Below are 57,671 nucleotides of genomic sequence, written 5' to 3'. Positions count from 1 at the left end.
TACTAAAGGTTATTCCGGATTTAGTATGAGAGGAGTTGCAACTCAATCAAATATTAGTTTAAGTACTTTGCAACATTATTTTCAAAATAAAGATATTTTATTAAAAGCTTTACTTAATAAATTAATTTGTGACTATATACAGCGTATTGAAATTTTAATTAATTTGAATGCAAATGAACCACCTTTAATTCGGTTTATGAATATTATCACTAATATAATTTATGAAATAGAGCAACCGATCATCACAAATGCATTTAAAGAGTTTTTCTCTATTTCAGATCATTTGCCCTATGTATATGAAGCTTTGTCAATCATACAAAAGTATAATCTCGAACTTATCTATAAAATCATCCTCCCCATTCATAATAAAATATCTTCAGAAGAATATAAAGAAAGAGCCATTATTATAATCACTCAACTTAATGGATATTTAGTTCAACATTCGAACAAAAATACAGATGAAAGTTATAAAGAATTTTTAAGAAGTATACTGTTAAAAAATATATTAAGATTAGTCAGTGAACCATAAATTTTAAAACATAGGAGCCAGTTCTCCTATGTTTTTAATATATGGTGGTGTTGTACTCAATTATTATATTACTGAGCGAAAGCTTTAATTTCACTTCGAATCAAAATATGTCGAGATGGAAAGTAAAAGCGATAAGCCAATTCGTAAGAGTCAAATAGAGCTAACTGAGATTGATGAGTTGCCCAATAATAGGCCGTCATTCCCTTTTCTTTCCTCACGTTTAAATAGTAAGGAACAGCAAAGTTGTTCGAAACAATCATAAAACTCATAGTACTTGATCTAGCTATTTAGTGGTTTTGGACAAAGTCAGCTTTAATTGAATCTAACGAACGTAATATGGGCGCCAACATAGACTCCGCAATTCGCATGGCTTCTGACTCAGACTTGTGTTGAATAGCTTGAACAAGTTCACTATGTATTTGCTGGTTTGGGTCAGGTAAATTTTTATTAGTCACTAGCTCTAAGGTGTATTGATAGCTTGAGTTTAAGAAATACTCATAAGTTGCCTGTAAAGCTTTATTATGAGTCGCCTTGGCAATTGCCAAATGTAGTTTCTTATCACTTAACATGAAGTTAGCAACATCTTGTTGATTTGTTGCTGCTCTATCTTCTAAACACGCTATAACATCGCGCATATCTTCAGGCGTGCTATGTCTAGCGGCTAATTTAGCAATTTCGATTTCTAATAAACATCGTACTTCTACGTGTTCATATAAATCAGAATGATGAATTGAATTAATCACAATCGAAAAGTCATTCTTCGTACGTACAAAAGTACCCAGCCCCTGTTTGACTTCTAAAACACCTAAATATTCTAAAATTTTAATTGCTTCACGAATGGTGTTTCGACCCACACCCAAACCTTGAACAAGCTCAGGTTCAGTCGGAATTTTCTCATCTACTTTCCAAATGTCATTTTTAATATTCTGACGTATGACATGAATCACTTCATCGACCAGAGATCTTTTTTGAATTTGCTCAATCATTAAAATTGGTACTAGTAAGCTTAAACATACGGTGATACTATCATCCTATGTTTAATTGTTCAATTTCTCTTTCATGCATTTTTAAAGGTTGAGCTCATGGAATTAAGTCAGACAATTTCAAATCTTATTTTTGAAATTCAAAAGCTTACTCAAGCAGTCGAAAAAATTTCTAAAACCCAAGAAATTTCTGTAGATGTCTTAGATGAGGCGATTGCCTTTAGATGGGAAAGAGAAAATAATAAAGGTTCGCTCGTCGCGATCCGTAAACCTCAACTCATTTCTTTTAATCATCTGTGCAATATCGACAGCCAACTCACCAAAGTAAAACTAAATACTGAAGCCTTTGCAAAAGGCTTGTTAGCAAATAATGTACTCATGACAGGCTCACGTGGTACAGGCAAGTCGTCTATTGTAAAAGCCTGTTTAAATGAATATCACCACTTAGGCCTTCGAGTGATTGAACTTGAGAAAAAGTATTTAGAAGATTTGCCTAAGATTATTAACTTACTACAAGACCGTACTGAGCGTTTTATCATCTTTTGTGATGACTTGGCCTTTGAAGCCGGTGACTCAAGTTACGCAACTTTAAAAACTGTATTAGATGGTTCACTGGCCTCTAGTTCAGACAATACACTCATTTATGCAACATCAAATCGAAAGCATATGGTGGCCGAATACAATAAAGATAATACCGAGTTAAATGTCGGGGAAAATGGCGAATTACGCCCTGGCGACAGCATTGAACAAAAGATTTCTTTAGCAGACAGATTTGGTTTACAAATTAATTTCTATGGCTTTAGCCAACAAGAGTATTTAAAAACTGTTCAATACTGGCTAAATGAATACAAATGGCAACAACGTGAAACTTGGGAAACGATTCAGTTAAAAGCTATTCAATATGCAACTCAGCAAGGCAACCGCTCAGGAAGAATTGCCAATCAATTTGCCAAAATGATTGTGGGTCAAGAAATGCTAAGTGCAGCAGATTTAACGGTTTAAGTTGTTGGCTATAAAATGCCCCATAAAAAAAGCCCTTACGGGCTTTTTTTAATTAAGCAATAAATTTCAACATAAGCTGAATCACAGTTGCATTAATCAAGTCGACAAAGAATGCACCACAAAGCGGAACAATTAAGAATGCTTTATGCGATGGGCCATACATATTGGTAATCGCCTGCATATTTGCAACGGCGGTTGGTGTAGCCCCCATACCGAAACCACAGTGACCTGCTGCCAATACTGCCGCATCGTAATTTTTCCCCATTACACGGAAAGTCACAAATGCTGCATATAAAGCCATAGTCAGTGTTTGAGCACCTAAAATAACCACAAGTGGACCTGCTAAGTCAGCAAGTTGCCAAAGCTTTAATGAAAGCAATGCCATTGCTAAATAAAGAGATAAAGACGCATTACCAAAAACGTCAATCGCGCGGTCAAAGATATCAACCTTCAACACGCTTTCTAAAATATTTCTTAAGATTACACCGCCACCAAGCGCCCAAACGAAAGTTGGTAACTCAAACCAAGTTCCCTTACTGAAACCAGTCATAAATTCAGCAAATGCTAAACATGCTGCAAACATACCAAGCGTGGTAATTGCATTGTCGGCAGTAATTAAACGAACTTGATGCGGGTTTTCAAACGGTGCAAGATCATCTGAATTTTGTTCAACATGCGTGTCACGCTGCTGAATTTCAGCATTGGTTTTTGCTTGAGCAAGGCTATAACGATTAATAAGCAATTTGGCTAAAGGACCACCAATGACACCACCAATAATCAAGCCAAACGTAGCACTTGCCATACCTAACGCTAAAGCACCCTGAATACCATGCTGGCTTTCTAAAATTTCACCCCATGCACCTGCTGTACCATGACCACCGGTTAAAGTAATTGAACCTGCAATCAAACCAATAAGTGGGTCTAGCCCCAATAAGGTTGCAAGACTCATACCGACAGCATTTTGAACAACAATAAATGAGGCTACACAAATTAAGAAGATGACTAAAGCAGTACCACCCTCTTTAAGCTTCATAAAATTGGCACTTAAACCAATTGAAGCAAAGAACACGAGCATAAAGCTGGTTTGTAATTCACTGCTAAAAACAATACTGTATCCCCAAAAAGTGTGGACAAGTAAAGAAACTACTGCAGCGACCAAACCGCCTGCTACTGGTTCAGGGATATTATAACGTTTTAAAAAATCAATCCGATTGACAAGAAAGCGACCCAACAATAGAACGATGACCGCCGAAATTAGTGTATAAAAACCATTAAAAACAAATTCCATATATACTACTTTCTGATTACATTCCTAACGGATTGTAAAATAATTATATTTTATTTTTTAATATGTAAAAAAAACACAAATAAACTTTACAAAATTACCCTACCAATAAATTTTTGCTATTCTTAAGAATAGCTTAAATTTTTAAATATTTTATACAAAATCATGCCCTATAATTTAATTTATCAATCATTTCAAAATCTTATATAAATAAATCATTAATTTAGTATAACTTCACTTTGATCTCTTAAACAGAAAATCCTGTCTTTTAGGTCACTGAACTCATCTTTTATTCCCTTTAATATCCGCAAAAGACCAGCTCGTTATTTGCTCTGGGCAACATCTTTATAGGTTTTATATTCAATGAGTTTATTGCTTAAAGTTCGACAGAATGTTCCACAGGTACAGTCGATTAAAACATCTCTTAAAAAGCGTGCTGGTCAGAAAATACCTCACATGCTCTCCAATGCATCAGATCTGTTTTTTAGAGGGTCGGAAATTGCCCTGTCAGGAAAAACACCTTTTGATGTAATTTATAAGCATGAAATTATAAGCCTTCGCCATTATAGAAATGAGACAGAAGCTTCAGCCAAACACCGTGTGCCGTTAGTGATTGTTCCGCCTTTAGCTGTGAACATGCTTATTTACGATTTGTTTCCTACCCGCAGTCTTATACGTTATTTTTTAGATCAAGGCTTCGAGGTTTACTTAATAGACTGGGGCGTACCTACCCGAAATCAAGCCAAATACAATTTTGGCACCTACGTAAAAGCCTTTATGCCTGAAATGTTAAAGCAGGTCCGTATACATAGTGGACAACAACAGCTTTCATTACATGGCTGGAGTTTAGGTGGCGCACTTTCACTTTGCTATACCGCGTTATTTAAAGATAAAGATATTAAGAATCTGATGATTCTTGCTTCCCCGATCGACACACATAAAGCAGGTTATATGGGTAAGCTCTATGGAAGTCTGACTAAACCTGCACAGTGGGTCCGTAAGCATACGCCTTTTCGTATTCGCCAACATGTACCAAGTGAAGTGTTTCATATTCATGGATGGCAAAACACACTCGGTTTTAAATTAACGGACCCCATTGGCAATTTAAAAACCTATTGGCAACTTCTTAAAAATCTGGATAACCGAGAATTTATTGTCGACCACGCTACCTCTAGTTCATTTATCGACAATATGCTGGCCTATCCGGGTGGCGTTATGCGCGACATTATTTTACGTTTCTGGATTGATAATGAACTCTCAACAGGTGTAATCAAATTTGGGAAACTTACAGCTTATTTAAAAGATATTGATTGTTCAGTGTTGGCTGTAGGTGGTGATACAGACATTATTGTGACCGCCGATGCTGTTAAACCCCTTATGGATTTAATTAGTAGCCAAGATAAAACGTTCAAAACTGTGCCCGGCGGCCATATGGGCGTAGTGTCCGGTAGCCAAGCTCCGACCTCTGTTTGGCCTGAAATGAGTAATTGGCTGGCTACGCGTTCAGATTAATCAATTTAAACGTTAATGAAAAACCAGCCTGTTAAACCTTAGGCTGGTTTTAATGCACACTAAATTTTTAAAGTTTTTGCACAAATCTTCTAGAACTACTTTTAGCTCTTTTATACTGTTTCAGGGGCTAAAATTAGAAGTTTATAGGTCAGTGCTTATGAGTAGTAACTGGGTGGATATTTCAAAAGATACCAATACGGGTATCGAAACAATCCGTGCTCATTTTACTGGCCATGCTTATGATCCCCATTGGCATTCAAGTTATTTAATTGGTGTAACTGAATCTGGCATTCAACAATTTCATTGCCGTAAAAAGCAAATCAATAGTCATGCTGGGCAAGTTTTTATGCTTGAGCCAGAAGAAATTCATGATGGACATGCGCCTGCATCTGATGGTTTTACCTACCAAATGCTTTATCTACATCCAGAATGGTTAAAGCAACGCCTTCAAGGTTTGTTTCACAACAGCCCCGATCATTACGAACTAGTGATTGATGCGCCATTAAAATCCGATGAACAACTCGCAATCATTACTTCACAAGCATTTCGACACTTACACTATAAAGAAATGAATATTGTGAAAGACAATAGTCTAGATGTGCTTATTCAATATATTGCCCAAGGTAAATGGTTAAAAAAAGTTTCTCAATCTTCTTGTATTCATGTTCCCCACATCGCCCATCAAATCCGAGATATTCTGCATGATCATTTATTTGAAGATATTGGGTTAGAAGATATATCACGTATGGTGGGACTAGACCGTTACCATATTCACCGTATTTTTAAATCAACTTTTCATTTAGCTCCTCATCAATATCTTATTCAACTTAGACTTACACGAGCACGTGATTTACTCGCTAGAAGTATTTCTCCAGCACAAGTTGCTTCTGACTTATGTTTTTCAGACCAAAGTCATTTAAGTCGTTGGTTTAAACGCTGTTATGGACTAACACCAGCCGCTTACAGAAAAATCTGCACAAATCTTCAAGATTAAAAATCTTAATTATTTCATCTTGTCTCTCCCAATTAACTAAGGTAGACAAGATGGAAAACCTCACTGCATTTTCATTATTTGCAATTGTTGCCTCAATTACTCCAGGCCCGACCAACTTTATAATTTTAAGTTTAAGTAGTCATTATAAAATTTCTAAAACACTTCCCGTTATTTTAGGTTCTTGTATTGGAGCAGCCTTACTTGTATTAGTGGTTGGTATTGGCCTTGGCTCCACTATTCTTGCTTACCCTGTTATTCAAAAAATTATGACATGGAGTGGTTTAATCTGGCTCACCTTTCTAGCTTGGAAATTATATAACTACAATCCTGTTATCTCTTTAGAAAAAAATGAACAATACCCTCCTATTGGTTTTAAAGCTGCTTTTTTAATGCAAGCGATTAATCCTAAAACATGGATGATGGCTTTTGCAGTTATTAGCGTCTATACAAAACAGGGACAAGATATCTTGATAAATGTCTCAATTTTATCCTGCATTTTTTTACTTATAGCATTTCCTTGTCTCTACCTATGGGCCTTAGTAGGCAGACTAAGTACTCGGCTTCTTTCAAAACCAAAACATATAAATATTTTTAACAAAATAATGGCTATTATATTACTAGCCTCAGTCTGGTGGCCCATGTTCCCTAGATTTTGATCATCCAAACCTAATCAAAATAGATAAGGAAATCTATTTTTAACAAACATATTTTAAATTTATAACTTTAAATTATTACTTTTCATTATACAAATTATAAAAACTCATATTAACTAACTTTTTAATAATAATATTTTTAATTCATCAAGTTTTATTTAAAAATAATGATTGAAAATCCGATGTTACTTTTTGTTATTTATGTAAAGACCATCCCAACAATAATTTTAAATAAACATATGTAAAATATAAAGTTTTATTCATACAACTTTGTAAAATTAGGTTATTTTTTATACAAATGTAGGCAATGTCTCACAATTATGTAAGCTAAAGCTTACAACATAATTGATTGTTTTTCCTATAATTAATTTCAGTACATATAAGCACTCTTTACTATTAAATAGAAAGCTGAATATTAATAAAGAGATCTGGAGAAAATGATAAAGTCATCTTTATTAATATAAAAAGTCTCAATAATAGAAAAAGAATCTCAAAAAATGAATATGTACTATCTTTCCTCTGGAAACAGAGGAAAGATTACTTTTTAAATCTTCAGATAGGATATAAAGAATGTTTATTGCAAAAAATATATTTGTATATTTACTATCAATGTTAGCTTTATGCTTACTAATTATTCTTTTTAACTATCTAGGAATGAATCAGACACTAAATCTCATCATTTCTTCAGCGCTCTTTGGAATATTTATTACTTGGTACTACAAAGGAAGCGGACTGTGTATTGCCCTTTTTAGCTTTTTTTACTGGGCAATGTTTGTGATTAGTCAAAGTTTAGAAGTGATATGGATGCTGTCGATTTCAGTAATTGTCTATTTAGTCATGACACAAATCGTACCTAAACTCAAACACATCCATATCGGTATCGCATCTAATAGCTAGAACGGGTTTACTCCCCGATTCACCATTCCAACTTTTTTAACCGTATTCATCTTAGTTTGCTCTGCAATTAAGAGTTCATTTAAGAAAAATTTGAGGTTTTGCTGGTTCAGCAAAAGCGGGTTAAAGGTATTTTCTCCCATGTTAAGAAAGAAAGTTTCAATATTTGTATTACGCTGCACGTATTTCATTGACCAACGCTGAAAAGAGTGTTCATCAATGGAGTATGTGCATAACCATTTAATATTATAATGCCTTTGATCTTTTTGAATTTTTTCAAATAATCTTTCAACGACCTCTTGTTCGCCTTCTAGACATTGAAAAAATGCATTATCGGCATAATAAAGCACCCCACAAATCCCGTTTAAATCGTTGAAATCACGAGCTTCTGTCAGAATATCACGTAAATCTTGTAGCAAATCTTCATTTTTTTCATTTCGTTGGCTGGCATAACACAGGCGAACGTTCATAAGACTTCCGTGAAATATAAAATTTCATTATTAATGGAATTTTCAACTTAACACACCTTTATTTAAAATACTTTATATTTCATTATTATAAAAAATTTATAAGCTTGCTTATTTCAATAAAAAAGCCCGAATCTAGTTCGAGCTTTTTATTTAAAATGAAAAATTATTTAACACGTTCAATTTGTAATACTTCAATTTCAGTCGGTTTAACGCGGTGGGTATCAACTTCACCCACAATACGCACTTTATCTCCAACCTTTAACTGCCAACCATTTGCCAAATCATCATCGACATCAATCACGATTGAACCTGTTTTGTCTTTAAATTCATAATGGTCGCCAGCAATATGCTTAACAATAGTACCAGTTAAGGTTACCCCTGTTTCATCAGCTAAAGTTTTAGCTTTTGAAACAGTGACTACATTTTTTGCTGCTTGATTAAGTAAAGCTGGATCTGTTCTTGCAAATGCTGCACTACTAGTTAATAAAACAAGTCCAGTGAGGGTGGTGAATAATATTTTTTTCATGAATGTTCTCCTCGTTATTTTATCTATAGCTATCTAAACAATTTGTGAAAACCGTGAGTTTTAGCTTTTGTGATTTTTTGTGTCATCGTGTCAGATATACAGCACTATTGTTGAGAAGGTCTTTGCGTTGGCCTAGATATTTGTATGGTCATAATGAAAAAAAACCACATCGGGTGATGTAGCAAAAAGGTATAGCTCAATGAACACTAAAACACTATGTATAACAGAGGATCTGAGTTTAGAATATATTTTAATTATTAAAATAATCTTAAGAAAATAAGCTTAATTAAAGATTTTCTAAAAATTTTGATAAGCCTTCCGGCGCTCTTCCTTCGAGTCGACTACTGGTAGTTACCCGAACTAAATTGCTCCATGTAATATTACAGCACTGCCTTATCAGTTTTTGAATGAGCGAAACATCTTCATGGCAAGGAACAGGTTCAAAACCGCCTACTTGCATATAAGCAGCAGCACTAAAACTTAAATTTGCGCCATGAATATGATGATGATCCATACAATCCTGATAATGCGATAAATATTTTTTTTGTTTCATAACTGATAAACGGCTAAGGTCATCTAAAGTCACAATACCGCAAATTGCATCTGTAGGTTGATGCAAAATCTGGCAGCGTAACCAGTCAGGGCTGACCACACTATCAGCATCGGTACAGGCCAGCCATGTTGCGCCATTTTGAATAAGTTGGCGGATACCTAAGTCCCGTGCCTTTCCGACACATGCATAATTACATTCAATCCAGCTTACTCCGTAGCGCTGTACAATTGAGCGCGACTGATCCGTACAACTATCAAGTACAACCATAACCTCGACTTGTTCATCCGGTACTTTTTCAATCGCCTCCTGAATTGATTGCAAACAGGCGGGCAAATGTTGCTCTTCATTATGCGCTGGAACTACAACACCTATTTTCATCGTAATTGTTCTCGCTGAGCTATTGATGAAGGATTAACCGTCCAAACATCGACCATAAAGTCCGGATCGTTCAGACTTAAATAGTGATGAAATGGAAAAGATTGTTGAAAGCTTTGATGGACTTTTTGGGCATTCAATTCAAAATCCTGAATATCATGTCGCCAATGGCAACACAAAATTTCCCCTTCCGGGTTTAAGGCCTGCTTTAACTGTTCAATAAACTCACCTAACTCATCGAATGTGAGGTAGTACGCCACTTCGCTAATTACAATCAGGTCAAATTTTTGTTCATAAAAATCTTCAGGTATTTTTCTATTTTCAACAGTCACATGTTCAAATGCTTCTAACCGTTGGGATGCGAGCTGAACGGCTTGCTTCGACACATCAATACATAACAGATGAGCAGCGCGCTGAGCCAGATAAACACTTAAATGCCCATTTGAACAACCAATTTCTAAAACTTTTTCATAGTGTGGTCGTGTTAATAATGCAAGGCAGATTTGTCTTTTACGGGCTTCATACCAGTGATAGTCATAGCCCCACGGGTCATTATTACTACGATACAACTCTTCAAAATACACACGAGAATGAATCACTCAGATATACCTCATAAGGCATTAAAAGACGGCTAATCGCACTTGAGGATAAAACGGCGGAATTTCCTGTGCTCTCATCGGCTTCAAGTTGTGTTTTAAATTGCATAACCGCCTGATGTTTTTTAATTAACTGGTTTTCAGTTAAGGCATAAGCTTTTGCTTTGGACCAGTTAATTCGTGTGTCAAAAGGCTCTGCCCAATGCCATGCCCAAATCAATACATGCAAACATAGTAAGTCCCGAGCTTCGGCAAAAGCTTGTACTGTTTTCCCGACAGCCTCATGATCTGGATGGCCATCAAATGCATAGCTACAAATTAAAATATCTTCGGACTGAACAATTTGGCTAAGCGCCTGATTCAATTGATCCATCTGTAAATGAATTTGACCATCCATTAGATTTAAACCAATCCGTTCAGAAAAAGCTGAAATACCTAAAGTTTTTAAAGCAGCCAGTGTTTCTTGCGGACGTAAATCGTTCAATTGGTCAGGAGTATATTTCACTGAATGAGGATGGCTTTGTGTTCCATTACTAACTGCCAAAATGACAATATGACAGTTTTGCTCAACTAGCTGCTGCATTAAACCGCCACAACCCAGCACTTCGTCATCAGGATGCGGAGCAACAATCACCACTCTTTTAGACTGAAACAACTTTAAATTCAGCCGATCTAAAGGATTCTTTTTAAATGCCTCAAGCCACATGAATTCAGGTGTACCTTCACCTGAAATCATACGGTCCTCTACTAAGGGATGCTTCAAAGTTCCCATAAGCTTTTCTCCGGTAAACAGAGCTCAGCAATAGACTCATAATCAAAAGCCGCATGGCTCTGTCGGATAAATACTGGTAAATCAGCGATGAGCTGTGAAAATGTAGGCTCTTCACAATAAGGACGCGCGCCCAAAGCTTTACCGACGAGTTGAATAACACTCTGGCAGCATTGTTCTGTTTGGGCACGTAATATACGGATTTCACGCTCATGACTGAGCGCAGGCTCATCATCAATGAGCTTGGCAATATATTGAAAATACTGTTTGGTTACAGAGAGCTGTTGAGCCAACTCCCCTAAATACATTTTTTTAAATGCGTTTGGGTTAAGGGTGCAACTTTTATGCAAGAAACTAACCAAGCGTACCGCGGCACCATACCAACAAGCCGCAACACCAGCAGCACCATGCCAAAAACCCGGACGCTCCAAATAGCAATTTGGCAGTCCGATAGGAATAACAGGAGTATTGTCAAAATGCACTTGAGCTGTTTGGGTTCCCTGCATACCGACTGCTTGCCAGTGGCTCAAGTCAACATGAACAGAGGGATGAGCCAAATCAACGATACAAAGCTGTGCTTGGCCTTCTTTGTCCTTATAACTCATGAGAGCTTTTTGAATAAACTCTGCACCTGAGCACCAGTTTTTTATACCATTACAATGATTGTTCTGAACTTGCACAGGTGCCGGCCCGCCATCTGCTGCCCATACCGCCCAAGTTTGGTCATCGATTTCGTCTTGATAACCCAATTCATTTAGAATACTTAAAGCATCATGATGTGACTCAAATAATTTAGCGAGACTTAAATCATACCATGCAATTTGAGCAAACAATTGCCATCGCTGATAGGTATGACCTGAAGCTGGATAAGGCAAACTTTTAGATAAACTTACCAATTGGTAGAGTAAATCTTGGCGGAGCTGACTTTTGTTTTCGGCCTGAGCATGTTCAAATTCACTCAACATACTCAAGATTGTCATATTTATAGATATTTTAATATTCATTACAAATAATTATTCAAAAGTATTCACTTAAACATATCGAAATAATTCTGTTTAATTAAAGATATAAAATGTAATAAAAAGATATTTTCTATAACTTTATTCAATGAATATTTCTTTTTATTTCATTGTTACCTAAATATATCGCTTAAGTGAAATTATAAAATAATCATGTAAGGTTTATTAAAAATTAAGGATTTCTGCCGTTTTATCCAGTAATTTAGTTTCTACCGTTTTTCTATTTCCAAAGAAGAGGTCAAAGATGAATACTTTAAATATTAATGATATTAAAAAACATGCAGACGTTATTGCTTCTTGTGGCACCAAAGTAGGAACTGTCGATCATCTTGAAGGTGAAAATCAGTTAAAACTCACCAAAGATGAAAATGATCAACATCATCTTATCCCTACTTCTTGGATAGGGGAGGTAAAAGAAGATCAAGTCATTTTAAATAAAAACTCAGAAGAAGTTAAAGAAAACTGGCAAGCGATTTAAACATCTTTGCTTAGTTAGCTTTTAACTCTTTATATTATTATAAAAACCCAACTACAATTAAAATAAAATAATTAGAATTAAAAAAATAAAAAGCTCCTTTTTATTAAGGAGCTTTTTATTTATATGGTTAAAATTTTAATTTAATATTTTTATAAATTACTCTGATTGATCGCAACCGAACGGGTTGCTTTACGCTTTCGGGTCACAAACAAACCGCAAACCACCACACCTAAGGTTACACCTAAAGATAGAGTCGTTTCATAACTATAGGCTGGTGAGAAGAACATATAAGCCAATACACTTAAAATAATGATAATCACAAACCAAGTCAGCCATGGGAATAACCACATTTTAAATGGAATTTCCGCTGCAGCCGCTTCTAGCTTATGTCTTAAACGTAGTTGCGAAAACGCAATAACCAAGTACACGAGTAAAGCAATTGACCCTGTGCTTGAGAGCAATAAGCCAAAGACTTTTCCAGGAAATACATAGTTAATGACACAGCATACTAAACCAATAAAAGTTGAGGAAAACACCGCAATTGCTGGTACACCAGCATAGTTCACTTTAGTGACTGCCTGCGGTGCTTCATTGCGTGTTCCCAAACGAAATAACATACGAGAAGAGGTATAAATTGCCGCATTCATACAGCTCGCCACGGCGATAAACACGACCGTATCAATAATAAGTTTAGTGCCTGGTACGTTTAAGCTCATTAAAACGTATTGGAATGTCCCGTACTTTTGTAAGTCCGGTGAACGCCAATCGACAAGTGAAACAGCAATAAACATTGAGACCACGAAAAAAAGAATAATACGGTACAGCACCAAATTGGTGGCACGTCTAATTTTCTGTTTAGGGTTAGATGACTCGGCTGCGGCAATTGAGACAATTTCCACCCCAAAAAACGAAAACGCTGTGATTAAAATGGCAGATAAAATTCCCCCCATACCGTGCGGCATAAAACCAGCGTTGTTGTATAAATTAGCAACACCACTGACATTTTTAGCTAAAGGCCAAATACCTGAAATTGCCAAAATACCAATAATAATGAAACCAATAATGGCAACCACTTTGACCAAAGAAAACCAGAACTCAAACTCACCAAAACTTTTGGTACTAAAAAAGTTGGCCAAGCTTAAGAACACAATAAAGCAAAATGCATAGATAGAAACCGAAACGCTCGGAAACCACGAATGTAAAATTTCTGCGCCAGCAATCGCTTCTACCGGAATCGCAAGCACCCAAAACCACCAATATAACCAACCAATAGTGAAGCCTGCCCACGGGCCAATCGCTTTACGGGCATAGGTAGAAAATGAACCGGTGTCCGGCTCTAAAACAGCCATTTCACCCAACATTCGCATGACCAGAAAGACCATAATACTGGTAGTGAGATATGCAAGAATGACCGCTGGGCCTGCTTTAGCAATTGCAGAAGATGAACCGACAAATAAACCTGCACCAATAACACCGCCAATACTAATCATTGTGATATGGCGATTCGAAAGTCCTTCGCCTAATTTTTTTGTTCTATCATTATTCATATTTCATTCCTTAAAAATATATCCATAAAACAATCTATTACATGTTTAAAAATCCTTTGCTAATGAAAAAGGGAAAACCTGATGTTTTCCCTTTGTTGCAGACATTAATTTAAAGTTGGCATTGAGAACTGTTTTGCTTCACGGACTTGAGCCGAAGGCCAGCGCTGTGTAATGGTTTTACGGCGTGTGTAGAAACGGACGCCATCTGGACCATACGCATGTAAATCACCAAACAGTGAACGCTTCCAGCCACCAAAGCTGTGGTAAGCCACAGGTACTGGTAAAGGCACGTTAATACCGACCATACCCACTTGAATGTGGCTGCTAAAATAGCGTGCTGCTTCCCCATCACGGGTATAGATACAAGTACCGTTGCCATATTCATGGTCATTAATCAGTTGCATCGCTTCTTGCATGCTATTCACACGCATAACTTGCAACACAGGGCCAAAAATCTCTTGTTGGTAACTGGTCATGTTTGGTGTGACTTGATCAATTAAAGTTGGTCCAACGAAGAAACCTTTTTCGTAGCCTGTTGGTTTTGCATCACGGCCATCGACCACAATTTTTGCGCCTTGCTGTTCTGCACTTTGAATATAAGCCTGTACTTTGTCTTTATGTGCTTGGGTAATAAGTGGCCCAAAGTCGTTACTTGCATCGGCATAGTTACCGAACTTCAATTTTTTCATTTCTTGAGTCAGCTTATCAATCACAACATCGGCAACTTCATCGCCAATAGCAACCGCAACCGACAATGCCATACAACGTTCGCCCGAAGAGCCAAAAGCAGCGCCTAATAATGAAGTCACTACGTTATCAATATCAGCATCGGGCATAATGATCGCATGATTTTTTGCACCGCCTAATGCTTGGCAACGTTTACCTGTTGAAGTCGCTGTACGGTAAATATATTCAGCAATTGGCGTCGAACCTACAAAGCTGACTGCCTGAATACGTGGATGATGCAATAAGGCATCTACCGCCTCTTTGTCACCATTGACCACATTAAACACGCCGTCAGGTAAACCGGCCTGTTTTAAAAGTTCAGCAAGGTATAAAACCACAGAAGGTGCTTTTTCAGAAGGTTTTAAAATAAAACAGTTACCGCAAACCAGTGCCATTGGGAACATCCATAAAGCAACCATGGCCGGGAAGTTAAACGGCGTAATACCAGCGACAACACCTAGCGGTTGGAACTCGCTCCATGAGTCGATATCTGGACCGACATTTTTTGAAAACTCCCCTTTTAAAAGCTCTGGTGCGCCGCAAGCATATTCAACGTTTTCAATACCGCGTTGCAATTCGCCTTGAGCATCATGAGAAATTTTGCCGTGTTCTTGCCCAATCAAAGCGCAAATCTTTTCGGCATTTTGCTCTAATAATTGTTTGAACTTGAACATGACACGTGCACGTTTAATGACTGGTGTATCACGCCATGCAGGAAATGCTTGTTCGGCCGCCTGAACTGCTTCATTTACCGTTTGTGCATCTGCAATTTCGACTTCTTTACTAATTTCACCCGTCGCAGGATTGTAAACTGGCTGTTTTCTTGCCGTTTTAGATACAATTCTTCCTTGAATGAAATGCCCTAGCACTTTTTTGGCTTGTTCACTATGCGTACTATTTTCAGTTGAAACTTCGTCATAGCTAAAATCTTCTAGGCCATTTGTCATTGTTGTTACTCCTTACTACAATTAGTTTTCAGATCAAACTGTATTTTTCATTTAGATTTTGAAGATGGGTCTGTTGGCATTACAGACCTCGGTAAAATACCTAATAAATCTTAATTCACTTGATAAAGCGCATCGCCCACAGCATTCATTAAGCGGTCAATATCTGCTTCTGTACTGTTAAACATTGGACCGAACTGAAGCGTGTCGCCTCCAAAGCGGACATAGAAACCTTCTTTCCAGAGTTTCATACCAAGCTCAAAGCCTCGGATGGTGGCATCGCCATCACGCGGAGCTAACTGCAAAGCACCAATCAAGCCACAGTTGCGAATATCTAAAATATGCGGTGCGCCTTTTAAACCATGCAGCATTTTTTCAAAACTTGGTGCCAATGCTGCCGATTGAGCCAACAGGTTTTTCTTCTCTAAAATTTCAAGGGCGGCTAAAGCGGCAGCACAAGCAACCGGATGTGCCGAATAGGTATAGCCGTGGGTAAATTCAATGGCATGCTCTGGTAAGTCTTGCTGCATAAAGGCAGAGTAAATTTCATGGCTTGCCACCACACCACCTAAAGGAATAGCACCATTGGTCACCTGTTTCGCAAAATTCAAAATATCTGGTGTTACCCCAAAATATTCTGCCGCCGTCCACGTTCCTAAACGCCCAAAGCCTGTAATCACCTCATCAAAAATTAACAAGATGTCATGCTGATCACAGATCTCTCTTAAACGTTGTAAATAGCCTGTTGGCGGCACAATACAACCCGCAGAACCAGAAATAGGCTCCACAATGACGGCTGCAATATTTGAAGCATCGTGTAGCTCAATTAACTTAAGCATTTCATTGGCAAGTTCTACCCCGCCTGTTTCTGCACAGCCTTTGGTAAAAGTTAAATCAGGTTGCAAAGTATGAGGTAAATGGTCTACATCCATAAGTTGTCCAAACATTTTACGGTTGCCGCCAATCCCACCTAAACTTGTCCCTGCAACGTTCACACCATGATAGCCACGGGCACGACCAATCAATTTGGTTTTACTTGGTTTACCTTTAATGCGCCAATAGGCGCGTGCCATTTTTATAGACGTATCTGCCGACTCCGAACCTGAATTGGTAAAGAAAACGTGTTGTAGTTTTTCAGGCATATGCTGAACAATTTTATCTGCCAACTTAAAAGACAATGGATGACCAAACTGGAACGCCGGTGAGTAGTCGAGCTGACCTAACTGAGCGCTCACCGCTTGTTGAATTTCAGGCAAGGTATGACCTGCGCCACACGTCCATAAGCCTGAAAGTGAATCGAATATTTCACGGCCAGAATCATCAATCAGATAAGACCCTTTGGCACCCACAATCATACGTGGGTCTTTAGCAAAGTTTCGGTTTGCTGAAAAAGGCATCCAGTGCGCCTGATAATTTATGTGCATATTATTATTAGTTTGAACCGCATCCAAAGTATGCTCTGAGTCGCTAAATTTATCCGTATCAAACATAACCATTCCTGTTTATTTTCAAATTATGGTTTGAGTGTACATAGCGAGATAAGTTTGATAAATTCAAATTATCTTGAGTTTAGATTTAAAAAAACAAAACTAAATGAAACCTAAAAAATTAAATCAAGTCACTGATTTTGATATAAAACTTCTAAAAATATTTAAAACAGTTTGCGACTGTCACAGCTTTACATCAGCCGAAAGTATTTTAGGTATTAGCCGCTCTGCAATTAGTTTGCATATGAGTGATTTAGAAAATCGTCTGGGTATTCGGCTGTGCCAACGTGGCCGTGCCGGCTTCGCCCTGACCGATGAAGGACGGGAAATTTTAGAATATATCGAAGTGCTGACAGCAGCCATTGAAGACTTCCGTTCTAAAGTTAACCAAATGCATAACCGTCTTAAGGGTGAATTTAATATCGGCATTATTAACAACCTTGTGACTATGCCTAGAGGCTATATCACCAACACCTTGACACAACTTGCCGAGGAACATGCCGAGGTTATTATTAATATCAGTATGAGTACCCTTTCAGATATTGAATGCCGTGTACTTGATAACCGTTTGCACGCAGGTGTTATCCCCCTTGTTACGCCTTTGTCTGGTTTAGACTATTTCGATTTATATAATGAAAGTTCATTTTTATATTGCGGCAAAAATCATCCTTTATTTAACCAATGTAGCAACATTAATTTAAATGAATTAAAAAAATGGCAAGCCATTCTTCCTAATTATGCGATTACCTCGGAAGCAGCCAAGTTGCATCAGCTTTTAGATTGTAAAGCGACGGCAAGTGACCGCGAAGGTATTGCCTTTCTCATTTTAACCGGAAAATTTTTAGGTTTTTTACCCGACCACTATGCAAAAAAATGGGTTGAAGACGGTGTTATGCAGCCTGTTTTAAAAGATAAAATGCACTACAGCACCCCTATATGCTTAATTACTCATAAGGGTAAAAATCACAATAATATTTTAAAAACCTTTATGGAAATGCTTGAGAAGCGAATAGCTAACAATTAAAAGTACCAAATATTTCAGTAGAATTTATATTTATTAGTATAATTTAATCTCCTATTTTTATTAATAAAAATATATAATTTTTATTTCACATTAGAGATAACTACATAAGGTCTATTCATGAAAAAAATTTCAAATTTAACAGCCTCTCTTTTATTTATTATATTAACTGGTTGTGGAGGAAGTAGTTCAAGCACTAATAATACAGAGAATCTATCATCCCAAACTAAAGAACAATCTCCACAAGAAACCAATACTCTAAAGTGTAATCGAGGGATTCTACTCAACTCTACACTTTCAACAAATACAATTTTTGATGAGCCCTTATATTCCCTTACATACAATTATAAGCAAATACCTACAGGCAATAGCTTCACTACTATAAGACAATTGTATGCAGATGAATTTCAAAGAAATGGGCAGATGATATATTCATCACCAAAAGCAATTTATAATGTAACCGCTGACGAAATTGAAAGTAGTTTAGCTGAAGATGTTGTACAAACTTATGACCTTAACTCTTTTGGCCTTTTCACTAAAAAGACTTATCAAAAGCAAAATAATGGTTGGCCTGAGGGCTATATTGTTGCCTCACAAGGTTCACAAATTACGACTGCTCAATTTAATGATAGTTGTAGCTTAAATTCAGATAATGTTAGTTTCGATTATGAGAAAATTAATGTTTCTGGTAAAAAAGTAGCTGATATTTTCCCTCCTAATATCATAAATTCAATACCAAAAGATTCAGACTATATTTATATTAGTGATCAATTTTCTCGTATTCTTAAAGATAATCAAACAGCCTTTGCAAATTTAGTAAATAGTAATGCAACTTTCCCAAGTGGCTCTTTTGTTTATATCCCAAAGTCTGTTATTTATAACAATACAGAATTTTATTTATTTGATAGCTCACTCACTGATTTCAAAACTCTAGCTGAATGGCAACAAAAACTTTATCCAAATTTTAATTATAAATTTGATACTGTTGCTGGCTATAAAGTGACTTATTTTGTAGATAGTGCAGGTAACCCAATTTTTGAGAATGGTAAAGATCCAGCCATTGAAATGAATGGTAAAATTTACGATGGTGAATGGCAAGTTAAAGGCAATGTTATCTCTGAAACCTATGGCGCACCAAGTAATTTTATTCCTAACTATCATACAAAAGGTGAATTTGCTTTATACAATAAAGCTAGTTATGACTTTATTACTGCCCAAATTCAAGCTTACTATAAGTAAAATTTAAAAGCTGTATATCCCAAAGTACTTTCTTAATGTAATTTGGGATATTTACCTACCCCTGACATACTAGTAATAAAAAGTAATCTAATGCGTTATTTCCTTTATACGCATCGTTCTTGTCTAAACACTGAATAATTGCGCCTTCAATCATATATAAAAATAGTTTGGCATCATTAAATGAAGCATCAAATTTAAGTGTTCTAAGTTGACTATAAATTTCATTTTTTAACCATGTTCTATAGCGCACCGTGGTTTGATAGGCGTTGGGATAACTATTTTTAATTTCAAAAATAGCTTTAAATAATAAGTAATACGGCCCTTCTAAATCAGTATGTAAATAATAAAGATTTTTAAGTTTATCTATTGCGGGGGTACTTAAGTCACACTCAACCATTGCGACCAATTGCGGTTTTGCCATCGTTGTATTGATTTGCGAAGTAATCTGCTGCCGCTTCACTTGCAACTGCTGCACTACCACCCGCTGCCGGATTACCTCCATTTAAGTAAGCTAGCGTTGCACCCAATATCGCATGACTTGCTAATTGTTCTGCCTTGTTATTGTCCTCACCATGCCCAAACTTCTCTCCAATCATATTGGCTGCATAAGGGGCAAGTGTATTAGACCGCCAAGTGCGCCTGTGACAGCCATAGTCACTGCATTCAAGGTTCGGCTTTTATCTCGTTCTATAATCAATCACCAAATATATAATAAACATAAAAAAGAGCTATTGTTTAACAATAGCTCTATCAACTTATTTTTGATCATTTATCAAGTAAATTTAAGAAGTCATCAAAATTATCTGCCACTTAAAAACTCATATTTTTATGATTAAAATATTGAATATGATATATATATGAATATTGATAGAGTCAATATTATGAATATGACTCTCATACCAATATCAAAATCATTAGAATCTGTATTTACTGCAGGAAATCCAACTGGTGATCCATTATATATTGCAACAATGAAGGCTAAATAAGATAAAACTAAAGCAAAAAACTTCTCACCAAATATAAAATTATCTAATATAATTAAGCGACCAATAATTAAAAGACCGATACAGGCACAAATTATAACAATTATCCTTCTATATTTGCCCATAATATAATTCAGCAATATATCTTTAATCATTTTCCGCACCCAATTTGTTTAGGATTTTTTTCACAACTTATAACACCTCCAGGCACCTTTTCTGCAACTTTACCTGATGCTTCACTAAAAATCTTTTCTACTGTCTCAGAATATAACCTGTCCCCATCTAATGTTTTTACACCACTAACAACTTTACTTGCAGCGGCCCCAGCTACTGAAGAAAGTCCAATTTCTGCTCCCTTTTGATATATAGATTTTTCATCATCTAGTAATGTACTAGCTGTACCTAATAAAGTACCAGCTCCTAGTAAATAAGGAGAGGCTGGTGTTGGATAAAGACCCGCTGCAGTAGAGATATCACTCAAAGTCCCTGAGGTGTCAGAAATATCTTTTCTTAGTTTCGTATCATGATATTGCCCACATGCACCTGAATTTGGATTAATACCTTTTGCTTGACATTCTGCACGCATTTTAGCAATAGTCTTCCCTGCTTGCTTGTTGCTTGCTTCTGTCACTATCGAAAATTCATTATTCTCAACAGCATTCTGCCCAATCACACCTGCCAACTGTGCATTCGATGCTGAATCACCTACCGTACCTCCAACAACTGCGCCAATCGCTGCTGTTAAATCTCTAATACCTGATTTGATGTTCTCTGGTAATAAATTTGCATCAAACTTACCTGTTTCTGGATTAATCGCTGTTTTGCCATCATTGTATTGATTTGCGAAGTAATCTGCTGCCGCTTCACTTGCAACTGCGGCACTACCGCCCGCTGCCGGATTACCTCCATTTAAGTAAGCTAGCGTTGCACCCAATATCGCATGACTTGCTAATTGTGCTGCCTTGTTCTTGTCCTCACCATGCCCAAACTTCTCTCCAATCATATTGGCTGCATAAGGGGCTAAGGTATTTGCAGCAACTTGTAAATCGGTTTGTCCACCAAGGGCACCCGTAATTGCTGTAGTTACCGCATTTAAAGCACGGCTCTTGTCTCCGCCCATACCCCATTGCTGGGTTACTGCTTTTTCCTTGGCAAGCGCTGCATCATAAACACCGTATTGTGCTAAATATGCATCCTTCTCAGCTGCAGTCATCTCTTTCAGTTTGGTTTGTTCTTCCGAACTTAATTGACTGGTAATCTGTTTCCCAATCACTTCTTTTTCTGCTGCTGCATTCTTGATCTGGTCTTGGGCATAAGTACGGGAGGCAGCCACAATTGTTGACGTCGCATCCGCTACTGTCTTTTGCTTATCTAAAATAGTTTGTAAGTTCGGCAAAGTCTCAACCGCTCTGTTGGCTGTAGAGGCATCACTATGAATACCGAGTTGCTCAACTGTAGTCGACTTTCCACCTACCGTAATATTACCTGCACTTAAAGTCGCATAAGTTGTACTGCTGTCTTTGTCAGACTCATGTTGCGGTAAGCTTGGGCTAAAGCTGGTTGCATTACGCCAGTTATCATTATTGGTTGGTTTCGGTGCTTTACTATCTCCTGGAGAAGACTTGCCGCCGCCAAGACTTGTACCACCCGACAAACTCACGCTCGTCGCATCGTACTCGCTTTGGTTTTCGATATTGCTAAAAGTTAAACGGTTTGTAGTCAGATCATTCTTATCTTTAGTTGCAGTCGAAACAATTGCACCACCTTTTAGGTCAACACCATCCGCTTTTACATGGTAACCACCATCACCAGCAAATAAACCAGACTGCTGATTAACGCTATTTGAATTGCCCGAAGCCTTACTGCTACTAAAATTACCCGAAGCTTGCCATGCTGAACCAAGCGAAGCTTGTAAGCGACCGCCTGCTCCAGTTTGTTTGGTATTTTGTTCAACTGTGTCTTGTAAACTTTCAACTTTAAGTTGACCGCCTACATTTGCATCAATACGATCTGCTTTTGCCTGCGCTCCTCGTAGTGTGGTGTCACCTTTACTGGTTAAACTGATATTTTTTGCATCTAGTGTTGTTTGGTTATGTGTATTGCTGTCTAAATGGTTACTTCCTTTTCCAAATCCAGCCTCACCATAAATATAAACACCTGTTTGTGCACCAACAGATGCTCCCACTCCAACACTTAAACCTGCATTGCTATTTTTACCATCGGCTTTATTTTGGCTTTGGCCAGATTCCAGCACAATATTTTTTGCAGAATCTAGATTAATCTTATCTTCTGCTTTCACCTGAGTATTTTGAAGGTGAATATCTCCATTAGTACTGGTTAAGTTGACATTGCCGCCAGCTTTCAGGTTGTTTTGTTGCGAAGTGGCATAGCTGCTATTTTGCTGGTTTTTACTGGTACTAAAACCAATGCCAGATTCAGCTTTAAATAGTGCTCCACCTTTTATATCACTATAAGTTTGGTAACCTTGAGCACCTGCTGCAACAGCTTGTAATGCTTGTGTACGGTCATCCGCTTGACTCTTTGTGGCTTTATCCGCTGCATTCACTAAATCAATAAGAGGTGAACTCACACGGCTAAATTGTCCAACTTTTAAGTCTTTGCTATTTTCAGATGAACTTCCCGTGTTATGGCCTTCTAAAACCTGAATATCTTGCGCTTTAATATTTAGATCTTTTGCAGCAATAACATCAGCAACTTGTTGGGTATATTGACGACCGGCCTGAATATTCACATTGCCTTCTAAACTACCCACCTGACTACGTTGTTGTTCAACACTATTACTTGTACTTTGGCTCTTGCCACTCATATAGCCATAGAACTGCTCAGTATCTGAAATCTGCGCGCTACCAATACCTTTATTTGAACTCTGCTCACTTTGGCTTTGGCTGTTCTGGCTCGACTTGATATTGATATCACGAGCAGCATGGAGATTCACATCACCTTTTGAGGCAACCGAACTACCTACAACATTAATATCGCCTTGCCCTGTTTGCAGGGTTGTTTTCCCGCCAACCGAAAGCTGAGTTCCCGTAGTTTGTGTACTACGACCATCACCTTGATTTTTGTTTTTAAATGTTCCGGCAGGTGCAGCCCAATCACGGTTATCAATACTAAAACCACTTTGTTTACGATCAACCGTCTGCTCTGAATGGCTCTGTGCAACATTTAGGTTAATATTTTCCTTAGCATGCAATAAGGCATCACCTTCAGCTGAAAGTTGTGCACCCTGGCTATTAATACTTCCTTCTGTTGCAATAATATTTAAATTGCCTTTAGCTGTAGCTTGGGTAATCACAGCCTGAGTGCTGGATGTATTACTCACCTCATTTGTTTTTTTGCTACCTGCTTGAATGGTCACTGGCGTCATCGCCGCCATAGAAGCCTTACGAGCAGCTTCACCTTGGGCCATCACTTGACCAACGGCGCTATCAGAGAATTGACCATTGTTCATACTGTTTTTGTAAGCAGCTGCAGCAGCCATAGCTGGAGAATAGGTCACGCCAACCGAAATACCAGACTGTTTGCTATGAACTTCTGAATGTTGCTCATCAGTTGTGTAGCCCGCATTCAGGTTCACATTGGCACCTTTAAGGTTCAGGTCTTTACCTGCATCTAAAATAGCGGCTTCTGTGGTCAAATCTTTACCAGCGATAATGGTCGTATCACCCGCTTTACTACGAATCATACTTTGGGTAAGTGTTGTAGATTTTCCATCCTCTTTTGTATTTAAGCTCGATTTTCCATAACCTACACTTGCCACACCATCAGAAAGACTCGCTTTAAATCCTGATTTCTTGACAGTCTGCTCTTGTTGATTGGAATAATGATTTTCCGCAGCCACAATATTGATATTTTCTTTAGCCTGAATCTGAGTCAACTCATCAGCGACCACTTGGCTACCACGAATATTGACATTATTTGCATCGAGTAGAACCTTTTTACCACTGATTGTACTTGCTATCGCTTCACTCGCTTGATCATGAGTAAAACCAGTATCGGTCTTACTACCTAAAGTTCCTTTATGTTTCTCATACCACTGTCGATCAAATTGGCTGGTCTTACGACCTTCCTCAATATCTAATTGATTAACGGCAGAGATTTGAGCCGTACCCTGTACACTATTTAAACCCGAACCTTGTATTTTAATATTTTGCCCATTTAACAATAATGAGCCATTGCTATTAAGCTGACTGCCAACATCTTGGGCTTTCTGGCTGGTCGTCTGATTCTGTATATCACGGTAAGTACTCAGTTTATAACCCGTTTGTACTGTGCCAATATCAACATTTCCTACTGTATTGATCACTGAGGCGCCATTGCTGTTATTCAGCTCAGCAGCTTTAAGAACTGTATTTCCGGCAACATCAACCATTAAAGTTGCCTTGTTCGGTTGAATCTTATTACCACTACCTACATAAAGCCCAGCAACACGATCTACACCGGTTGTGCTTGCACTAAAATCACCGACCTGACTGGTTGATGTTCTGGTTGTCGTCTCAATCTTGAGGTTGCCACCGACTTTTACAGCCATTGCATCTTTGGCACTGATTTGACCACCAATATTATTGAGGTCTTTTTGAGTCGTAATATCAACTGTATTCCCCTGAATACGTCCCTTCAGATTATTAATATTATCTGCGGTAATTTGAACAGCTTCTCGTCCAGCAATGGTTGAACCATTCAGTAAATCACCATTTAATTTAAAGTTAACGCTATTACCTGTCAGTAAAGTACCATCACCCTTTAAATCCCCCACACGTGCTTTTACATAAACTTGCGGAACAAGCGCTTTTGTTTTCGTTCCATCCTGTAACGTCACGTCTTTTTCAACTAACCAGACAATATCACTGGTCAATTGCGCAATTTGTGCGGCACTTAAAGCAATACCCGGACGCAAACCATATTGCTTGGCAAAGGTCACCCCATTATTCATCAAGGCTTTATATTGTTCCTCATCGGATGCATAACCTTCCAAGAAGCGATAACCAGTTAAGTTAGTTATCTGATCTTGCACCATACGCTGCTCATAAAAGCCATCTCCTAGACGTTTTTGTTGCAATGCAGGGTCAAGGCCTAAAGCATTCAACATATAGTCCGAAGACAACCATTGGTTGTAATTGGTAAAGTTCGGGTCAGTCTCAATGAGATAACCTGCTTTACTATCAGCTCCTGTTCTATACAAGGCGTTATTGGCAACTTTAATATTGTTGTTATTAATGGTACGAATTTCGAGTTGCTCCCCCGTACCAGCTTGATCTGGTGCAGTGGCCTGATCTGAGGTGGAGACACCTGAAACTTGAGAAGCTTTTTGACCTTGTAATTGGTCCAAAACAGAGATTTGAGTGGTATTGTCTTTTTGTTGAACGTTAGATGAGTTTCCATTCAGCCCTGAAGTTTGAACATCAGTTTTTACAGAAGTTTGACCTGCTGTTTGTAAATTTTTATTTTGTGCAACACCTGCTTGCTCAACAAAAGTTGTATTAGATGTAGCTGTTAAATCATTAACATGAGTTGTTTTGATCTGTGCATTCGTGATTGGATCACCAGCACTCTTAGAAACAGCCGTAATATCTTGATTCGTTTGGTTCAGCTCATAATGATCGGCGACCTGACCTATTGGCACATCAATTGTTGTTTCACTTAAAACTTCAAAAGGTCCTTCCCAATCACCTTCATATTCCCAATGTTTATACACTGTCCCCCGATCTACAACCTTTCTAGTCCCTTTTATGCTATTATCTGAAACAATAGCACCCCCCAAATTAATAAGCTCTCCTCCAGCTAAAATTTGGCTCTTATCATTAAATACCTGTGCACCACTTAGATCCAGATTTCCGCCTGCTTTAATTTGACCCGGAGCAGATTCAATGGCTTTGGTTTCATAAGTAATTTCACTATAGGTGTATCTCATCCAATCTTCAAACCAGTTACCACCATCATATTGACCGTCAAAGGTACACCAAGCATTACAGAATTTTTCTAAGCCATCTATACGTGATACTTCAACATTATCATCGGTTATGAAATGCTTATTAACATTATTAATCTGTGCGGCAGATAAGCGCATGTTACCTAAAGATTCAATGGTCGCGCTCTCATTGTTAACCACACTGGCTTGACCAGTCGCTTTACGGTTCTCATCTAAAGCACCGCCTAAATATAAATTTGCAGCACTGAATATAAGTGCCTGACTCACATAATCTTGTGTATTTGCCAGATTATTTAACACTCCCACACCAAGGTTCATATCACCTCGTGAAGCAATAACTGGAGCCCTACCTTGAATATCTGGCAAGTTATTTAAAGTGTTAGCGCTAATCGCAAGATCTGTACCATAGATACGACCTGTACCTTGGTTATTTAAAGTATTTGCTTTTAGTGTGGTGTCATCACCATTGATCAGCCCGGTGTTATTAATCTGATCTTGTGCTTCAATTTGGGTATCGTGACTTTCAATTTGAGCATTGCTAGTGTTAGTTATATTGGCTGCATTTAGTTTTAAGATATTGCCAGCATTAATTTTTCCATCGTTGGTAATATCCGAAGTTGTACTTAGACTCAGATTTTTATTCGCTTGTAATTGTCCTTCTTGAGTCTGCTTAAAGCTTTCTTTCAGCGTAATATTCGCGTCACCCAAACTTGCAATCTGACCATCACCCGTAAGCGATTGAGCTGTAATATTTAAATTCTCACCCGATAGTAATTTGCCTTTTTGGTTATTAATAACCAGCTGATCACCTTGTAAATTAAGCTGTTTAACGGCGCTGATTTCACCAGATTGGTTGTTCAACTGTCCGCTAACATTAAGTACAGCATTTTGGTTACTACGGATTGCACCAGACTTGTTATTCAAAGTTTGGGCGCTCAAGTTTAGATTTCCAGCATCAATACCTTGAACAGACGTACTATCCGTAGTTAATGTGTTTTTGTTATCTAACTGCTGAGTTACAAGATCTAGCTGCCCCGTGGCCATGATATGGCTATCTGGGTCTGTTGCCACCAATTTACCTTGGTTGTTGACCTGTTCAATGGTCAACTGCATATCACCCATCGACAAAATCTGACCAGATTGGTTATTTAGCAGTTGGTTTTGACCTGTCCCTTGTAATTTCAGGTTTTGGGTTGCAAGCAATGTTCCTTTGTTATTAATAACCTGATTCGCACTTAAATCTAAATTTTGTCCACTTGCAATGTAACCTTGCGTATTATCGAGAGCAATAAGATTTTTTAAAGTGAGATTACCTTGGCTAAGTAATCCCCCTTGTGTACCGCTATTGGTATTCATAAGATTCTGCCCATTGGTATCAAGCACAAGTGATGTTTTTGCCTGCACAAGACCCTGATCATTATTAAATAGACCAGATGAAATCGAAACCAGATCTGAGCTAATCGTACCTTGTTGGTTAGTGAATGCCTGTTGTTGACTATCTATATTTATCGCTTTTAATGATGTAATTTTGCCTAATTGGTTATTAACACCACTCGCTTTAAGATCAATTACGCCAGACGACTGTAATGATCCGGATTGATTATTTAAAAGTGAAGAACCTGCATTAATATTTAATACACCATTCACACTTCCAATTTTACCTTTTGTGTTATTTAAACCATTACTGTTAAGCGTAAGATCCTGTCCCGCTGCCAAAATACCTGTTTCATTATTCAAAAGACTTGTGCTTTGTAGAGTAGCTCTACCTTGTGCATTGATCTGTCCTGATAATGAGTTATCAATTGAGCCAGCTATCATAGACATATCTTGTCCAGATTGGATAATACCGGCTTGGTTTTGTAACGCTTGTGTACCCGCTTGAAGTGTCAAATTACCTTGGGTTGCCAGCTTCCCTTGATTGTTAATCAAACCTTGACTATGGATATTGAGGTTTTGATCAGCAACAATTGAACCTTGGGTATTATTAATATTTTTTTGGCTGTTTAAATCGACTTTACCCTGAGCGCTGATGTGTCCAGCTGTATTGCCTACAGATAAGGCTTTTGCTGTTAAATCAGTTTTTGCCTGTAATACGCCAGACTGATTGGTAAGAGCCTGATCCCCAGCATCAATAGCTAATCCAGCTTGAATGCTGCCAATCTGTCCTTGATTATTATTTAAACCTTTACTGCTCAAAGTTACATTTTGGTTTGCAACCAAAGTACCCGCCTGGTTATTGATAAGCCCAGCACTAATGATATTTAGTGCATCTTGTGCACTGATTTGCCCTTGCTGACTGTTATCTAAAGTATTCACTTTCAGATTCAAACCAGCACCACTCAGTAAATGGCCTGCTTGACTATTATCTAATGCTCCATTAATTACCAGATCTAAAGCTGAACCACTACCTGACTGAATCATTCCAGCCTGATTATTTAAATTCTGAGTTGTAATTGTAGTGTGAGCATTCGATGCAATTTTTCCAGCTTTATTGCTGACGTCACCTGTGCTTGTAATTGTATTATCGGTAAGCGCAAGAATAGTGCCCGAATCATTATTCAAGTCACCACTCGTGATTTTAAGACTCGTTCCTGCTTGAAGCGAACCCGAAGTATTTAATAATTTTTCTTTTTGAGCATCAATGGTTAATGAACCCTGAACACTACCAATTTGCCCCGACGTATTATCCAAGCCCTGACTTTGAATAGAAACGTTCTGATTCGCGGCCATTACCCCAGTTTGGTTATTAATTGCTTGTTGCGATAAAACAGTTAAGGTATCTGTAGCATTAATTTGGCCTTTATTACTATTATTTATTGAGCCTGCTGTAATTTTTGTAGTGTTGCCCGTCAATTTGCCTGACTGACTGTTATCTAATGCACCTTTGATATTTAAAGTAAGATCAGCATTTGTCTCAATTGAACCACCTTGGTTATTCAGACTTTGTCCCGTAATTTCTATGGCATCGCCACTTTGAATTTGACCTTTAAGGTTGTTTAATTTCTGAACTTTTAAGGCCAATTTTTTTTGAGCAGAGATAAGACCAGACTGATTATCTAAATTTTGAGCGCTTAAAGTCAGATCCTGAGCGGCAAGTATCTTGCCTGATTGATTACTCAAATCGCCTAAACCAGCATCTAATGAGACATTGCCCTGAACGCTACCAATTTGTCCTAAATCATTGGCCAGACCTTGACTCTGTGTAGTCACATCTTGTTTAGCAATGATTTGTCCAGACTTATTGTTAATATCTTTACGGCTTATTAAAGCAAGCGAGCTTTGGCTATTCATGAGACCAGATTGGTTATTAATCTGGTCAGCACTTACAGATAAATCTTTTTCAGCTTGTAGAGTTCCAGAAGTATTATTAACTACACCAGATCCTGCATTGATCGCTACAATGCCTTGGCTACTACCAATTTGGCCACTGCTATTGTCTACACCATTAGAAGTAAGAGTGACATCTTGATTCGCTACAATTTTACCGGACTGGTTATTAATGATTCCCAAGCTGGTCAGAGTTAATGCATTTTGTGCAGAAATGAGACCATTTAAACTATTATTAATAGAACCAGCTTGAATAACGCCATTCTGTCCTGCGTAAATTTTGCCTGATTGACTATTATCGAGTAAGTCTGCCACATCAAGTTGTACATCATAATTAAGAGCAGAACTTAACTGACCACCCTGATTATGAAGAGTAGTCGTTTTTAGTTGTAAACCCGATTGGCTCTGAATAAAACCTAATTGGTTATTCATTTGATCTTTAATCGCTAAGGTGAGCGGGTTTAGTGTTCCGCTCTGAACCATTTGACCTTTTTGATGACTCAAACTATCTGCAGAGATATTGATCTGATTCGCCGAAGTAGTTGCTCCATCTAATACAACTTGTCCACCCTTCAATAATAGCTGTCCATTACTGAGAATCTGGCCTTGTGCACCTTGCAATTGATCGGCAGTGATATTCAGTTGCTGATTCCCTGCATGGATAATCTTTCCAGTTTCATTATTCAGAGCAGACGTGTTCAGGTTAATTGAAGATGCATTACTGCTAATTTCACCTGCTTTGTTATTTAAACCGTTCACAAAATCTAGGGTAAATTCATTATTGCCCGTATGCTGAATTTTACCTTGACTATTATCTAGCTGTTTTGCTGTAAGGATGAGGTCCTGACTACTCAATAGGCCTTGCTGATTATTAATCAAATTCTGGCTAGTCAGTTTAAGTTGATTCTGGGCAACTACGCTTCCAGCCTGCGTAGAGATGTTGCCTGTCACACTATCTAGCTCAATATTTTGTGCCTGCAATTGACCTTTTCCCGCATCAATATTGCTTTGCACTTGTACTTTTAAATTACCGCCAGCTAAGGTTTGCCCATGTAAACCGACTTGATCTGAACGAATAGACACATCACCAGCATCACCTAATTTACCTTCACGATCTAGGCCCGCAGCAATCAATCCACCTACACTATGTTCTAAAGTTGAACTGGTAATCTGGACATTTTTTCCAGCCCCCAAAGTACCAGCATTCTGAATATTTTGCCCTGTAACTGTTAAATCCTGATCAGCATAAACACTACCCGTGTTTTTAAGTTGATCATGCTGTAACTTTATTGATTTAGCGTGAATCTGACCTTGAGTATTATCAAACTGCTGGGCAGTACTGTTTAAATTTTGCTGAGCTGCGATAGATCCCTGGTTATTATTAACAGTCACATGTTTCTGATTAATTTGATCTGCAACAATTTGTCCAGCTGTATTATTAAGAGATTGGCTATCTAAATTTAAATTGGTTTTAGCCTGAATGAGCCCCTCAGTATTATCAATCGCTTTATTCGCTTTAATATTTACAGCTTGGTTTTCTGAATACACAACACCTGACTGGTTCTTCAAATCACTTGCATTAACGTTGACAGTTGCTCCACTAGCAATTTGTCCATCAACATTATTCAACTCACCACTTACAGCTAAATCAAGCTGTCCAATTGACTGGATTTTTCCGCCTTTATTGTTGGCAGACTGAGTTTGAATATTAAGAGTACTATTAGAAGCAAGCTGACCTTGTTGGTTAGTGAAAGTTGAGGTCTGGATATTGGCACTTTTAACGGTAAGCTGACCTTGGTCATTATTAAAGCTATTTCCTTTAATATTGATAGCACCTAAATTAAGTTGGCCGCCTTGGTTATCTAAACCATTTTGGCTGTCTAGATCTACACCACCATTGGCAACGATTGCGCCTTGATCATTATTCAGCACATCTGACACATGGATAAAACCAGTATCGTAAGTTTTTGGAGTTGTATCTACTGGAGTTACAACACTTAAACTTCCACCATCTTTAGATGGATCTGTTGGGACCGTTGGAACACTTCCACCTGTAGATCCCCCTGTACCACCACCAGTATTACTCTTAGCAATTCCAATTTTACCGCCAAGGTTTGTCATTGAGCCTGATTTTAAATCAAGCCCTTGTAAACCAGTCTGTTCAATAGAACCGCTATTTTTTAGTTTTGTAGAGTTAATTGCTATTCGGGCAGCATTTAACGTACCACTATTGGTAATCGTATTCTGATTTTGAAGATGTAACTCATCAGCACTACTGATTAGACCAGAGTTATTTAGATTTTGACTCTCAACTGAAATTTGTGAAGTTGCGCTACTGATATTACCTGTATTCTGAATGTTTTGAGCTTTAAGTTGCACCTGATCTTTATTTGCAATCAAATTACCACTATTGACCAGATCACCTTTTGCATTCAGGGTAAGGGTGCTTTGAGTACTGTTAATCGAGCCAGCATTACGAACACCTAACCCTTGCTCTGTCCCTACCAAAAAGATTTTACCAGCATACATTCCACCAAGCTGGCCCACATCTAAGGCAAAGTTCGGCTGAGGTGTAGATGTAGGCCCTGTAGTTGCTGTAATTTTAGGAGTAACTTGGTCTTTGACTTGAATGTCATTTTGTCCAAGTACCGTGTTAAGTTCATTGGCATATAGTCCTGCATTGACCTTTAAGGCACGCGTATAAATATCGGTATATGGTGTTAAGCTTCCATTTAAGCCTTTACCTTCAATCGTAACCTGACCTTCACGAACACGGAATGATTCAAGATAACCTTGATTCATTACCGCTTGTCCGGTTGTTAAAGTAAAACGGTCTGCATTAATCACACCACAGCCATCACAAATTAGACCTGAAGGGTTTGCAATGACGACTTGAGCTTGTTTTCCGGCAACTTCGATATAACCTTTAAGCTGACTTGGGTTACTGCTATTAACCTCGTTCAAAATAACTTTGGCTTCACCTGTTGCAAGCCAAGGATTACCTTGTACCCATCCACCAATCTGGGTTTGAGTGTTATTACGCGAGTTATTTAAAATGACACCTTCTTGACCAACATCAAATTGTGTATAGGTATTCCGCGAAACACCACCCGCACTTGGTGTCTGAATATTGACCTGAGGTGTTCCATTGGCACTATTTAAAATAGTTGGCTGCTGTGATGTTGGAGCACCTTTGTCTGCAATGATTTGAGTTCCAGCAACACTACTCATTGGCAAGCTGATTACCAATGCCCCTAAACAACCAATAACTGCAAAGTTAAGTGGATTTAATTTTTTATAATGAATAGTGGGAACAGAAGACGTCACCACACCTGTTTCCATTGTTCCCTGACTTTGCCCTGCTTGCTTAGTTTTACTTTTTACAATCTCGGCAACAGCAATAAACATACCGCGAGCATGACTAAAAATAATACGATAACGGTTCTTATTCATTTTAAAATCTCACTAAATCTTTTTTTAATACAATTGATTGCGTTCAGGACCTTTGAACTTAAATTAATAGGTCCAGTTCACGCTAAATCCAGTCGTGTAATCATCCGTTTCAAAGTGATCGGGCTTTTTCAACGGTGCTCCGACAAAAACGTCATAATTCAAACGCAGAGGGGCAATTTGTCCACGCAAACCAACAACTGCACCTAACAAACTAGTACCTGGTAAAGGGTTTGGATAATGCGCGGTTTTCCCCCCCACCTCTCCATAATCAATACCTGCATACCACGAATGTGGTTTATTCATGATTGAGCCACTCAGTTCATTGCGAACTAAAAAACCATTATCTGCCAATAAAGTTTGTTCACCGTCAAAACCCCTTACGGTATAACGGTTTCCAATCGAGAATCGGTCTTGCGGTGTCAAAGGCTTATTACTGTGTTGGGTACGCCATTCTGCAAGATATTGAAGGTTCTGTTGCCCCACTTTAAAAGGAACTTGTAAACTGGCATTGGCCTGCAAAATGCCTACATGTGTATAAGCCTCACCAAAGCTTTCTTCTGGTGCTCTCATTGCATTAAGCCAGCCTGTACCACGCTTATAAGTCACATTACCGCTTAATGTTGCATTAGAAAAATATTCAGTATGATCAAGACTTGCTTTCCATCCCGCCGTTTTTCGGCGTTGTACTTCTACTTCGACATCATTAATATAGTTTTGTGATTCACGGTACCATCCACCAAAACCTACAGCAGTTTTACGGTGAGCATCTCGATAAATAATTCGAGACAAATCTGCATTAATGAGTTCGCTTTTACCGCTGTATTGATAAGTTTCAGTGCTTCCAGCGACTGTTTGTAAATAGTTAGAACGGCTATAACTGGTTGAAAATAACCAATAATCAAATGGAATGGTATAACTTGCATAAAAGCCATCTGTACCATGTTTACCAGAACCATTGCTACCTAAATCATGGTTATAACTGATATAAAATAAATCATTTAAAGTTAACACATGGTCAAGTGACAAGGTCGCTGTACCTTGGTATTTTCCAGTAGCATCAGAACCTGAATCATCAATCCCCACATGTAAGCGATAAGGTTTAGCTTGTTGCCATGCAAGAATCACATCACTATAACCCGGTTCATTTTTTTGTTCTGCTGGCTGAATTTTAAAATCAGCCTCAACCGTAGGTACACGTTTAAAGTTTTCTAAGCCTTGCTCCATATCACGAATATTTAAAAGCGCTCCCGACTTCATCGGTAAAGCATTCCATAAATGTGCTCGTTTAGAGGTACCATCGGCAAACTTAATCTGATCAACTCGGCCAGGAATAACATGAACCCGAACTGTGCCAGATGCAATATTTTGCTGAGGTAGTAACACTCGTGTTGTGACATAACCATCTGCAATAATTTTATTTTGGACAAGATCAAGTGCCTGATTAAGACCATTTACACCTAAACAACGTCCAATAATATTGTTCTTACCAGTTGTAACCACATTAAAGCTAGAAATGAATTGATGAGCTAAATCACCTTCTAAAAGTATTTTTTTAATTTCAAAGCAAGGTGTTTCACTATTAGAGTGTAAATATTGTAATTGCTGAGCTGAAATTTTATTTTGTTCTTGCCCTAAATTCACACTTACGTTCGGCTGAATCTGTTTTTCTAATGCAGTATCTCGCTGCTGTTGCCGAATGGTCTGATCAGCCTGAATTCTCTGTCGAATTGGATCATCCGAGTCAGCCGCATAACTTACGCCCCCCATGAGTGATAAACAGATGAATAAGACATTTTTATTAAATTTGTTATAGTTCACCATATAAAATCAAACCGTGATTAATATCAACTTAATTTTATTTTAACAAAACCTTAACAAAGTGGAAGTATTTTTTATACAGATTTGTCTGTATGTAAAATAATTTTTATTAACAAACTTTTAGAAGCACTCAACCGAGAAACAAATTTATATATAAAATCAATAAGGTATAAAAAAAGCTCCACAAAAGGAGCTTTTTTTAGAATCTTGGCAGAGGATCAAGGACTCGAACCTTGACGAACGGTTTTGGAGACCGTCATGCTACCATTACACCAATCCTCTATAGACAATTAAACCATTCAGATTTAATCATAAAAAAAGCAAGATCATCGTCTTGCTTCTTTCTATGGTGGGGGCGAAGAGACTCGAACTCTTACACCTTGCGGCGCTGGAACCTAAATCCAGTGCGTCTACCAATTTCGCCACGCCCCCATCTGGGACATTTATTTAAAATAAATGTGGCAGAGGATCAAGGACTCGAACCTTGACGAACGGTTTTGGAGACCGTCATGCTACCATTACACCAATCCTCTTCCGAGATCTAGATGTCTTAACATCTATATCAAACTTTAAGACTTAACTTAAAGTGGTGGGGGCGAAGAGACTCGAACTCTTACACCTTGCGGCGCTGGAACCTAAATCCAGTGCGTCTACCAATTTCGCCACGCCCCCGATGGCTGTGTATATTAGCGATAAGATCTAACAGTGACAAGTGTTTTTTTTTCAAAAAAAACTGACCGAGTAATTTGTATACAGTTACTAGATCAATGATTTTTATCAGGTTGAGAGCATTTTTAAGCAATTTATCGCTTCATGTACATTTGAAAACCGGTTTTGCTGCTGTTTTTGTAACAAGCCTGAAAGTAGTGGCAAGAAAACTTGGAACGAACTTGGTAATACCACATTTAATTTTTGACAGTGCAATACCGCCCACTCATGGTAACTATTTGCTTGTAAACGAGTTTGCGTTAACCATTCATACAATACGATTCCCAATGCATATAAATCACTTTGAACGGTTTTATTGGCACCATGAAATAGCTCTGGCGCCATATACCGTGGTGTAGCATCAGTTATTGGATCAGGGCTTGAAATAAGCCGTGTTTTTTCAAAGTCAATTAAATAAAGCTCTTGCTTAAACTTTCGAAAATGTTCTTTTTTAATATCACCATGAATCCATCCTAACTCATGAAGCTCTGCTAATTTAACAAGTGCCAGATAGATTTTCTCATTTATATTTTTTAAATTTTGCTTTTGATCTAAATCATTAAACCAATAATCTGTATCCGGTAAAACTAATACTCCTCCTTGAAATTGTAGTCGTTGGGAAATAGTTCTGCCCTCAATAATTTTAAATGGCAAAAGCCAATTCGTTTTTTTATATGTAATATCTTCATAAAATTGCAATTCATGCAAAAAATCTTGCTCACTTTGAGCATGTACATTTGGCAAATGAAATTTTAACCAGTAGGAATCAGCATCTATAGTACATGTCCATAGATGCCGTCCTAAAGCTTCACTTCTAGGCTTTGTCGCACATTTTAGGTTGTCTATATGAGAAGCAAAATCATGCTTCAGCATAATAAGATTCTGGCTGTTGTTTCTTTTCTTCAAAACGTAAAACTTCTAAACAGTGCTGAATCGTTTTACCAATACGCGCGTGCGTTTCAATAGAAGAGATTTTCGGCCAAGTCGCGCGCTCACCTTCTCGCTGTAAACGTTTAAACAAATGTGGGCGTGGGTTTTGTAGCGTATAGGCATAATGTTTTAAGCTATATTTAGCAATAATATTAACATCACCATAATAGCGCTGCCCTACTACGCCATATCCATGATCGAGCAGTCTTCTTACGGGTGAAATCGCGCCTAATCTTTGACGTGTAAAGTCCATCAGCCCCATTGAAAGTACTTTACCTTGGCGTCTTAAAATTCGTTCAGGCCAACTTAAAACGTCTTTACGGAAACGGCGCGCATCATCTTGCATAAACGGTACAACATGCGGATTCACTTGACTGGCAATGGTGTAGTTTAAATTATAAAGTCTTGCCATTCTTTCTTGTGGGAAATCGCTACGTACACTACCGTCTACCCATTTAGTATTTGCCATATAAGGGGTATGTTCACCATCATAACGCTTACTGGTTAAACGCACAGGTGGAAATAAAACTGGCACAGCACAAGAAGCCAATACTGCACTCCAAACCAAAACATTTGGAGTCATAATCGCATTCATAATTCGAGGGTTTTCAGTTGCATCGTACGGCGCAACAGCAACATTAATATTCAAACCTGATTTTTTGAATGCTTCTTCAAAAGTAAGGTCGCCTAAATTTTCAATTAAGAATTTTTTTAAATAGTGGACATCTGCAATACCACCATTCCCTTTTATGAGTTCACGAAGTTTTCTAAAGTGAAAAGCATCACTAAAAAATTGCTCACCATTTAGCAAGTTTTGGATATCTTCACTGGCAGAAATTCCCAACATACCCGTCATAATGGCACCCGCACTTGAACCAGACAGGACTTTAGGCATTAAATCTTGTTCAATTAAAGCCTTACATACACCGGTATGAAAAAGACCTAAGGTTGCTCCCCCCGAGAACATAAGAGCAGGCTGTCCATATGCTTTTTCACAGTTTTCAAAAAATTCGATTTTTTCTTTTCTTTGGAATGTAATACATTCACTAGATGCAATGTAAGCTAAGCTTTGACTGACTTCTTCAATATAATCTTCAATTAATTTTTTTGTGCCTACATGTGTGGCAGCAAACAACATAGGGTGGCCAATATTTGCAATATCGTAGGTCAACCCTTCTTTTAAAAGATAAATCAAATCTAAAGTGCGATGTTGCTGACGATATCTTTTCAGTAAAGTGTAACGATAAGAAATGAGCTCGGCATCGAAGTAAGGCGAACTATTATCAAACTTCCACTCTTGTGCCCCAGTTTCTTCATCCAGTTTTAATGCAAAAGACTTCCACTCTTCATAAGATTCAGCCATGTCTAACTGACGTTGTAATTTTTTGATACGGTAAGCCTGATGCGGGTTCATATCACTTCGTATTTTTTCAAACATATTTCGTCCTCATCTTCACAGATGATTTTACTGAATAGACATGACAACACTATGCGCGGTCTGAACATTTCAATCAATTGCAAAACCGATAAACTGCATGGATCGTATCTTTTTTGTCAGCTTGCAAATTTCGGTGTTAGTATCCTAGTAAATTACTGTTTAACATGATTGATTAACCATGGCTACCATTGATTTACCCGACAATTTAGTTCAAACCTTATCACTTGTATTAAATCAGTTACAGCAGGTCTTACCTGAACCGAAACAAGAGACCGATTTTTCTGCCCCTGCTTTTAGATGGGAAAACCAGCAGCTTAAAGCCATTTATACACCTAAAAATATTTACCTTGATGACTTAAAAGGCATCGAAAGACAAAAAGAAAAGATCATTCAAAATACTTTGCAGTTTTTAAATGGCTTACCAGCAAATGATGTACTTTTAACGGGTTCACGTGGTACGGGTAAATCCTCTATTGTTCGTGCTTTACTCACGGAGTATGCATCTCAAGGATTACGTTTGATTGAAATTGAACGTGATGATTTAGCAGACTTACCAAAAATTCAAAAAATTATTCAAAACCGACCTGAAAAATACATCGTCTATTGTGATGATCTAGCATTTAATGCTGAAGATGAAAATTACCGTAGTTTAAAAAGCGTATTAGATGGTTCCTTACAGTCGGGTTCAACAAATTTTATTATTTATGCGACCAGTAACCGTCGTCACTTATTACCTGAGTTCATGCATGAAAACACCCCTGTAACCAAAGTAGATGTGCCTCAATATACTGAGCTTCATCCGCAAGAAGCGATTGAAGAAAAGATCTCTTTGTCTGACCGTTTTGGTTTGTGGTTATCTTTTTATCCAATGGATCAAAACTTATATTTAGAAATCGTAGAGCATTATCTAGATAAAGCAAACATGCCTTTTAATGATGAAGTTCGTGCTGAAAGCTTGCGTTGGTGCCAAATGCGGGGTCAGCGCTCTGGTCGAGCTGCTTATCAGTTTTCTAAGCATTGGATTGGTTTAAACGCCTTAAAAGATTTGTCTAACAATTAAATAAAATGTCCCGCAAAGCCTTAGCTTTGGCCTATAAACCGCTTAGCTTTGGCAGTTGTTTTTCATAACCTAAAACAAAGATAGCCCTTCTTTAGGTTTATATATGAAAAAACAATTGCCAAAAATTTCTACAACAAGTAAAGCGCTTGCTAAAAGTTTATTACTTGCACAAGGCGTTTTAGACCAAGCAAAAAAATATTCAACTCTTCCTTTTACTCAAACTCATATCATCCGTCCACGAATTGACGAAAAATATTATAGCTGGACACACTACGGTATCTTTTTCCCACTTTTACCAGAGCCGCATCGTTACTTAAATATTATGATTTTAATCGGTACGCCCGGTGCACTTGCTTTTGATCATGATGACATCATCACTGGTAACCCGAGAAAAACCGCTACTTTCTTTTCAAGCACAGCTGCTCTGGAACAAGCTTTACTGAAGGCCTATATCATTCCTGAAGATACAAAAATTAATAAAGATGGGACCTTAATAGAACTAGGTCAGGAAATTTCAATTCAAGGAAAATTTCCACACATCCATATTAATGGACATTATGGTGGGTTTGATTTCGACTTTGATATCGATATCACTTCACATGTTTCATGGTTTATAAAAACACCAATCTATGATCATTTTAGTTTATTGGCAAAGTTTAAAGGTTTTTTAAACTATCAAGCAAAACGCATTGAAACCCAAGGACTTTGTACTTACGAATATGCACGAGCAGTGGGTCCTCACTCCATTACAAATAAACTTATTCCTGATGCATATAAACTGCCACTTGATTTTTTTACTTATCAAATTATCAACTTAAACGAGACCACTCAACTTCTTCTTACCAAAGCCGATATTGCAGGACAAACAGCTGCATACACCCTGCATATTAGACATCTGGACCAGCCAGCTGAAATTTACACAGATGTAAGCTTTGATATTATTTCGCATCAAGTTGATGACTTCGTTTCATCTAGTGGGCAAAAAATGCGACTTCCAAAATATTTTTCATGGATCGCTCGAAATGATGCAAAGCAAATTATCTTAAACATTCAGACAGAAATTGACTGCCCATTCCGCTATGGTCATGGGCGAGGTTATGCAAGTAGCTATATATTTACTGGTCATTATTTTGGCAATGAAGTTCAAGGCCGTGGATACATCGAGTATATTGATATCGAAAATCCTCAAGCCTTTGAAGATGAATAATCTTACTCAGGAATAGTAAGTTCAGTCATTGGCCATCTTGGTGTGGTCGTTACAGCTAAACCATCATGCTGACCTGCTTTTAAACGCTGATAACCTGCAAATGCAATCATTGCACCATTATCAGTACATAAAGCAGGTTCTGCATAGTAAACCTGAGCTTTAATTTTCGCCAATGAAGTTTCCAACTGTTCACGTAATCGTAAATTTGCACTTACCCCACCAGCAATTACTAAACGCTTAAGCCCAGTCTGCTTTAAAGCTTTTACTGATTTTTTTACTAAGGTATCTACAATGGCTTCTTGGAATGAGGCAGCAATATCAGCATCACGATTTTCGCCGTTCAATTTTTTCAACTGAACAGAAACTGCCGTCTTTAAACCACTAAAAGAAAAGTCTAAGCCCTGATGAAGCATTGGGCGTGGAAATTCAAATGCTAAAGGATCACCAGATAACGCCAACTTAGCAATATTTGGTCCACCTGGATACGGCAGATTCATCATTTTTGCGACTTTGTCGAAAGCTTCACCTGCCGCATCATCAATTGACTCACCTAATAGCTCATATTGACCAATACCATGAGCTGCCATCAATTGTGTATGACCACCTGAAACAAGCAATGCAACAAATGGAAACTCAGGCGGTTGGCTTGAAAGCAAAGGGGCCAACATGTGTCCTTCCATATGGTGAACACCAATTGCTGGTTTATTAAGTGAAAATGCTAAAGTTCTTCCAAACAAGGCTCCGGTCATTAACGCTCCCATTAAACCCGGGCCACGCGTATATGCGACTGCATCAATTTCCTGTTTCTTAACACCACTTTGTTCAAGCAGTTGATTCATTAAAGGAATAAGCTTACGAACATGGTCACGTGAAGCTAACTCCGGAACCACACCACCATATTCGGCATGAAGTTTTATCTGGCTATAAAGAACCTGTCCCCGTAAGCCGAGTTCGCTATCATAAAGTGCCAACCCTGTTTCATCACAAGAAGTTTCCAAGCCTAAAACAATCATCAAAACTGCCTTTTATATGAGTCAAAATATTGCAATCGCTATTATAGACTTGTGATATGAGTTGTAAATGAGTAAAATACTGACCTTCACTTGTGATCTGGCGCAATGGTGTGCCTGATCTTATCCATAATCTAGAGGATTTTACATGCCACAAGTTAAGTTGAAAGAAGGCGAACCAGTTGACGTAGCTATCCGTCGTTTCAAACGTTCATGCGAAAAAGCTGGTGTTTTAGCTGACGTTCGTAAACGCGAATTCTACGAAAAACCAACTCAAGAACGTAAGCGCAAAAAAGCTGCTGCAGTTAAACGCTACCAAAAGAAATTGGCTCGCGAATCTGTACGTACTACTCGCCTTTACTAATTAATTTGTGATTGACTGCTAACATTATGACTACTTTAAAAAACCAGATTACTGATGCATTAAAAACTTCTATGCGTGCCAAAGATATGGCAACAGTGACGGTTTTGCGTAGTCTACAAGCAGCAATTAAGCAAATCGAAGTCGATGAGCGCATAGAGCTTGACGACGCTCAGGTTCTTGCGGTCATTGAAAAGCAAATTAAACAACGTAAAGAATCGATCAAAGCCTTCGAAGGTGCTGGTCGTGATGATTTAGCTAGTAAAGAACAAGCCGAAGCTGAGGTTTTATCTCAGTTTCTACCAGAAGCTATGACTGAGGAAGAGCTTGATTCTCTCATTGAGCAAACGATTGCTGCTCAAGAAGCAACTAGCATGAAAGATATGGGTAAGGTGATGAATTCTCTACGTCCGATCATAGCCGGGCGTGCCGATCCTGCTCAAGTTTCAGCAAAAATTAAAGCTAAATTAGCTTAATCCCCTCTCTTCTTATATCTCCTTAAATTAAACTTTCTCGTAAGTTTAAGTATATTTATGCCTGTGAAAATTCCAAAGTCATCCTAGACCTTAAATTTTCATTCGTCGCTCATCTTGCATTTGCTTTAATCGACTATCTATTCTGGCTGACATGGCCTGATTACCTTTTGCAAGACGTTGTGCATGCAACATTGATTTAATTGCATCCTCTTCACTACCAGACCAGTACTGTGCTTCAGCACGATATCGCAATACATTCACAGCTCTTAATGGCGAATTTTTATCTAAATTGGCTGCTTGTTGTAATAATTGCCAACCTTGAATATCTCGGGCATTTTTATTAATAAAACGCTGCACCAAAGTTTGCACTTGAGCATATTTACCTTGACGTAATAAAACCTCAGCCAATTTGTAGCTAAAAGCTTTATTTTCAGGCATTGTCATTTGCAAGGGAGCAATTGAATTATAGGCCTGATCAAGTTTATTCTGGCCTAAATAAATATCTGTTTGAATTAAGGCAACTAATGGCTTACCGCTTGATTTCGCCTGCTCCAACGTTGCTTGGGCTTGAGTATAATCACCTTGTTTAAGATAGAAAGCCGACAAAGCCAATAAGCCTGCCAGATTTTTTTGCGATGCCAGACTTTGCAACTGATTTTCAGTAGCTTCTCCAGCAACCACCATGGTATACCATTTTAAAATTTCAAAATCGACATCATATATTCGACTTTTAACTTTAGGCATCTGGTTTGCTCTCAAGCGAGCCTCACTCATCCGTTCAGATGTAAGTGGGTGAGTCAGCCAAAAATCTGGTAAAAAACTTACTCGGCTCGTCGCTCTATGCATCGTTTCAAAATAATCCGCCATGCTTTGCGGGTTATAACCAGCGGCATACATATATTGCATACCAATTCGATCCGCTTCACGCTCTTGATTACGACTATAAGTGAGCTGTTTATCAAGAAGTGCTGCTTGTGTACCCAACATAACAGCGGCACCAGCGTCTCCACCAGCCTGAGCAGCTAAAGCCACCCCTGCCAACAAACCAGCCAAGCTTAAAAGGGTTTGTCCTTTAAAAGCTTCTTCCGAACGACTAAAGTGCCTTTGCGAAACGTGAGCAATTTCATGGGCCATTACCCCCGCAATTTCATCAATATTTCGTGCTGATGAGATAAGGCCAGTATTTAATGCAAATAACCCACCTGGAACAGCAAATGCGTTAATTTGAGGGTCTTTAATTACAACCAGAGCGATCGGCTGCCCCAGCTGAGTTTCACTTAAAATATTAGAGAAAACTTGAAAAAACTGATCTTCTAGCCATACATCCTGTATGACCGGCATTTGTTTATGAACTTCACGGAAAACTTTTTCACCAATAAATTTTTCTTTCTGTTGGTCGAGCAGCCCTATTCCACTTCCAATATTTGGAATTTCAACCTGTCCAGAAACTGGCTTGGGGTCAAAAGGATTAGCGTAAGAGGCATTTGTTATCAAAGCCAAACTTAAAATAACTGGCAAAAATTTCAAAAGTTCTTCTCTTATTAAAAATTAAAATAACAAAAAAGCCCATCAATATCATGCTTCAGTTATTTTGCATCATATCAACAGGCTTTCACTATAACATTGAAAATAGACTATATTTGCAATGAAGTGTTATACATCCTTTACACAAAATTAGGATTCACTAAATATCTAGGCGTCTTGTCCTCTAGTGCTTCCACCAAGTTTTTATAAGCTAAATTTGCCATTTTCTTACGTGTTTCAGCAGTAGCAGAACCTACGTGAGGCAAAGTGACAACGTTCGGCAAAGTGAAAAGTGCAGATTCTTGCAGAGGCTCTTTCTCATAGACGTCTAAACCAGCAGCAAAAATAACTTCATTTTGCAATGCTTCAATTAGGGCTTGCTCATCGACAACTGAGCCACGCGCAATATTAATAAATATGGCATGCTTTTGCATAAGCTCAAATTGAGCCTTGCCCATTAAAGCTTTAGATTCCGCATTTAAGTCAACAGCCGTCACTACAAAATCAGATTGTTGTAATAATTCTTCCAACCCCAGATATTGAGCTTTTAAAGGTTCCGCCAACTCAGGTTTCTCGCGACGATTATGGTAAACAATATTCATGTTAAAACCATAAAAGCCACGACGTGCAATTGCAGCTCCAATATTACCAAGTCCAATAATACCTAATGTTTTTCCAAAAACATCAAGACCAAACTGCTGTGGCCCAACTGTTCTTTTCCACTCACCTTGTTTAGTCCAGTGATCTAGAAAAGGGACTTTTCTGGCTGCACTTAATAACAAAGTAAAAGCAAGATCTGCGGTCGTTTCAGTTAAAACATGAGGTGTGTTTGCTAGCCAGATTTTTTTCTGATTTAAATAACCAACATCATAATTGTCATAACCTACAGTCACAGAAGAAATAATTTTTAATTTTTGGGCAGGAGAAAGATTACTTTCATTGAGCAAACGACCAGCCCCAATCATGCCATCAGCATCTACTACTTCTTGTCGTATCTGTTCATTAATATCACCCAATTTAGGGTTCAATACGACAACATGATAATCCTGCTGTAACCGTGACAAAATTTCCTCATCAATTTGGCTAAAAACCACAACCTTTTTCATGTAAATCCCTACTACTCATTGTTATCTTGCATAAGTTGCCACAATCTTTTCTTAAGAAGAGGCTTATCTAACATTTCTTTTAAACTAGCTAAATGAATAATATCTGCATGTTGAATATAGGTACATTTACCCAAACATAAAATCTTTTTCTCTGCTGCTACAGCATCTAAGAAACCTTGAATATAAGAACCTACCCCTCGTTGATCTTGATAGGCTGCCAGAGGGAAAGGCCATCTTAATTCAGAATATTGTCCCACCTTCGCCTTTTGTATATTTGCCCAAAGTTGTTTTTCTTCTGCTTCCAAAGCCGTTACATCAACAAAAATTACACATTTTTCAAGACAATAAGCCTGTAACTCAAATGGAGTAATTGTCTCTTGCTCAATGACTTTAGGTTTTTCTACAAGTATCTCTGGCTGCGAAACTTCTGCAACTACTATTGGTGACTCTTCCACCACTTTAGGAATTTCAAACACCTGTGGCTGAGTGTTCTTTTGCTCAAAAGCAGGAACATCTATGGTAGGTACGGTAATTGACTCATGAGGTTCAACAACCTGATCTCGCCACAAAGTATGGGCATTATTTTTTTGGCACACTTGTGTTCTAGGAATCCATACGTCTATTCCTAAAGTTGCCAGTATATTTCTTTGCTGCCCAATCATGTCTAAATCAGTACCTCTAATCTACACACATTCTAACGGGCTTCTGTTTTTTTTTCAGCGTTTTCTTTTAATGATACTCTTTGGAAACCACATATGTTTCTTAAATAATCATAACGCTATTTTTCTTCTGCATTTGCTCTACAATTTCATCAGACTCAAAACCAAATCGCCAATAGAGCAACTCAAGCACATCAAGTTCATCTTGAGTAATAATGCGATCACTCCACAAGCACATTTCAGCAATTGCCAATATACTTAAGCGGTCACGCAGCAATAACCCAGCAATATCATTTAAAATTTCTGCCAAGTCTAAAGGTTCATCCGAAATTTCATCATAAATATGCATTTCATCAGGATTAAGCAAAGAACGTAAGATACGTTCGCGAACCTCTAACTGATTCGGACTATTGATTTGTTGCACATGAAGCAATGCATCAATTAGACGAACAATTTGAGGTTTTACTTCTTCAAATGCTGTCGGCAAATGAAGTGGCATTAAGTTTAACTCGTACTTAACACGCTCCAGTAGAAGTGCATCAAGTAATCCAATTTCCCCATCTTCCTGAATAATAAGGGCTAGTTTAGTCAAAAATTGACGAGCAATGCTGGCAGGCATATGACCAATATTTTTACATGCATCATGAAATATCTGAATATGAATACGCCCATCAAGATTAAGTAAGGCATCCACAATTGCATGGCTTACTGGCGCATCTTGTGGAATAAATTCTCGATATTGACGAATCATTAAAATAGCAACCATCACCTCACGCGAACCAGTCGCAGTTTGTAATGCACGTTGAATAAGTTCAGGGCGCTTTTTATTACGACGTATATCACTACTTAACGGTTTAATTGCATCATTCAAAGCAAAACTGATTGGAGAAAGACGCAACAAAGGCAAAGGTTGTGGAGATGACCACGGCGTATAAATTTCAGTCTCAGATTCTTCTAGTACATGGAACAAACTAAATAAAGGACGATTTCGAAGTTTCTTTAAATTTTCTAATTGCAAATCTTGTAATAAAGTTGGGTTAAGCTCATAAATACGTTCGCGAATACTTGGGTGAATATTCATCCAGCTTTGCGGGCTAAGTGAATTCGCAAAACACATATGTGCAATCGATTCAGAATAAGCACTATGAATCTGCGAACCAGAATGGTGAACGTAAATACGCAATAAAGTTTGGGTATTAGTGCTATTTTTTAATAACCGCATGGTTTTTTGGTCATTACGAAATGTACGACCACTTAATGTTAAATATTTAATAAAACGAGTGATTAAAACACCTAAACTTCCCGCCAACCAAATCACACCACCTACGGCTACAAATACAGTCTCGAACTTATGCTTATAACCCGGACTGTAGCGCTTAAACCCTTGTTTGGCGAGCTTACTCCCCCACTGACTAAAAGTAGTCAAACCACTATATAAAATTTTTAGTTTAGTATTTTCTACTGCCTCACCCGATAAAATCTGGTTAAATTCATGACCCAATAAGCCATATAGCTCTAGCTCATCAAGATTCTGTAAAGCACCCCAAGTTAAAATAATTACAATATCATTCGAGTGAAAACCTGCCGTTAATGCATTAACACCCACTTCATCAGGTAACACATAAAGTGTTGGAACGTTCAGGGAAAATGTTTGTGCCAGATGTTCTGTAATTTTTAATGCGGCATGTTCTTCCGGTGTACTTTCACCTTTTACCAAACGACGAGCTTTCAACTGCTTGGCAAGTGAATGGCCACCTTTACGCAAAATATAAAGTTCGGTCACCACAGACCAAACCATAATAAAAAGCAAAAGAGCAATAAAATATGGACTTAAAGCATGCCACCAAATCGGCTCACTATAATCAAAGAAATGAACAAGTAAACCTAAAATTAGATTTAAAATAAAAATAGTTAAAAGCACAGCGACCAAACACATAGTGATGGACCATGCCATATTTTTATTTTCGATTAAATAGTGGCTTACTTCTTTCAATGTAAATAATCCCAATTACATTGTTAAGTTTCATCATAAAAGAAAAAAGCGGGAAATACCCGCTTTTTTCGGCTATTTCTATTCTTCTTTAATACCGGTCAAATCTACTGATGCTGCATCAATATTGACATCAATATAACCATCTTTTTTCTTTTTCGCAGAATCATTACGTTTCTGCTCCAAATTATTCAGATAGTCTGCATCAATTCCACCAGTTACATAGATACCATCAAAAACAGAGCAATCAAACTCGGTTAATGTAGGCACTTTACTTGTACGTACAGCGTTCTTCAAATCTTCCAAATCTTGGAAAATTAAACGATCAGCACCAATAATTTCCTGAATTTCTTCTACGCTGCGCTCTGAAGCAATAAGCTCAGTTTTAGCAGGCATATCGATACCATATACGTTCGGATACATCACTTTCGGTGCAGCTGAAGCAAAGTATACTTTTTTCGCACCTGAGTCACGCGCCATCTGAATGATCTCATTACACGTTGTACCACGCACAATTGAGTCATCCACTAATAGAACGTTTTTGCCTTTAAACTCTAACTCAACAGGGTTTAATTTCTGACGTACAGATTTTTTACGCTGTTGTTGACCTGGCATAATGAAGGTACGACCGATATAACGGTTTTTCATAAAACCTTCACGGAACTTCACGCCAAGAATATTTGCCAACTCTAAAGCTGAGGTACGGCTTGTATCTGGAATTGGGATAACCACGTCAATATCATGGTCTTCACCCCAGTCACGCAAAATTTTATGCGCTAATTTCTCACCCATTTTTAAGCGAGCTTTATAAACCGAAATACCATCAATAATTGCATCTGGACGAGCAAAATAAACATATTCAAAAATACATGGACGGTATTTTGGATCTGCAGCACATTGCTTTGTAAATAACTCGCCGTCAGCATTAATGAAAATTGCTTCACCCGGAGCAATATCGCGCTCAATTTTAAAGCCAAGCGCTGTAATCGCTACAGATTCTGATGCAATGATATATTCCATCTCGCCTTGCTCAGTTACACGAGAACCGTAAATAAGCGGACGGATACCATTTGGATCACGGAAACCAACTAAGCCGTGACCAGTAATCATTGCCACGACACCATAAGCACCTTGGCAGCGCTCATGTACACGCGAAACGGTATGGAAAATATCTTCCGGTGTAGGATTTAAAGTTCCTATCTTTTGCAACTCATGAGCAAAGACGTTTAAAAGAACTTCTGAATCAGAGTCCGTATTCATGTGACGCAAATCTGTTTTGAACAGGTCATCATGAATTTCTTCTGCATTCGTCAAGTTACCATTATGTGCAAGTGTAATACCGTAAGGTGAGTTCACATAAAATGGTTGAGCTTCCGCACTGCTCGAAGAACCAGCAGTTGGATAGCGCACATGACCAATACCGTAATTACCAAGTAATGCTCTCATATGACGAGTATGAAAAACATCACGTACCATACCGTTATCCTTACGAAGGAAAAGACGGCCTTCATGGCAGGTTACTATTCCAGCTGCATCTTGCCCACGATGTTGCAACATCGTTAATGCATCAAACAACATTTGGTTCACTGGCGATTTACCGGCTATACCAACAACTCCACACATAGCAACCTCGCAGACAAGCTAGGAATTAATAAAAAGGATTCTTTGTTGAATGGTCAGGTCGAAGTTCTGTTTCCTCCGACTCGTCCATTGGTTTTGGAGAAGTGCGCGTTACACCGCCTCCAGATGTTATCTGATGAAATGCCTCACTTGCTGCATCTTTAGAAAGCTCTGTCGCTAAAGGTGCATAAGGCAATAAAAACTGGATAAATTTGGATTGTTTCCAATGAGGCGAACTTTCTACCCAAGGACCAACACCCTGCATGGTAATAAGAACAACCAATAAACCTTTCAACGAACCAAAAGCACCACCTGCTAAACGATTTAATGGCCCCAACTTCAAACTTTTCAAGAGGCCATTTAAAAATGCAGTGACGATCCAAGTTAAAACGATAATTAAAAGTGCAATAAAAGCGAAAGCCGCGATCTTTTGAACCACCGGATCCTGACTTAAACCTGACATTGACGGAGCTAGAAGAACAGCATATTTTGCACCCATAATTAATGCAAAAATCCATCCTACCAAGTTCGCAAAGGCTTTTATAAATCCTTGTCGCAAACCGTTTAGCCCCCCAATGAGCAAAAGTATCAGAATGATGATATCAATGGTGTTCATGTTCAATTAAGTCATGGCTTCAACACATTGCTTCACAAGCGTTGGTCCCGTATAAATCAGACCACTATAAATTTGTACAAGCGTTGCTCCAGCCTGTTGTTTCGCTGCAGCTTGTTCACCCGACAAAATTCCGCCCACACCAATTAAAGGAATTTGTCCTTTTAATGTTTGAGCAAATAAACGTAAACATTCCGTACTTTTTTCAAATACAGGTGCACCCGACAAACCACCTGACTCATTACCGTAAGGCAGGTTCTCTACCCCTTCTCTCGATAAGGTCGTGTTCGTCACAATAAGACCATCAATTTTAAAATCTAATAATTGTGCCGAAATAAATTCAACATCTTCAGCTGTTAAGTCTGGAGCGACTTTAAGAACTAAAGGTACATAGTGATTATATTGCTCTGCCAACTCAAGTTGACGTGCTTTTAAGGTTTGCAATAATTCAGTTAATGCATCACCACTTTGCAAACTACGCAAATTTTTAGTATTTGGAGACGAAATATTAACCGTAATGTATGAAGCGTAGTTATAAACTTTCTCAAGACAAATCAAATAATCATCAACGGCTTTTTCGACAGGTGTATCAGCATTTTTACCAATATTAATTCCTAAAATGCCTCTAAATTTTGATGCTTTAACATTCTCGATTAGCTTATCAACGCCATCATTATTAAAACCCATGCGGTTAATAATAGCTTTAGCTTCAGGAATACGGAATAAACGTGGTTTTGGGTTACCAGATTGTGGGCGAGGTGTAATTGTACCAATTTCAATGAAACCGAAACCCAACCCAGCTAATGCATCAATATGAGCACCATTTTTATCAAGACCGGCTGCCAACCCTACCGGATTAGGAAATTCGATTCCCATACATGTAGTTGGCTTTGCTTCTACGGTCTGGCGCATCATGCCTAGCTTATGCGCTTTCTCAAGCATGGATAATGTTAATTCATGGGCACGCTCTGGTGCTAAACTAAACAACATCGGGCGAGCAAGTGAATATAACATACCAATCACAGTCTACTGATTTTAGGTACGCATATTATAGGCACAGGCAGCACAAAACACCATGCTTGACACAAGCATATTTTGATATGTTATTGAACTGTCGCTGTTAATTTAATCTGACCTTCACTGGAAACCATTTCCATCTTTTGAATACTTAAGCCCATCTGTGCAAGTTGTGTTAAAAAGTTAGCCAAAATTGCATAATTCTGATGTGTTACAACAATTTGTAACTGTTCTCCATTTTGCTGGGAAGACACAGTTAAACCTTGTTGCTGAGCTACTCGTTGTATTTTTCCAGACTTATCTAGTTCAAGCTCATTGGCAGGCTTCATCGTGACTGCATTACTCTGCATCCACACCATCAAATCTTTTAAATCATTTAAACGTTTTTGCTGTTGTTCTGCTAAGGAATGCATTTTCCAAAGTGAATATCCAACAATGACTACTACAACAAAAATAGTAGTAAAGACCACCATAATACGTTCACGGACAGTTAAGCGATCTAAATATTGAACAATTTGTTCAATCCACTGATCAAAGCGGTTTTGCAACTGAGCTAACATTTTCATTATTGTATTTTCACCACCCCAATCGCACCACTACCATCAGCTTGAACATTACCTAACTCAGCTTTAAAACCTTGTTGATTAAGTTGTTGGGTTAAAGCTTGCAAATCATCGGCTGATTTTGCTTTTAATGCCATTGTTAAGATTGAAGTATCATAATTGAGTTGCTGAGCTAAAATCTGTCTTTGCATTAAAATAGGCCCAACCCGGCTTAACAGAGAAAGTGCCTGGGTATCACCTTGTTGGCTCACCTCTAAACGACTTTTAAAGTTACTTCTTACATTTTGTTCAGTCACTCGCCCAGAAGAAGAACCAAACCAATATTTATATTGCTCAATTGCCTGTTCAGCAGTCTGATCTGCCACCTTTTTCAATTTTACCCAACGCAATAAGTCATAGCTAAACTGCACGACAATAATTGCTAGAACAACGGCGGCACAAGCTTTCCAATAATTAGAAAAAGTACGTTCTTGCCCTTTTGATTTTGGCAAAACATTAAAAGGATGCTGCTTAGTTTTATCTAAAGGCTGAAATTGATAAACAAACTCAGAACGTTGCTCTGCGCTTGAGGCAGCTTCTAAACTCTCTAGTTGCTCTGCTGTTAAACCGCTATATTGATAATGTGTTTCGGCTGACTGGAACTCTAAAAAAAGCCCCAAGTCATCAATAGAATTACCTAACCACTTATTCTCACGCACCAAAAGCTGATGACCAATATTACACAGAATAACTTGCTGAGCTTGTGGTTCAGGTAAAACTAGAAAATCTGGCAACAAAGCCACAAGTTTGGTTGGTAACAAAGCTAAAGAATGTTGCCATGTCTCTACCGTCCCCTGAGCAACACCTAAAACAGTTAACTGATCGGCATGAAAATGGTGAACCACTTTCATGTGATCAATCGGTAAAGTCACAAACTCTTCAAGTAGATATTTAACCCCATCAGCGCCAAGCTGTTTGTAATGGGACTTTGCCATCGTTTGCTGAAGCATTTGAGCATGACGACTCGGAAAAAAGACTGTAGCTTCTTTTCCTTGATGTATTTGCAAGTCTTGTATTAATTGATCGAGACTTGCAGCCTGCAACCAGTTTTCTCCGTTAGACCAATGCCAAACTCCATTGGTTTCAGGCATCCATATATACAGCATAAAGTTAAGCCAATAAAATTAAATACTTAGTCAATTTTGGTGTAGATTTGGTGTTCTTGTGTTTCTTAACACTAAGCTGATTCTATCCAATTTTTTGCATTGTAATATAAATAAGTTACTTTTATATGTATGTAGTTTCAAAAACTTTGCTTCTTATCAAAGGTCCATCTTTTGCCGTTGTAAGTCACGGTGCCGTCCAAATTAATCGGCAACTCTTTTAATGAATAGTCATAGATTTTAAGAACATTCCCGTTCTTATCTAAATCAGCGGGTAGATTGCAAGTATTCTCCATCCTGCCCGCTTCCGAAACCATGATCATGACTTGCGACATCACAAGGCCCTTACACAAATCGAGACGTTCACATTACTATTAATAGTGTGAGCTGTGCAACCTGAGAAGATTAAGCACAGCAATGTGATGATCGATGCAACTTTGGTACGCTTGCACATATAAGTTACTTCTTTAAAAAGAGTGCTCGCTCTGCTTCTCGGCGACGAACTAGACCTTTCATAACTTTGCCGCCTGCTTTATTCCATACAAGGAATTGATCAGCAGCGCCTTGATAGTCACCTTTATTCAGTTTTTTTAATAAGGTTGAATTATTAAAAGCACCTGAACCAATGTTGTAAGTCAGTGAAACCAAAGCATCAAACTGGTTTTGACTTAAAGGCACTATCACAGATTCATTTACAGTTTTTTCAAATTTAGCCAAGTCATGTTTAAAATAGGATTTGGCTTGCTCAGGTGTACAAGTATCACCTTGTTTTACCTTCACGCCATTTGGATAAACTGTGGTGCCAGTACCAATGGTCCAGACTCCTACACCATCGTCATAAGCTGTGAATCTTGTGCCTTCAAATCCTGAGATTAGATCTACACCAACATCACTTGTAGTCTTTCCACCTGGTGCAAGTTTTTCGACCACTTTATTTAGATCGTCTACTTGTGCTTGAGTGAGTTTGCCGCCTGCAATTACTCGGGCAGCATCGAAGAATGGTTTAGTTGTCATTGGATTCACCTTTCTTTTTCTCTAACTCAGAGCTACCAAAATAAAACCCACATGCTGTTGTCATAGCCCCAGCAATAAAACCCAATGCCGTATTAATCAGATTGCTGTTTTCTCGCGGCATATCCACAAAAAATAAAGCAATCACTAAAACAAACATCAGTCCCACTAATGCGAAAGCTAGATAAGCTCTTGTATTTTCACTATTCATCGTCCTGCTTCCTCTAACCGTGATACTTTTTCTTTAATTAAAGATTGATCTTGGCTTAATTGAATAATTGAAGATCCAACCCAAGCGCACAGCGAAAATACGATTCCTGCAAAGATGCCAAGCAATACACGCAATACAGAAAGACCGCCATCTTGCGAAGCTGTACGATTTTCCAAATTCGCGACTTTGATATCTAATGTATCGATGTCCTTTTTGTTCTGTTCGCTAGTCTCTTTGTGCGCTTCATTAATAAAAGTCAGTCGAGTAACATGATCTGACAACATGCGAATATCACTCTGAATGGAGTCAATTTTCTTTTCGAATCTCAACCCGTATGATTCATTTTCAGTCATGCCTTCCCCCTTTCGTTTAGGCAATAAAAAAGCACCCAATTGGGTGCTGTTATTTCTTCATTTCAATTACACTTAATGTTCTTGAAGTAATCATAAAGTTGCTTCTTGATTCCACATTTAATGGGATATTAACGCCCTCCTGTCGAGCAAATCCTGCTTTAAGTGTGTAGGTAACATTGCCAATAGTACTGTTATCATCAATAGCTGAAACGATAACCGCTGTACCATTAAAATTAACGTTAATATTACCAGTCTCAATATTCGCGCCCAGAGAGCCCCTGCCAATTAAAGACCCATTTTTATATATTGAAATATAAAAGGAAGCCATTGCCCTATCGTTAGCTGCAATTGAATTACCTCGTCCATCACTTACACTAAATGCCCCGAAGGTTGGGGTGCAAATATTTACTGAAGCATCAATTCTAACTTTTCCACCACTTCTATTCAGAGTAACTTGTAAAAGTGTGCCTATATGGTTTTCCCACGCTGATAGGTGGTTGTTAAAATCATTATTAGGCAACCCACCAGTTGATCCTCCTGAAAAACTATTGATAGTTTTGATATCAATTGCTTTAACTCCTATCGGTACAGTTACAGCCTCATCCTTGATCTTTAGAGTATCAATTGCGCCATCTTCAATATTCGCAGTTTTGACTTTAATTGTTCCTAAATCAGCACTAATAGCACTTAAGTTTTCAGCCCAAATCCTATTTGCATTGATATACCCAAAACTAGCATTATCGACATACAAACCACGCGGAATAACAGTACCGTTTGGCAAAGTAACCGGAGTGTTTTGCAAGGTCATTAATGGTTTAGGTTCTACACCATCAACACCGACAGGCGTACCAAACTGAATTGCATCATAATTGAATATGAAAGTTGAAGTCGTACCATCATTCATTGACCCATGACCAGAAACATGGCCATTTACATCGAACTTAGTAAACTGCTGAGCATAGATGCCATCCACACTTTCACTAACATTTTGAATAGACGCACTATTCTCACCGACTTTTGTTTGCAACGTTTCCGTTACTTTTATCATTGAAGAAATAGCACTAGCATTTGCATTGATTTGTTGCTGAAACAAAGCATTGCTCTCATTCATTTGTGCAGAAACTTGATCTGTACGTTTAGATTGAGCCAAATCTCCTTCAATACGTGCAGATTGCTCTGACCATACGCCTGCATAACCTCCTTCATTTCCGATTAAGTCAGATTCTGACCCGATCAATGGAGGGTTGAGTTGCGCGTAAACTCCATCAATCCTTGTAGTTTGGGCATTAACTTTGTCATCTACATTCTTAATATCAGACTTAACTTGCGTCAATTGTCCCGTTGAAGCTTTATCTTCAAGCTCAAGATTAATTAAATCAATTGCCTCAGCATTTGCCGATGACTGCTCAACTGCTACCTGTGCAGATTCACGTACAGTTGCAAGAGCACTATCATTACTTGCGATATACGTATCAATCTTTTGAACTGTTACCTTATCGCCCTCAATTCGTGCTTGTACTTCTCGTTGTGCATAAGCTTGTAAGTTATTTAACTCAACTGCCGTTGTATCAATGCGCTTACTAAGTGCCAAGTCTCCTTCGATCATTGCCGATTGAACAGACCATGTGCCAGCAAAACCTTGATCATTACCGATCAAATCTGATTCAGATCCAATCAAAGGTGGATTAAGCTGTGCATACACGCCATCGGTTTTTTCAGCTACAAGTGAAAGATCATTTGCAACAACTCGAATACTTTCTTGAGCCGCTGCAAGACCATCATCACTTGATTTCTTGACCGTTTCTACAACTTCAAGAACACTTTCATCACCATCAATAATTTGCTGTGAAAGGCCATCCGATGCCTGTTGAATAGCGTTTTGACGATCAATGACTTCTTGTGCAATCCGATCTTTCGTATTCTGAATATCTTGCTTAATTGGACCAATTTCAGCGTCAATAGTCTCAATATGATCAATCTTGGTTTTAAGATCCTGATTGAGTTGAGATTCACTGATTTGATCATTCAAAAGCTCAAGAACATCTGTTGCATCGGCAGAAGTCGTCGCATGAGTCCATTCCGACCATGGCCCAACATTTCCGATCCTGTCGATCAAACGCCCTCTATAAAATTGCGTAAGATTTGGCTGCAGACCTTGCAGAGTATGAGTCGTCGTTGGATAAGCGAATAAGCCCAATTGAGCAATGTTGCTGGTACCATCCGGTGAAACTTGAATCTCGGTATAAGCTGTATCTAGAGCACCAGTTGCAGGGAAGCCCCAATCAAGTTTTATACCGAATAAAATTCCTGTAGCTTGAATAAAAGCGGGTTTCGGCGGCAAGCCTTGCTTTCCAGTTAGCTCTGTCAAAACTGAGTAAACAGGTAAAGAAGCTATATCAAATGCTGAAATCGCTGTTACTCGTGCTTGATATTGACCCGCATAAATACCTGGTACTTCGACTGAGTTATTGCCGGTTACGGGTAGCTTAATCCAACTACCATCATCTTTACGCCACTCAACTTGGTATTTAACGGCTCCTTTTGCCTGAGTCCAAGATACTATCATTGTCGCCACGTTGATGCCCTGATCAACTCGGCTTTCACTTGTAACAACGACATCTGTTACAGGGTCCTGAATTGTTGGGTTCACAATCGAAATCGGAACCTCATCAAAATAAGCGCCCTTATCAATGGCATCAAACTTAGCTGGATTATATTGAAGTCCAGTCACTGAAAATTGATGACTTTCGTCTTGCGTAATCGAGATCACTCGAAACTTCATTGTTGCTAAATCTTGGGCATCAATAACCCATACGTTTTGGGTGGCAATAGCATCAAACTCATGAGTAACAGTAACAACTCGACCCGAGATCGATTGAATAATTCGAGTTTGAGCTTTGCCATCCTCACCATTAATAATAAGTCGGTCACCAGCAACTGCCACAACATCATCACGATCTAGCGTAATACTTTTACGATCAGCTGATATTTTAGATACACGTCCACCGTTTGCTCGACCAGCAAACAATGGATCTGCAATATCAATGACCCTACCCGGCTGCGGAATATGGCCATCCAAACCAACTTTAAAACTCACCGTACGAGTTTCTAATTGCTCAGACTTTAAAGCCCACCAGCCTGCTCTCTGCGCTTGTCCACGCGAAGTGCATCCCCAAGCATCAATTTCCAAAATACGAACTTGGCCCGCTTCAGCAATCGCCTTTTCATCGCGAACAAACTCATATTCGGTTTTGTAGTGATTAGCCGGGTTATCCCACGCAATTTTTACAACATTATGTCTATCTCGAGCACGGGTTCCTGAGTATTCAAAATTGCCATCAATGACATTGGCACGTGTATAAGTGAAATATGTATCTTGGGGAATATCCGCATCGCAAATAATGCTATTACCATCCCAAAACGTTATCGCACGAAATACACCAGCTAACTTAGTTAAAATCTCAAATGCACCTTCTGCGCTCTGAAGATAAACGTTACAAGTAAAGCGTGGTTCTTCTCCACCTAAGCCATCTGGTACC

The 57,671-nt window shown here is 38.3% G+C and carries 44 protein-coding genes, 4 tRNA genes and 2 pseudogenes (1 of these 50 running past the window's edge); 13 read left to right on the top strand and 37 right to left on the bottom strand.

Annotated features, from left to right (window positions below; all coding sequences use genetic code 11):
* Nucleotides 1-529 carry the 3' portion of a TetR/AcrR family transcriptional regulator gene (locus tag KNQ97_RS17560; RefSeq protein WP_000590088.1) on the top strand. It extends 110 nt beyond the left edge of the window, so only the last 529 of its 639 coding nucleotides appear in the window; its start codon lies beyond the left edge, outside the window; the stop codon is at nt 527-529.
* Nucleotides 530-597: 68 nt separating this feature from the next.
* Here the strand turns inward: KNQ97_RS17560 and KNQ97_RS17555 are convergent, their stop codons facing one another.
* Complete coding sequence (locus KNQ97_RS17555; RefSeq protein WP_000637306.1) at nt 598-789, bottom strand: hypothetical protein; 192 nt, start codon at nt 787-789, stop codon at nt 598-600.
* Between the two features lie 27 nt (nt 790-816).
* On the bottom strand, nt 817-1,515 hold the full coding sequence (locus KNQ97_RS17550; protein ID WP_000572515.1) for a FadR/GntR family transcriptional regulator: 699 nt from the start codon (nt 1,513-1,515) through the stop codon (nt 817-819).
* Nucleotides 1,516-1,611: 96 nt separating this feature from the next.
* Between KNQ97_RS17550 and KNQ97_RS17545 the strand changes: the two genes are divergently transcribed.
* On the top strand, nt 1,612-2,514 hold the full coding sequence (locus KNQ97_RS17545; protein ID WP_000423653.1) for an ATP-binding protein: 903 nt from the start codon (nt 1,612-1,614) through the stop codon (nt 2,512-2,514).
* A gap of 52 nt (nt 2,515-2,566) precedes the next feature.
* Here the strand turns inward: KNQ97_RS17545 and gltS are convergent, their stop codons facing one another.
* On the bottom strand, nt 2,567-3,802 hold the full coding sequence (gene gltS / locus KNQ97_RS17540; protein WP_000397471.1) for a sodium/glutamate symporter: 1,236 nt from the start codon (nt 3,800-3,802) through the stop codon (nt 2,567-2,569).
* A 360-nt stretch (nt 3,803-4,162) separates the two neighbouring features.
* On the opposite strand from gltS, the gene KNQ97_RS17535 reads away from it, so the two are divergent.
* The 4 genes from KNQ97_RS17535 (at nt 4,163) to KNQ97_RS17520 (ending at nt 7,855) form a co-directional block, all read left to right on the top strand.
* Nucleotides 4,163-5,311: an alpha/beta fold hydrolase gene (locus KNQ97_RS17535; RefSeq protein ID WP_253612525.1), complete on the top strand. Its 1,149-nt coding sequence runs from the start codon at nt 4,163-4,165 to the stop codon at nt 5,309-5,311.
* Between the two features lie 157 nt (nt 5,312-5,468).
* On the top strand, nt 5,469-6,305 hold the full coding sequence (locus tag KNQ97_RS17530; RefSeq protein WP_000097871.1) for an AraC family transcriptional regulator: 837 nt from the start codon (nt 5,469-5,471) through the stop codon (nt 6,303-6,305).
* 50 nt (nt 6,306-6,355) lie between these two features.
* Nucleotides 6,356-6,961 (top strand): LysE family translocator, encoded by a 606-nt coding sequence (locus tag KNQ97_RS17525; RefSeq protein WP_000429465.1) that lies wholly within the window; start codon nt 6,356-6,358, stop codon nt 6,959-6,961.
* A 567-nt stretch (nt 6,962-7,528) separates the two neighbouring features.
* Entirely contained in the window at nt 7,529-7,855 is a 327-nt protein-coding gene (locus KNQ97_RS17520; protein ID WP_000469224.1) for a hypothetical protein, read from the top strand.
* Here KNQ97_RS17520 and KNQ97_RS17515 read toward each other — a convergent pair.
* The 6 genes from KNQ97_RS17515 to KNQ97_RS17490 all read right to left on the bottom strand — a co-directional run bounded on the left by KNQ97_RS17515 (nt 7,852) and on the right by KNQ97_RS17490 (nt 12,106).
* Nucleotides 7,852-8,322 carry an AnBLUF65 family BLUF photoreceptors gene (locus KNQ97_RS17515; RefSeq protein ID WP_001102889.1) on the bottom strand — a complete coding sequence of 157 codons (471 nt, stop codon included), beginning with the start codon at nt 8,320-8,322 and terminating at the stop codon, nt 7,852-7,854. The two genes, KNQ97_RS17520 and KNQ97_RS17515, sit on opposite strands and share 4 nt — an antisense overlap.
* A 163-nt stretch (nt 8,323-8,485) precedes the next feature.
* Nucleotides 8,486-8,848, bottom strand: coding sequence for a NirD/YgiW/YdeI family stress tolerance protein (locus KNQ97_RS17510; RefSeq protein WP_000721827.1), 363 nt, complete (start codon nt 8,846-8,848; stop codon nt 8,486-8,488).
* A gap of 286 nt (nt 8,849-9,134) precedes the next feature.
* A complete protein-coding gene (locus tag KNQ97_RS17505) occupies nt 9,135-9,779 on the bottom strand; it encodes a glycosyltransferase family 2 protein (RefSeq protein ID WP_000690470.1) in 645 nt (214 codons plus the stop codon).
* Nucleotides 9,776-10,375: a bifunctional 2-polyprenyl-6-hydroxyphenol methylase/3-demethylubiquinol 3-O-methyltransferase UbiG gene (locus KNQ97_RS17500; RefSeq protein WP_000581924.1), complete on the bottom strand. Its 600-nt coding sequence runs from the start codon at nt 10,373-10,375 to the stop codon at nt 9,776-9,778. The genes KNQ97_RS17505 and KNQ97_RS17500 overlap by 4 nt, the downstream gene beginning before the upstream one ends.
* A complete protein-coding gene (locus tag KNQ97_RS17495) occupies nt 10,350-11,144 on the bottom strand; it encodes a PIG-L deacetylase family protein (protein ID WP_032060581.1) in 795 nt (264 codons plus the stop codon). The genes KNQ97_RS17500 and KNQ97_RS17495 overlap by 26 nt, the downstream gene beginning before the upstream one ends.
* Nucleotides 11,132-12,106 carry an acyl-CoA dehydrogenase gene (locus KNQ97_RS17490; RefSeq protein WP_253612524.1) on the bottom strand — a complete coding sequence of 325 codons (975 nt, stop codon included), beginning with the start codon at nt 12,104-12,106 and terminating at the stop codon, nt 11,132-11,134. Before KNQ97_RS17490 ends, KNQ97_RS17495 begins: the two co-directional genes overlap by 13 nt.
* A gap of 298 nt (nt 12,107-12,404) precedes the next feature.
* On the opposite strand from KNQ97_RS17490, the gene KNQ97_RS17485 reads away from it, so the two are divergent.
* Nucleotides 12,405-12,638 carry a DUF2171 domain-containing protein gene (locus tag KNQ97_RS17485; RefSeq protein ID WP_001094391.1) on the top strand — a complete coding sequence of 78 codons (234 nt, stop codon included), beginning with the start codon at nt 12,405-12,407 and terminating at the stop codon, nt 12,636-12,638.
* A gap of 149 nt (nt 12,639-12,787) precedes the next feature.
* Here the strand turns inward: KNQ97_RS17485 and KNQ97_RS17480 are convergent, their stop codons facing one another.
* The 3 genes from KNQ97_RS17480 to KNQ97_RS17470 all read right to left on the bottom strand — a co-directional run bounded on the left by KNQ97_RS17480 (nt 12,788) and on the right by KNQ97_RS17470 (nt 17,351).
* Nucleotides 12,788-14,185 (bottom strand): amino acid permease, encoded by a 1,398-nt coding sequence (locus KNQ97_RS17480; RefSeq protein WP_253612523.1) that lies wholly within the window; start codon nt 14,183-14,185, stop codon nt 12,788-12,790.
* Between the two features lie 104 nt (nt 14,186-14,289).
* Nucleotides 14,290-15,858: a CoA-acylating methylmalonate-semialdehyde dehydrogenase gene (locus KNQ97_RS17475; RefSeq protein ID WP_109090267.1), complete on the bottom strand. Its 1,569-nt coding sequence runs from the start codon at nt 15,856-15,858 to the stop codon at nt 14,290-14,292.
* A gap of 110 nt (nt 15,859-15,968) precedes the next feature.
* Nucleotides 15,969-17,351, bottom strand: a complete 1,383-nt coding sequence (locus KNQ97_RS17470; protein WP_140987305.1) for an aspartate aminotransferase family protein — start codon at nt 17,349-17,351, stop codon at nt 15,969-15,971.
* Between the two features lie 97 nt (nt 17,352-17,448).
* Between KNQ97_RS17470 and KNQ97_RS17465 the strand changes: the two genes are divergently transcribed.
* Both KNQ97_RS17465 and KNQ97_RS17460 read left to right on the top strand, forming a co-directional pair.
* Entirely contained in the window at nt 17,449-18,366 is a 918-nt protein-coding gene (locus KNQ97_RS17465; protein WP_253612522.1) for a LysR family transcriptional regulator, read from the top strand.
* A 117-nt stretch (nt 18,367-18,483) separates the two neighbouring features.
* Nucleotides 18,484-19,602, top strand: a complete 1,119-nt coding sequence (locus KNQ97_RS17460; protein ID WP_005128286.1) for a hypothetical protein — start codon at nt 18,484-18,486, stop codon at nt 19,600-19,602.
* A 55-nt stretch (nt 19,603-19,657) separates the two neighbouring features.
* On the opposite strand, the pseudogene KNQ97_RS17455 reads toward KNQ97_RS17460, so the two are convergent.
* The 10 genes and pseudogenes from KNQ97_RS17455 to KNQ97_RS17410 all read right to left on the bottom strand — a co-directional run.
* A pseudogene (locus KNQ97_RS17455) lies at nt 19,658-20,005 on the bottom strand (TetR family transcriptional regulator); the annotation flags it as partial.
* The gene (locus KNQ97_RS17450; RefSeq protein WP_005128283.1) at nt 19,992-20,198 is read right to left on the bottom strand and encodes a hypothetical protein; all 207 of its coding nucleotides are present in this window, start codon (nt 20,196-20,198) and stop codon (nt 19,992-19,994) included. The pseudogene KNQ97_RS17455 and the gene KNQ97_RS17450, both read right to left, overlap by 14 nt.
* Before the next feature lie 922 nt (nt 20,199-21,120).
* Nucleotides 21,121-33,315 (bottom strand): annotated as a pseudogene (locus KNQ97_RS17445) (hemagglutinin repeat-containing protein); the annotation flags it as partial.
* Between the two features lie 63 nt (nt 33,316-33,378).
* Nucleotides 33,379-35,136: a ShlB/FhaC/HecB family hemolysin secretion/activation protein gene (locus KNQ97_RS17440; RefSeq protein WP_005128280.1), complete on the bottom strand. Its 1,758-nt coding sequence runs from the start codon at nt 35,134-35,136 to the stop codon at nt 33,379-33,381.
* A gap of 205 nt (nt 35,137-35,341) precedes the next feature.
* Nucleotides 35,342-35,415: transfer RNA gene (locus tag KNQ97_RS17435), tRNA-Trp, on the bottom strand.
* Between the two features lie 65 nt (nt 35,416-35,480).
* Nucleotides 35,481-35,565 (bottom strand) — tRNA-Leu (locus tag KNQ97_RS17430).
* A gap of 27 nt (nt 35,566-35,592) precedes the next feature.
* Nucleotides 35,593-35,666: transfer RNA gene (locus KNQ97_RS17425), tRNA-Trp, on the bottom strand.
* A gap of 54 nt (nt 35,667-35,720) precedes the next feature.
* A tRNA-Leu gene (locus KNQ97_RS17420) sits at nt 35,721-35,805 on the bottom strand.
* Between the two features lie 105 nt (nt 35,806-35,910).
* Nucleotides 35,911-36,714, bottom strand: coding sequence for a serine/threonine-protein kinase (locus KNQ97_RS17415; protein WP_253612532.1), 804 nt, complete (start codon nt 36,712-36,714; stop codon nt 35,911-35,913).
* Nucleotides 36,701-38,209, bottom strand: coding sequence for a DUF3336 domain-containing protein (locus KNQ97_RS17410; RefSeq protein WP_000461855.1), 1,509 nt, complete (start codon nt 38,207-38,209; stop codon nt 36,701-36,703). Before KNQ97_RS17410 ends, KNQ97_RS17415 begins: the two co-directional genes overlap by 14 nt.
* 178 nt (nt 38,210-38,387) lie before the next feature.
* Here KNQ97_RS17410 and KNQ97_RS17405 point away from each other — a divergent pair, with 178 nt between their 5' ends.
* A complete protein-coding gene (locus KNQ97_RS17405) occupies nt 38,388-39,269 on the top strand; it encodes an ATP-binding protein (RefSeq protein WP_253612521.1) in 882 nt (293 codons plus the stop codon).
* 103 nt (nt 39,270-39,372) lie between these two features.
* A complete protein-coding gene (locus KNQ97_RS17400; protein WP_253612520.1) occupies nt 39,373-40,476 on the top strand; it encodes a DUF6670 family protein in 1,104 nt (367 codons plus the stop codon).
* Between the two features lie 2 nt (nt 40,477-40,478).
* Here the strand turns inward: KNQ97_RS17400 and tsaD are convergent, their stop codons facing one another.
* The gene (tsaD, locus tag KNQ97_RS17395; protein ID WP_000636263.1) at nt 40,479-41,489 is read right to left on the bottom strand and encodes a tRNA (adenosine(37)-N6)-threonylcarbamoyltransferase complex transferase subunit TsaD; all 1,011 of its coding nucleotides are present in this window, start codon (nt 41,487-41,489) and stop codon (nt 40,479-40,481) included.
* 145 nt (nt 41,490-41,634) lie between these two features.
* On the opposite strand from tsaD, the gene rpsU reads away from it, so the two are divergent.
* The gene (rpsU, locus tag KNQ97_RS17390) at nt 41,635-41,850 is read left to right on the top strand and encodes a 30S ribosomal protein S21 (RefSeq protein WP_001136722.1); all 216 of its coding nucleotides are present in this window, start codon (nt 41,635-41,637) and stop codon (nt 41,848-41,850) included.
* Between the two features lie 26 nt (nt 41,851-41,876).
* The gene (locus KNQ97_RS17385; RefSeq protein WP_000209410.1) at nt 41,877-42,323 is read left to right on the top strand and encodes a GatB/YqeY domain-containing protein; all 447 of its coding nucleotides are present in this window, start codon (nt 41,877-41,879) and stop codon (nt 42,321-42,323) included.
* A 90-nt stretch (nt 42,324-42,413) separates the two neighbouring features.
* Here KNQ97_RS17385 and KNQ97_RS17380 read toward each other — a convergent pair whose 3' ends face one another.
* From KNQ97_RS17380 to KNQ97_RS17315, 14 genes are all read right to left on the bottom strand, one after another.
* Nucleotides 42,414-43,841 (bottom strand): M48 family metalloprotease, encoded by a 1,428-nt coding sequence (locus KNQ97_RS17380; RefSeq protein WP_085940522.1) that lies wholly within the window; start codon nt 43,839-43,841, stop codon nt 42,414-42,416.
* Nucleotides 43,842-43,987: 146 nt separating this feature from the next.
* Complete coding sequence (locus KNQ97_RS17375) at nt 43,988-44,953, bottom strand: D-glycerate dehydrogenase (RefSeq protein WP_000758317.1); 966 nt, start codon at nt 44,951-44,953, stop codon at nt 43,988-43,990.
* An 11-nt stretch (nt 44,954-44,964) separates the two neighbouring features.
* The gene (locus KNQ97_RS17370; protein WP_253612519.1) at nt 44,965-45,615 is read right to left on the bottom strand and encodes a hypothetical protein; all 651 of its coding nucleotides are present in this window, start codon (nt 45,613-45,615) and stop codon (nt 44,965-44,967) included.
* A 100-nt stretch (nt 45,616-45,715) separates the two neighbouring features.
* Entirely contained in the window at nt 45,716-47,605 is a 1,890-nt protein-coding gene (locus tag KNQ97_RS17365; RefSeq protein WP_000665946.1) for a M48 family metalloprotease, read from the bottom strand.
* A gap of 78 nt (nt 47,606-47,683) precedes the next feature.
* Nucleotides 47,684-49,225, bottom strand: coding sequence for an amidophosphoribosyltransferase (purF, locus tag KNQ97_RS17360; protein WP_000334670.1), 1,542 nt, complete (start codon nt 49,223-49,225; stop codon nt 47,684-47,686).
* A gap of 25 nt (nt 49,226-49,250) precedes the next feature.
* Nucleotides 49,251-49,838 (bottom strand): CvpA family protein, encoded by a 588-nt coding sequence (locus KNQ97_RS17355; RefSeq protein ID WP_001091966.1) that lies wholly within the window; start codon nt 49,836-49,838, stop codon nt 49,251-49,253.
* Nucleotides 49,839-49,844: 6 nt separating this feature from the next.
* Nucleotides 49,845-50,849: a quinone-dependent dihydroorotate dehydrogenase gene (locus tag KNQ97_RS17350; RefSeq protein WP_253612518.1), complete on the bottom strand. Its 1,005-nt coding sequence runs from the start codon at nt 50,847-50,849 to the stop codon at nt 49,845-49,847.
* 89 nt (nt 50,850-50,938) lie between these two features.
* Nucleotides 50,939-51,418 carry a type II secretion system protein GspM gene (gspM, locus tag KNQ97_RS17345; protein ID WP_000782994.1) on the bottom strand — a complete coding sequence of 160 codons (480 nt, stop codon included), beginning with the start codon at nt 51,416-51,418 and terminating at the stop codon, nt 50,939-50,941.
* The gene (gspL, locus tag KNQ97_RS17340) at nt 51,418-52,560 is read right to left on the bottom strand and encodes a type II secretion system protein GspL (RefSeq protein ID WP_253612517.1); all 1,143 of its coding nucleotides are present in this window, start codon (nt 52,558-52,560) and stop codon (nt 51,418-51,420) included. Before gspL ends, gspM begins: the two co-directional genes overlap by 1 nt.
* Before the next feature lie 137 nt (nt 52,561-52,697).
* Complete coding sequence (locus tag KNQ97_RS17335) at nt 52,698-52,892, bottom strand: hypothetical protein (RefSeq protein ID WP_000084540.1); 195 nt, start codon at nt 52,890-52,892, stop codon at nt 52,698-52,700.
* A gap of 124 nt (nt 52,893-53,016) precedes the next feature.
* Nucleotides 53,017-53,571, bottom strand: coding sequence for a lysozyme (locus KNQ97_RS17330; protein WP_199942082.1), 555 nt, complete (start codon nt 53,569-53,571; stop codon nt 53,017-53,019).
* Nucleotides 53,561-53,779 carry a hypothetical protein gene (locus KNQ97_RS17325; RefSeq protein ID WP_001083663.1) on the bottom strand — a complete coding sequence of 73 codons (219 nt, stop codon included), beginning with the start codon at nt 53,777-53,779 and terminating at the stop codon, nt 53,561-53,563. Before KNQ97_RS17325 ends, KNQ97_RS17330 begins: the two co-directional genes overlap by 11 nt.
* On the bottom strand, nt 53,776-54,132 hold the full coding sequence (locus KNQ97_RS17320) for a hypothetical protein (protein ID WP_000138209.1): 357 nt from the start codon (nt 54,130-54,132) through the stop codon (nt 53,776-53,778). The genes KNQ97_RS17325 and KNQ97_RS17320 overlap by 4 nt, the downstream gene beginning before the upstream one ends.
* A gap of 49 nt (nt 54,133-54,181) precedes the next feature.
* Nucleotides 54,182-57,671: host specificity protein J (locus KNQ97_RS17315; RefSeq protein WP_253612516.1), on the bottom strand; the 3,490-nt coding region annotated here is incomplete at its 5' end.

The sequence above is a fragment of the Acinetobacter sp. UC24323 genome, assembly GCF_024151445.1.
GTDB classification, from domain to species: domain Bacteria; phylum Pseudomonadota; class Gammaproteobacteria; order Pseudomonadales; family Moraxellaceae; genus Acinetobacter; species Acinetobacter baumannii.
Note: the sequence above shows the minus strand (reverse complement) of the source record. Positions and strands in the feature narration are given on the sequence as shown.

Coding starts and splice junctions, on each gene's coding strand:
- KNQ97_RS17325 (WP_001083663.1), bottom strand. CDS start 53,779: ATGAATAGTGAAAATACAAGAGCTTATCTAGCTTTCGCATTAGTGGGA.
- KNQ97_RS17515 (WP_001102889.1), bottom strand. CDS start 8,322: ATGAACGTTCGCCTGTGTTATGCCAGCCAACGAAATGAAAAAAATGAA.
- KNQ97_RS17525 (WP_000429465.1), top strand. CDS start 6,356: ATGGAAAACCTCACTGCATTTTCATTATTTGCAATTGTTGCCTCAATT.
- KNQ97_RS17480 (WP_253612523.1), bottom strand. CDS start 14,185: ATGAATAATGATAGAACAAAAAAATTAGGCGAAGGACTTTCGAATCGC.
- gspM (WP_000782994.1), bottom strand. CDS start 51,418: ATGAAAATGTTAGCTCAGTTGCAAAACCGCTTTGATCAGTGGATTGAA.
- KNQ97_RS17520 (WP_000469224.1), top strand. CDS start 7,529: ATGTTTATTGCAAAAAATATATTTGTATATTTACTATCAATGTTAGCT.
- KNQ97_RS17550 (WP_000572515.1), bottom strand. CDS start 1,515: ATGATTGAGCAAATTCAAAAAAGATCTCTGGTCGATGAAGTGATTCAT.
- KNQ97_RS17385 (WP_000209410.1), top strand. CDS start 41,877: ATGACTACTTTAAAAAACCAGATTACTGATGCATTAAAAACTTCTATG.
- KNQ97_RS17330 (WP_199942082.1), bottom strand. CDS start 53,571: ATGACAACTAAACCATTCTTCGATGCTGCCCGAGTAATTGCAGGCGGC.
- KNQ97_RS17555 (WP_000637306.1), bottom strand. CDS start 789: ATGATTGTTTCGAACAACTTTGCTGTTCCTTACTATTTAAACGTGAGG.
- KNQ97_RS17355 (WP_001091966.1), bottom strand. CDS start 49,838: ATGAACACCATTGATATCATCATTCTGATACTTTTGCTCATTGGGGGG.
- gltS (WP_000397471.1), bottom strand. CDS start 3,802: ATGGAATTTGTTTTTAATGGTTTTTATACACTAATTTCGGCGGTCATC.
- KNQ97_RS17545 (WP_000423653.1), top strand. CDS start 1,612: ATGGAATTAAGTCAGACAATTTCAAATCTTATTTTTGAAATTCAAAAG.
- KNQ97_RS17375 (WP_000758317.1), bottom strand. CDS start 44,953: ATGAAAAAGGTTGTGGTTTTTAGCCAAATTGATGAGGAAATTTTGTCA.
- KNQ97_RS17535 (WP_253612525.1), top strand. CDS start 4,163: ATGAGTTTATTGCTTAAAGTTCGACAGAATGTTCCACAGGTACAGTCG.
- KNQ97_RS17405 (WP_253612521.1), top strand. CDS start 38,388: ATGGCTACCATTGATTTACCCGACAATTTAGTTCAAACCTTATCACTT.
- KNQ97_RS17510 (WP_000721827.1), bottom strand. CDS start 8,848: ATGAAAAAAATATTATTCACCACCCTCACTGGACTTGTTTTATTAACT.
- KNQ97_RS17485 (WP_001094391.1), top strand. CDS start 12,405: ATGAATACTTTAAATATTAATGATATTAAAAAACATGCAGACGTTATT.
- KNQ97_RS17530 (WP_000097871.1), top strand. CDS start 5,469: ATGAGTAGTAACTGGGTGGATATTTCAAAAGATACCAATACGGGTATC.
- rpsU (WP_001136722.1), top strand. CDS start 41,635: ATGCCACAAGTTAAGTTGAAAGAAGGCGAACCAGTTGACGTAGCTATC.
- tsaD (WP_000636263.1), bottom strand. CDS start 41,489: ATGATTGTTTTAGGCTTGGAAACTTCTTGTGATGAAACAGGGTTGGCA.
- KNQ97_RS17450 (WP_005128283.1), bottom strand. CDS start 20,198: ATGATTGGAGAGAAGTTTGGGCATGGTGAGGACAATAACAAGGCAGAA.
- KNQ97_RS17370 (WP_253612519.1), bottom strand. CDS start 45,615: ATGATTGGGCAGCAAAGAAATATACTGGCAACTTTAGGAATAGACGTA.
- KNQ97_RS17465 (WP_253612522.1), top strand. CDS start 17,449: ATGAAACCTAAAAAATTAAATCAAGTCACTGATTTTGATATAAAACTT.
- KNQ97_RS17350 (WP_253612518.1), bottom strand. CDS start 50,849: ATGTTATATTCACTTGCTCGCCCGATGTTGTTTAGTTTAGCACCAGAG.
- KNQ97_RS17505 (WP_000690470.1), bottom strand. CDS start 9,779: ATGAAAATAGGTGTTGTAGTTCCAGCGCATAATGAAGAGCAACATTTG.
- KNQ97_RS17495 (WP_032060581.1), bottom strand. CDS start 11,144: ATGGGAACTTTGAAGCATCCCTTAGTAGAGGACCGTATGATTTCAGGT.
- KNQ97_RS17400 (WP_253612520.1), top strand. CDS start 39,373: ATGAAAAAACAATTGCCAAAAATTTCTACAACAAGTAAAGCGCTTGCT.
- KNQ97_RS17440 (WP_005128280.1), bottom strand. CDS start 35,136: ATGGTGAACTATAACAAATTTAATAAAAATGTCTTATTCATCTGTTTA.
- KNQ97_RS17470 (WP_140987305.1), bottom strand. CDS start 17,351: ATGGTTATGTTTGATACGGATAAATTTAGCGACTCAGAGCATACTTTG.
- KNQ97_RS17490 (WP_253612524.1), bottom strand. CDS start 12,106: ATGTTGAGTGAATTTGAACATGCTCAGGCCGAAAACAAAAGTCAGCTC.
- KNQ97_RS17410 (WP_000461855.1), bottom strand. CDS start 38,209: ATGTTTGAAAAAATACGAAGTGATATGAACCCGCATCAGGCTTACCGT.
- purF (WP_000334670.1), bottom strand. CDS start 49,225: ATGTGTGGAGTTGTTGGTATAGCCGGTAAATCGCCAGTGAACCAAATG.
- KNQ97_RS17475 (WP_109090267.1), bottom strand. CDS start 15,858: ATGACAAATGGCCTAGAAGATTTTAGCTATGACGAAGTTTCAACTGAA.
- KNQ97_RS17460 (WP_005128286.1), top strand. CDS start 18,484: ATGAAAAAAATTTCAAATTTAACAGCCTCTCTTTTATTTATTATATTA.
- gspL (WP_253612517.1), bottom strand. CDS start 52,560: ATGCTGTATATATGGATGCCTGAAACCAATGGAGTTTGGCATTGGTCT.
- KNQ97_RS17335 (WP_000084540.1), bottom strand. CDS start 52,892: ATGTCGCAAGTCATGATCATGGTTTCGGAAGCGGGCAGGATGGAGAAT.
- KNQ97_RS17320 (WP_000138209.1), bottom strand. CDS start 54,132: ATGACTGAAAATGAATCATACGGGTTGAGATTCGAAAAGAAAATTGAC.
- KNQ97_RS17415 (WP_253612532.1), bottom strand. CDS start 36,714: ATGCTGAAGCATGATTTTGCTTCTCATATAGACAACCTAAAATGTGCG.